The sequence below is a fragment of the Pseudomonas marincola genome, from assembly GCF_900682675.2.
Taxonomy (GTDB): Bacteria; Pseudomonadota; Gammaproteobacteria; order Pseudomonadales; family Pseudomonadaceae; genus Aquipseudomonas; species Aquipseudomonas marincola.
Genome location: NZ_LR215729.2, coordinates 1706502 through 1762775, shown reverse-complemented (window position 1 = coordinate 1762775; position 56274 = coordinate 1706502). Strand labels below are relative to the sequence as shown.

Annotated in this window: 57 protein-coding genes and 2 tRNA genes (2 of these 59 running past the window's edge); 11 read left to right on the top strand and 48 right to left on the bottom strand. The window is 57.3% G+C overall.

All coding sequences use genetic code 11. The annotated features are described in order from the left end of the window. The 23 genes from fliP to PMYSY11_RS08200 form a co-directional block, all read right to left on the bottom strand. A protein-coding gene (fliP, locus tag PMYSY11_RS08310) for a flagellar type III secretion system pore protein FliP (RefSeq protein WP_239655589.1) crosses the window boundary here: on the bottom strand, positions 1-204 show its 5' end (the start). 516 nt of this gene lie to the left of the window's left edge; only the first 204 of its 720 coding nucleotides appear in the window; the start codon lies at positions 202-204; its stop codon lies beyond the left edge, outside the window. 35 nt (positions 205-239) lie between these two features. After that, positions 240-692, bottom strand: a complete 453-nt coding sequence (gene fliO, locus PMYSY11_RS08305; RefSeq protein ID WP_150548874.1) for a flagellar biosynthetic protein FliO — start codon at positions 690-692, stop codon at positions 240-242. A gap of 1 nt (position 693) precedes the next feature. Further along, positions 694-1167: a flagellar motor switch protein FliN gene (gene fliN / locus PMYSY11_RS08300; protein WP_150548873.1), complete on the bottom strand. Its 474-nt coding sequence runs from the start codon at positions 1165-1167 to the stop codon at positions 694-696. A gap of 56 nt (positions 1168-1223) precedes the next feature. Then, positions 1224-2192, bottom strand: coding sequence for a flagellar motor switch protein FliM (gene fliM / locus PMYSY11_RS08295; RefSeq protein WP_069901760.1), 969 nt, complete (start codon positions 2190-2192; stop codon positions 1224-1226). A 12-nt stretch (positions 2193-2204) separates the two neighbouring features. Further along, complete coding sequence (gene fliL / locus PMYSY11_RS08290; protein WP_069901759.1) at positions 2205-2726, bottom strand: flagellar basal body-associated protein FliL; 522 nt, start codon at positions 2724-2726, stop codon at positions 2205-2207. A 218-nt stretch (positions 2727-2944) separates the two neighbouring features. Further along, complete coding sequence (locus PMYSY11_RS08285; RefSeq protein ID WP_150548872.1) at positions 2945-4270, bottom strand: flagellar hook-length control protein FliK; 1326 nt, start codon at positions 4268-4270, stop codon at positions 2945-2947. Positions 4271-4367: 97 nt separating this feature from the next. Beyond that, positions 4368-4721, bottom strand: coding sequence for an Hpt domain-containing protein (locus PMYSY11_RS08280; RefSeq protein ID WP_150548871.1), 354 nt, complete (start codon positions 4719-4721; stop codon positions 4368-4370). After that, entirely contained in the window at positions 4718-6445 is a 1728-nt protein-coding gene (locus PMYSY11_RS08275) for an ATP-binding SpoIIE family protein phosphatase (RefSeq protein WP_150548870.1), read from the bottom strand. Before PMYSY11_RS08275 ends, PMYSY11_RS08280 begins: the two co-directional genes overlap by 4 nt. Before the next feature lie 13 nt (positions 6446-6458). Beyond that, positions 6459-6764 carry an STAS domain-containing protein gene (locus PMYSY11_RS08270; protein WP_069901755.1) on the bottom strand — a complete coding sequence of 102 codons (306 nt, stop codon included), beginning with the start codon at positions 6762-6764 and terminating at the stop codon, positions 6459-6461. A 141-nt stretch (positions 6765-6905) separates the two neighbouring features. Beyond that, entirely contained in the window at positions 6906-7355 is a 450-nt protein-coding gene (fliJ, locus tag PMYSY11_RS08265; protein WP_150548869.1) for a flagellar export protein FliJ, read from the bottom strand. Between the two features lie 3 nt (positions 7356-7358). Continuing rightward, complete coding sequence (fliI, locus tag PMYSY11_RS08260; protein WP_069901753.1) at positions 7359-8723, bottom strand: flagellar protein export ATPase FliI; 1365 nt, start codon at positions 8721-8723, stop codon at positions 7359-7361. Beyond that, on the bottom strand, positions 8713-9495 hold the full coding sequence (gene fliH / locus PMYSY11_RS08255) for a flagellar assembly protein FliH (RefSeq protein ID WP_150548868.1): 783 nt from the start codon (positions 9493-9495) through the stop codon (positions 8713-8715). Before fliH ends, fliI begins: the two co-directional genes overlap by 11 nt. Positions 9496-9498: 3 nt before the next feature. Next, positions 9499-10515: a flagellar motor switch protein FliG gene (gene fliG, locus PMYSY11_RS08250; protein ID WP_069901751.1), complete on the bottom strand. Its 1017-nt coding sequence runs from the start codon at positions 10513-10515 to the stop codon at positions 9499-9501. After that, the gene (fliF, locus tag PMYSY11_RS08245) at positions 10508-12307 is read right to left on the bottom strand and encodes a flagellar basal-body MS-ring/collar protein FliF (protein WP_150548867.1); all 1800 of its coding nucleotides are present in this window, start codon (positions 12305-12307) and stop codon (positions 10508-10510) included. Before fliF ends, fliG begins: the two co-directional genes overlap by 8 nt. Positions 12308-12320: 13 nt before the next feature. Beyond that, positions 12321-12647 carry a flagellar hook-basal body complex protein FliE gene (gene fliE / locus PMYSY11_RS08240; RefSeq protein ID WP_069901749.1) on the bottom strand — a complete coding sequence of 109 codons (327 nt, stop codon included), beginning with the start codon at positions 12645-12647 and terminating at the stop codon, positions 12321-12323. Positions 12648-12735: 88 nt separating this feature from the next. Beyond that, positions 12736-14136, bottom strand: coding sequence for a sigma-54-dependent transcriptional regulator (locus PMYSY11_RS08235; protein WP_150548866.1), 1401 nt, complete (start codon positions 14134-14136; stop codon positions 12736-12738). Between the two features lie 4 nt (positions 14137-14140). Further along, positions 14141-15391, bottom strand: coding sequence for a sensor histidine kinase (locus PMYSY11_RS08230; RefSeq protein ID WP_150548865.1), 1251 nt, complete (start codon positions 15389-15391; stop codon positions 14141-14143). 183 nt (positions 15392-15574) lie between these two features. Further along, entirely contained in the window at positions 15575-17056 is a 1482-nt protein-coding gene (locus PMYSY11_RS08225) for a sigma-54 dependent transcriptional regulator (protein ID WP_150548864.1), read from the bottom strand. A gap of 221 nt (positions 17057-17277) precedes the next feature. Next, positions 17278-17574, bottom strand: coding sequence for a flagellar protein FliT (fliT, locus tag PMYSY11_RS08220; RefSeq protein WP_069901747.1), 297 nt, complete (start codon positions 17572-17574; stop codon positions 17278-17280). A gap of 31 nt (positions 17575-17605) precedes the next feature. After that, positions 17606-17983 (bottom strand): flagellar export chaperone FliS, encoded by a 378-nt coding sequence (gene fliS / locus PMYSY11_RS08215; protein WP_069901746.1) that lies wholly within the window; start codon positions 17981-17983, stop codon positions 17606-17608. Positions 17984-18133: 150 nt separating this feature from the next. After that, complete coding sequence (gene fliD, locus PMYSY11_RS08210; RefSeq protein ID WP_150548863.1) at positions 18134-19546, bottom strand: flagellar filament capping protein FliD; 1413 nt, start codon at positions 19544-19546, stop codon at positions 18134-18136. A 108-nt stretch (positions 19547-19654) separates the two neighbouring features. Continuing rightward, positions 19655-20026, bottom strand: a complete 372-nt coding sequence (locus tag PMYSY11_RS08205) for a flagellar protein FlaG (protein ID WP_090510684.1) — start codon at positions 20024-20026, stop codon at positions 19655-19657. Positions 20027-20105: 79 nt separating this feature from the next. Then, positions 20106-21590, bottom strand: coding sequence for a flagellin (locus PMYSY11_RS08200; RefSeq protein ID WP_150548862.1), 1485 nt, complete (start codon positions 21588-21590; stop codon positions 20106-20108). Between the two features lie 368 nt (positions 21591-21958). Between PMYSY11_RS08200 and zapE the strand changes: the two genes are divergently transcribed. Next, positions 21959-23146 (top strand): cell division protein ZapE, encoded by a 1188-nt coding sequence (gene zapE / locus PMYSY11_RS08195; RefSeq protein WP_150548861.1) that lies wholly within the window; start codon positions 21959-21961, stop codon positions 23144-23146. Positions 23147-23149: 3 nt separating this feature from the next. Here the strand turns inward: zapE and arsH are convergent, their stop codons facing one another. The 6 genes from arsH to hmpA all read right to left on the bottom strand — a co-directional run bounded on the left by arsH (position 23150) and on the right by hmpA (position 27434). Then, positions 23150-23896 carry an arsenical resistance protein ArsH gene (gene arsH, locus PMYSY11_RS08190; protein WP_150548860.1) on the bottom strand — a complete coding sequence of 249 codons (747 nt, stop codon included), beginning with the start codon at positions 23894-23896 and terminating at the stop codon, positions 23150-23152. 3 nt (positions 23897-23899) lie between these two features. Then, positions 23900-24961 (bottom strand): ACR3 family arsenite efflux transporter, encoded by a 1062-nt coding sequence (arsB, locus tag PMYSY11_RS08185; protein ID WP_150548859.1) that lies wholly within the window; start codon positions 24959-24961, stop codon positions 23900-23902. Positions 24962-24978: 17 nt separating this feature from the next. Further along, a complete protein-coding gene (locus tag PMYSY11_RS08180) occupies positions 24979-25449 on the bottom strand; it encodes an arsenate reductase ArsC (protein ID WP_150548858.1) in 471 nt (156 codons plus the stop codon). 9 nt (positions 25450-25458) lie between these two features. Then, positions 25459-25815: a metalloregulator ArsR/SmtB family transcription factor gene (locus tag PMYSY11_RS08175; RefSeq protein WP_069901739.1), complete on the bottom strand. Its 357-nt coding sequence runs from the start codon at positions 25813-25815 to the stop codon at positions 25459-25461. A 106-nt stretch (positions 25816-25921) separates the two neighbouring features. Further along, on the bottom strand, positions 25922-26164 hold the full coding sequence (locus PMYSY11_RS08170) for a hypothetical protein (protein WP_150548857.1): 243 nt from the start codon (positions 26162-26164) through the stop codon (positions 25922-25924). A gap of 88 nt (positions 26165-26252) precedes the next feature. Continuing rightward, positions 26253-27434, bottom strand: coding sequence for an NO-inducible flavohemoprotein (hmpA, locus tag PMYSY11_RS08165; RefSeq protein ID WP_150548856.1), 1182 nt, complete (start codon positions 27432-27434; stop codon positions 26253-26255). A gap of 196 nt (positions 27435-27630) precedes the next feature. Between hmpA and norR the strand changes: the two genes are divergently transcribed. Further along, positions 27631-29190: a nitric oxide reductase transcriptional regulator NorR gene (gene norR, locus PMYSY11_RS08160; protein WP_150549680.1), complete on the top strand. Its 1560-nt coding sequence runs from the start codon at positions 27631-27633 to the stop codon at positions 29188-29190. Between the two features lie 91 nt (positions 29191-29281). Here the strand turns inward: norR and PMYSY11_RS08155 are convergent, their stop codons facing one another. After that, positions 29282-29968, bottom strand: coding sequence for a phosphatase domain-containing protein (locus tag PMYSY11_RS08155; RefSeq protein WP_150548855.1), 687 nt, complete (start codon positions 29966-29968; stop codon positions 29282-29284). A 362-nt stretch (positions 29969-30330) separates the two neighbouring features. Here PMYSY11_RS08155 and PMYSY11_RS08150 point away from each other — a divergent pair, with 362 nt between their 5' ends. Continuing rightward, positions 30331-31764: a catalase gene (locus tag PMYSY11_RS08150; protein ID WP_150548854.1), complete on the top strand. Its 1434-nt coding sequence runs from the start codon at positions 30331-30333 to the stop codon at positions 31762-31764. Positions 31765-31807: 43 nt separating this feature from the next. Here PMYSY11_RS08150 and lpdA read toward each other — a convergent pair whose 3' ends face one another. Continuing rightward, positions 31808-33211 (bottom strand): dihydrolipoyl dehydrogenase, encoded by a 1404-nt coding sequence (gene lpdA / locus PMYSY11_RS08145; protein ID WP_069901917.1) that lies wholly within the window; start codon positions 33209-33211, stop codon positions 31808-31810. An 87-nt stretch (positions 33212-33298) separates the two neighbouring features. After that, entirely contained in the window at positions 33299-34507 is a 1209-nt protein-coding gene (locus PMYSY11_RS08140; protein WP_150548853.1) for an MFS transporter, read from the bottom strand. A 145-nt stretch (positions 34508-34652) separates the two neighbouring features. Between PMYSY11_RS08140 and PMYSY11_RS08135 the strand changes: the two genes are divergently transcribed. Both PMYSY11_RS08135 and PMYSY11_RS08130 read left to right on the top strand, forming a co-directional pair. Beyond that, positions 34653-35192: a PaaI family thioesterase gene (locus tag PMYSY11_RS08135; protein WP_069901733.1), complete on the top strand. Its 540-nt coding sequence runs from the start codon at positions 34653-34655 to the stop codon at positions 35190-35192. Between the two features lie 134 nt (positions 35193-35326). Then, the gene (locus PMYSY11_RS08130) at positions 35327-35893 is read left to right on the top strand and encodes a TetR/AcrR family transcriptional regulator (protein ID WP_150548852.1); all 567 of its coding nucleotides are present in this window, start codon (positions 35327-35329) and stop codon (positions 35891-35893) included. Positions 35894-35961: 68 nt separating this feature from the next. Here PMYSY11_RS08130 and PMYSY11_RS08125 read toward each other — a convergent pair whose 3' ends face one another. The 4 genes from PMYSY11_RS08125 to PMYSY11_RS08110 all read right to left on the bottom strand — a co-directional run bounded on the left by PMYSY11_RS08125 (position 35962) and on the right by PMYSY11_RS08110 (position 40547). Further along, positions 35962-36756, bottom strand: coding sequence for an SDR family NAD(P)-dependent oxidoreductase (locus tag PMYSY11_RS08125; RefSeq protein ID WP_069901731.1), 795 nt, complete (start codon positions 36754-36756; stop codon positions 35962-35964). 326 nt (positions 36757-37082) lie between these two features. Next, a complete protein-coding gene (gene ahpF / locus PMYSY11_RS08120; protein ID WP_150548851.1) occupies positions 37083-38639 on the bottom strand; it encodes an alkyl hydroperoxide reductase subunit F in 1557 nt (518 codons plus the stop codon). A 131-nt stretch (positions 38640-38770) separates the two neighbouring features. Beyond that, the gene (gene ahpC / locus PMYSY11_RS08115; RefSeq protein WP_069901729.1) at positions 38771-39334 is read right to left on the bottom strand and encodes an alkyl hydroperoxide reductase subunit C; all 564 of its coding nucleotides are present in this window, start codon (positions 39332-39334) and stop codon (positions 38771-38773) included. Positions 39335-39581: 247 nt separating this feature from the next. Further along, a complete protein-coding gene (locus PMYSY11_RS08110; protein WP_069901728.1) occupies positions 39582-40547 on the bottom strand; it encodes a zinc-binding dehydrogenase in 966 nt (321 codons plus the stop codon). Between the two features lie 128 nt (positions 40548-40675). Between PMYSY11_RS08110 and PMYSY11_RS08105 the strand changes: the two genes are divergently transcribed. Both PMYSY11_RS08105 and PMYSY11_RS08100 read left to right on the top strand, forming a co-directional pair. After that, positions 40676-42757 carry a carboxy terminal-processing peptidase gene (locus tag PMYSY11_RS08105; RefSeq protein WP_172970681.1) on the top strand — a complete coding sequence of 694 codons (2082 nt, stop codon included), beginning with the start codon at positions 40676-40678 and terminating at the stop codon, positions 42755-42757. A 152-nt stretch (positions 42758-42909) separates the two neighbouring features. Beyond that, positions 42910-44670, top strand: a complete 1761-nt coding sequence (locus PMYSY11_RS08100) for a bifunctional diguanylate cyclase/phosphodiesterase (RefSeq protein WP_150548849.1) — start codon at positions 42910-42912, stop codon at positions 44668-44670. 13 nt (positions 44671-44683) lie between these two features. On the opposite strand, the gene PMYSY11_RS08095 is transcribed toward PMYSY11_RS08100, so the two are convergent. The 7 genes from PMYSY11_RS08095 to PMYSY11_RS08065 form a co-directional block, all read right to left on the bottom strand. Further along, entirely contained in the window at positions 44684-45151 is a 468-nt protein-coding gene (locus PMYSY11_RS08095; protein ID WP_150548848.1) for an SEL1-like repeat protein, read from the bottom strand. Next, on the bottom strand, positions 45151-45516 hold the full coding sequence (locus tag PMYSY11_RS08090; RefSeq protein WP_069901724.1) for a hypothetical protein: 366 nt from the start codon (positions 45514-45516) through the stop codon (positions 45151-45153). The genes PMYSY11_RS08095 and PMYSY11_RS08090 overlap by 1 nt, the downstream gene beginning before the upstream one ends. Next, complete coding sequence (locus PMYSY11_RS08085) at positions 45513-45839, bottom strand: helix-turn-helix domain-containing protein (RefSeq protein ID WP_069901723.1); 327 nt, start codon at positions 45837-45839, stop codon at positions 45513-45515. Before PMYSY11_RS08085 ends, PMYSY11_RS08090 begins: the two co-directional genes overlap by 4 nt. 189 nt (positions 45840-46028) lie before the next feature. Then, complete coding sequence (locus tag PMYSY11_RS08080) at positions 46029-46475, bottom strand: YkvA family protein (RefSeq protein ID WP_090510726.1); 447 nt, start codon at positions 46473-46475, stop codon at positions 46029-46031. A 346-nt stretch (positions 46476-46821) separates the two neighbouring features. Further along, positions 46822-47577, bottom strand: coding sequence for a BamJ family beta-barrel-assembly machinery protein (locus PMYSY11_RS08075; RefSeq protein WP_150548847.1), 756 nt, complete (start codon positions 47575-47577; stop codon positions 46822-46824). A 222-nt stretch (positions 47578-47799) separates the two neighbouring features. Then, positions 47800-47876, bottom strand: a tRNA-Asp gene (locus tag PMYSY11_RS08070). Between the two features lie 21 nt (positions 47877-47897). Next, a tRNA-Val gene (locus PMYSY11_RS08065) sits at positions 47898-47973 on the bottom strand. 163 nt (positions 47974-48136) lie between these two features. On the opposite strand from PMYSY11_RS08065, the gene rdgC reads away from it, so the two are divergent. From rdgC to sugE, 3 genes are all read left to right on the top strand, one after another. Then, on the top strand, positions 48137-49057 hold the full coding sequence (rdgC, locus tag PMYSY11_RS08060; protein ID WP_150548846.1) for a recombination-associated protein RdgC: 921 nt from the start codon (positions 48137-48139) through the stop codon (positions 49055-49057). A gap of 138 nt (positions 49058-49195) precedes the next feature. Next, positions 49196-50143, top strand: a complete 948-nt coding sequence (locus PMYSY11_RS08055) for a bile acid:sodium symporter family protein (protein WP_150548845.1) — start codon at positions 49196-49198, stop codon at positions 50141-50143. Positions 50144-50289: 146 nt separating this feature from the next. Continuing rightward, a complete protein-coding gene (gene sugE / locus PMYSY11_RS08050; protein WP_069901718.1) occupies positions 50290-50604 on the top strand; it encodes a quaternary ammonium compound efflux SMR transporter SugE in 315 nt (104 codons plus the stop codon). Between the two features lie 483 nt (positions 50605-51087). On the opposite strand, the gene PMYSY11_RS08045 is transcribed toward sugE, so the two are convergent. The 5 genes from PMYSY11_RS08045 to PMYSY11_RS08025 form a co-directional block, all read right to left on the bottom strand. Beyond that, complete coding sequence (locus PMYSY11_RS08045; RefSeq protein ID WP_150548844.1) at positions 51088-52962, bottom strand: MFS transporter; 1875 nt, start codon at positions 52960-52962, stop codon at positions 51088-51090. A 149-nt stretch (positions 52963-53111) separates the two neighbouring features. Next, positions 53112-53441 carry an AzlD domain-containing protein gene (locus PMYSY11_RS08040; protein WP_150548843.1) on the bottom strand — a complete coding sequence of 110 codons (330 nt, stop codon included), beginning with the start codon at positions 53439-53441 and terminating at the stop codon, positions 53112-53114. Further along, on the bottom strand, positions 53441-54151 hold the full coding sequence (locus PMYSY11_RS08035; RefSeq protein ID WP_150548842.1) for an AzlC family ABC transporter permease: 711 nt from the start codon (positions 54149-54151) through the stop codon (positions 53441-53443). Before PMYSY11_RS08035 ends, PMYSY11_RS08040 begins: the two co-directional genes overlap by 1 nt. 87 nt (positions 54152-54238) lie before the next feature. Continuing rightward, positions 54239-55078, bottom strand: coding sequence for a helix-turn-helix transcriptional regulator (locus tag PMYSY11_RS08030; RefSeq protein WP_150548841.1), 840 nt, complete (start codon positions 55076-55078; stop codon positions 54239-54241). A gap of 7 nt (positions 55079-55085) precedes the next feature. Further along, entirely contained in the window at positions 55086-55655 is a 570-nt protein-coding gene (locus tag PMYSY11_RS08025; RefSeq protein WP_069901713.1) for a GNAT family N-acetyltransferase, read from the bottom strand. Positions 55656-55919: 264 nt separating this feature from the next. Here PMYSY11_RS08025 and PMYSY11_RS08020 point away from each other — a divergent pair, with 264 nt between their 5' ends. Next, a protein-coding gene (locus PMYSY11_RS08020) for a hybrid sensor histidine kinase/response regulator (protein ID WP_150548840.1) crosses the window boundary here: on the top strand, positions 55920-56274 show its 5' portion. The gene runs 3128 nt beyond the window's last position; the window shows 355 of its 3483 coding nt (coding positions 1-355); the start codon lies at positions 55920-55922; its stop codon lies off the right edge, out of view.

The window sequence follows — 56274 nt, the reverse complement described above, 5'->3', positions numbered from 1 at the left end:
ACGCAGAATCGAGAAGACGATAATGATCCGGGTGAAGCTGGTCATCAACATCAGGACCGCAGGAATAAAGCTCAGCGCGGTCATGATCAGCAGAATCTGCAGGCTGACCGAATATTCCTGCTGGCCCTGTGCATCGGTGCTCAGGGTAATGGCCGAGATCGACAACGGGTCTTCGGCGGCAAACACATGCGGCGCGGCCAGCATCAACAACGGCAACAGCAGTAACGCGAGAACACGCATCAATCAACATCCTTATTGGCGTTACCCGACTGTTTGCCCAATGCCTGCATCAGACGCTGGGCAAAATCGCCCGAAGCCTGAGTACTGCTCGCAGCAGAAACCGGCTCGGCCATCACATGCAGCGGCGCAATACGCCCCGGCGTGAGCCCGATCAGAACCTGCTCGCCTCCCACCTGCACCAGCACCAGACGGTCACGCGGGCCCAGCGTCTGGGTGGCGACGATCTGGATAACCTGCCCGCCACGCGGGGTAATCTGCTGCACCCGACGCACCAGCCAGGCCAGCAAAAAAATCAGCCCGATCACCAGCAGCAAGCCCAGAACCAGCTGCGCCAGCTGGCCGCTGACATTACTGGTTGCGAGGCTTTTTGCCGGTTCGGTTACAGCTTTAACTGCCGCCTCTTCGGCGAACGCCGGCACGGGCAGCAACAACAGCAGCGGCAGTATTTTCATCTCAACGGAGCTTCTTGATGCGTTCGCTTGGGCTGATCACGTCGGTCAGGCGGATACCGAACTTCTCGTTGACCACGACCACTTCGCCATGGGCGATCAGGGTGCCGTTAACCAACACATCCAGCGGCTCGCCGGCCAGTCGGTCGAGTTCGATAACCGAACCCTGATTGAGCTGCAGCAGGTTGCGGATGGTGATGTCGGTGTTGCCCACTTCCATCGAGATCGACACGGGAATGTCGAGAATCACATCCAGATTCGGCCCTTCGAGATTGGTCAGCGTGCTGTTGCTTGGCGCAGCGCCACCGGCAAATTCTTCCATTGGCGCACGCGGCGCTGCAGGCTTGGCGGTATCGGCCAGCATGGCGTCGATGTCGGCCTGATTGGCATCATCGTCGCCCGACTCGGCCAGTGCCGCAGCCCATTCATCAGCCAGCGCTTGCTCCTCGGCTGAGGTTGTTTGATTTTCGTCTGCCATGGTCTTTCCTCGGCTGGCGGATAACAGTTAGGCGTCTGCCAGGGGCGAAATGCCCCTTAGCGACGTTCGATAGGATCAAGCACCTGCAAGGCCAGATTGCCTTTGTTGGCACCCAGCTTGACCTTGAAGGCCGGCACGCCATTGGCGCGCATAACCATGTGTTCCGGCAGCTCGACGGGAATTACATCGCCGGGCTGCATGTGCAAAATGTCGCGAACCTTGAGCTGACGCCGCGCAACGGTGGCGGTCAGCGGCACGCTGACGTCGAGAATGTCTTCACGCAGCGCCTTGACCCAGCGTTCATCCTGATCATCAACATCCGATTGAAAACCGGCGTCGAGCATTTCCCGGATCGGCTCGATCATCGAATACGGGATGGTGATGTGCAGGTCTCCGCCACCGCCGTCCAGTTCGATATGGAAGGTCGAGACGACAATCACTTCGCTCGGGCTGACAATATTCGCCATGGCCGGATTAACTTCCGAGTTGACGTACTCGAAGTTGATATCCATCACCGCGTGCCACGCTTCCTTGAGGTCGATAAAGGCCTGATCCAGCACCATGCGCACGACGCGTAATTCGGTCGGGGTGAATTCACGGCCTTCGATCTTGGCGTGCCGGCCATCGCCACCAAAGAAATTGTCCACCAGCTTGAACACCAGCTTGGCGTCAAGAATGAACAAGCCTGTGCCGCGCAGCGGTTTCATCTTCACCAGATTGAGGCTGGTTGGCACATACAGCGAATGTACGTATTCACCAAACTTCATCACCTGCACGCCACCCACGGCCACGTCGGCACTGCGCCGCAGCAGGTTGAACATGCTGATGCGGGTATAGCGGGCAAAGCGCTCGTTGATCATTTCCAGCGTCGGCATGCGCCCACGCACGATACGGTCCTGAGTGGTCAGGTCATATTGTTTGATGCTGCCCGGTTCTACTGCATCTTCGGGCTCGAGCAGGCCATCATCAACACCATGCAACAAGGCATCGATTTCATCCTGTGAAAGCAGATCTTGCACAGACATCTGAGCTCCTGACTACTGCACTACGATATTGGTGAACAGCACTTGCTCTACAGCCAGTTTGCCGATCTCTTTTTGCGCCAGTTCCTGCACGCTGGCAGTCGCTTGCTGACGCAGCATTTCCTTGCCGACCGGCGTTGCCACCGAAGCAAATTGCTGGCTGGAGAACAGCATCACCAGCTTGTTGCGCAGCACCGGCATGTGCACCTTGAGCGCATCCAGAGCCGCCTGATCACGCGACATCAAGGCAACGCTGACCTGCATGTAGCGGGCGCGGCCGTTGTCCGAAAAATTCACCACAAAGGCCGGCGTCAATTCTTCATAAATAGCCGGTTTACGCACGGGCTCAGCGGCTGCCGCTTCTTCGGCGGCGGGCGCTGGGGCGTCGCTGTTCTTGCCCAGAAAAAACCAGGTAGCGGCCACGGTTGCACCGACGATCACAAGCAAGGCGACCAACCCGAGGACAATGATTTTCAATTTGCCCGAAGGCTTTTTGTCTGCTGCCGGAGCGTCCTGCGCTGCCTGTTTCTTAGCCATGCCAATAATCCGTCGCTTCGCTGCGCGAAATACGCTTTAAGGGGTTTGGAGCAAGTGTTATGCCAGCTTGCGGGTAGAGCGGGCGCTACTTTATAGCAACGCAGCCATTGAAGCGTATATCGGCGTAGCATTTACTGACTTGAGCGCACGTTAAACACGACAACGCCCGGCATGCATAAGCAAGCCGGGCGCCGGATTTATCTGCCGCAGGCTATGGATCAGGCGTAGTAATCGACCATGCTGCGCAGGCTCGCGCCGGTCATCTGGCGCGACTCGACCGCCACGCTCAGCGGCTCCAACTCATCGCTCCCCGCCAGAGAACCCCGATTTGAACCAGTGCCGGCGCCATCATCCGAGCCCTGCCCTTGCCAGCCGCGCCCCGATGACTGATCAGATACGCTGGCATCCATCAGCCCCATTCCTTGCTGGTTGAACATCTCGCGCAAGCGGTGCATCTGCCCTTCTAGCGCGTCACGCACGACCGGGTTGGCGCTGGCGAAGCTGACTTGGGTCTGATCGGCGCTCATGTGAATGCGCACATCGAGGCGGCCCAGTTCAGCGGGGTCCAGCTGAATTTCAGCAGACTTCAGATTCTGGCTGGAAAGCCACATGACGCGATCCACCACCGCCTCACTCCAGCCGCCCTGCTGCATGGCAATCGGCTGGCCCGGAACCAGAACCGGCTTGGCCACACCTTGCTGCTGATTCATCGCCTGCGTCAGTGCATTGAGTTTGCTGACAAAGTTTTCGGGACGGCTATCTGTTGCGCCCTGCTCCAGACTCTTGAGCTGATCGACCGACAAATCGCCCAGCTTGATATCGCCCAGCTCACCACCTTCTTCAACGCCAGCGTTGAGGTCCTGGCTCATCGCGGCCATGGCACTGGCAAACCCACCATCGGGGCTGACCATCTTGCCACTTGCATCAGCGCCGCCTGTTGCAGTCGCCGCCGCAGCGGCGGCCTTGGCTTTGGCGCCGAGTTCCAGCGCCATCTTCACCGCGGGTAGTTGATTAAGGGCATCAAGCTCAGGATCGAAGCTTGCGGCTGTCATGCTCGCAGGCCCCGAGCTTTTGAAACTGCTACTGCCAAGCTGCGCCTGCGCCGCCAGATTCTCCGGGGTTGCCAGCAACCCGGCATTCTCGGTCAACAAGGTGGCGTCCGCCGTTGCATCGTCTGTGCCGGCGTCTTCGCCTGCCGATGCATCGGTGGCCGTGACGGTTTCGTCGTCAGTGGCCGCGACCGTGTCATCACCCGGCAAGGCATTGCCGCTGTCGGCAACCGCTGGCGACTGGCTGCCAGATGCAGCCGCATCATCCGTCGTCGCGGACTTCTTTTGCGCTTGATTTTTTTCCTGCTGGGCCGCCTTGCTGGCGTTTTCCTGAGCGATTCTGCTCTGGTCCTGACGCTCCTGCGCATACACATCAGCGAAGCTGGAGCCCTTACTGGCTGGGGCTTCTGCGGCGCGACTCGAGGCCCTGGCCGAGTCTACCCGGCTGTTGTTGACTGGAGCCGACTTCAATAGCAAATCGGGGGCGGCGGACATAAGCACTCTCCGTGCGAAATGGATCTTGCACAGGAGATAGCAAACGCTGGGCCAACTTTAAGTTGGCGGCACAGATACCAGGTGCATGAGCGCCTGCTCAGGCATTCAAGCGCTGAAGTTCGACCGCAAGCGCACGATCCAGCCGCGCGCATTGCACTTGCAACTGGGCAACCAACGCCTCCAGCACCGCAAGCGGTTGGTTGTCGGCTGCCAGCTCCAGCTCGCGGCAAAGCTCGGTCAACTCGGTTGCGCCCATATTGCTCGAACTGCCTTTGAGGCTGTGCGCGGTGAGGTGCAATTGCGCCCGGTCCGCCTGCGCACAGGCACGCTGCAGCTTGGCCAGGCGCTCGGCGGTATCGATCTGGAAGGTTTTCAGCAGCAAGGGAAAATCAGCGCCCATCAAATCTTCAAGTGCCAGCAGAATATCCATGTCTATGGGTGAACTGTTCATCCGTTAATACTCGAAGATGATGTTTCTATGGGTTGGCCCGACCATTTGAATTCGACCTGAATGCCATTTTCGGCATCGCTCCAGTCGCAAGCATCGCTTAGCTGCTTGATCAACGTCAGCCCGCGCCCGCGCAAGCTGTTGCTGGATATCCTTTGCCGGGCGACTGACTGGGCATTGAAGCCTGCCCCGCTGTCTTCAACCCGTATGATCAGCGAACCGCCCGAACCTTGCGGGCGCAGTTGCACATCAAAGCGCACGTAGCCCGACTCCAGCGTCGCCAGCCGCTCGCCACGCTGACGGTAATATTCGCTGAATCCCTGCGCATCGACTTTAAGGCTCGAGTCGAGCGCCAGCACACCGTGTTCAAGCGCATTGGAATACAACTCGACCAGCACGCTGTAAATGTCGCCCATGCGCTCTTGCAGGCCGCGCGTGCGCAGAAGCATTTCCAACAACATGGGCAGAGGATTGAAACTGCGCAGCGTCCCGCCACGAAACTCAAAACGCGTGCCCCAATCAACCGGCCCTTCGTGGCTGTCGTGAGCAAACGCGGCGCTGGCTCGACCGTGAGCGGGCGTGTCGATCATGCTCACTTCAATAAAGCTGACGTCGTCTTTGGCCTCGCCACGAAAATCGCCCAGGGCCTGCTGGATCGCAGTAAATATATTGCGCCGGCCTTCTTCACAACCCAGTACTTCAAGCAGGCGGGCCTCGCCGAACAACTCGCCCTGAGCGTTTGCCGCTTCAAGCACGCCATCGGTAAGCAGGAAAACCCGATCGCCATCCGCCAGCGGGTACACCTCAAAATCGGCCCTGAAAGCTTTCGGGTCGAGCACCCCAAGCGGCAAGTGCTTCGAAACCAATGGCACCGGCTCACCACCATCATCTGGCAACAGATAGCCCTGAGGCAGCCCGCCATTCCAGACCTTAACGATTTTCTGCTGGAAACCGACATGCAGCACGGTCGCGCAGCAGAATACATCCACCGGTAATATCTGTTTCAGCTTGCCGTTTATCTCCCGCAGGATGTCCTCAAGCGCATGCCCTTTGGCGGTCATCCCGTAGAAAATCTGCGCCAAGGGCATGGCCCCGACAGCGGCCCTGAGGCCATGGCCGGTGAAGTCACCGAGCAAAATATGCATGTCGCCCGAAGGCTGATAAGCCGCCAGCAGCAAGTCGCCGCTGAACACGGCGTAGGGCGATTGCAGGTAGCGGATATTGGCCGCATTCAGGCAACCCGAGTGGGCAACTTTGTCGAATACCGCCTTGGCCACATGCTGCTCATTCAGCAGATAATCATTATGTGCAGAAATCAGATTACGCTGCTGCAACACGGTGGCGTGCAGGCTGCGCAGCCGGTCCATCGCCAGCAATTTGGCCTCGATGATCACGCGGTTGTAAGGCTTGGCCAGAAAATCATCACCGCCGGCCTCAAGGCAACGCACCAGCGCCTCGCCCTCACTCAGGGAGGTGAGAAAAATCAGCGGCACCAGTTCTTCGCCCGAAGCCTGCTTGATCAGGCGCGCGGCTTCGAAGCCGTCCATGACCGGCATCAGAGCATCCATTAAAACCAGTTGCGGGCGCTCGCTGTGAAACAGGCTCACGGCCTCAAGGCCATTGGCGGCCGTGATCACGCGATGCCCCTGACGACTGACAATGGTCGACAAGAGCATACGGTCAGCAGCGTTGTCCTCGGCAATCAGAATGGTCAAGCGCTCAGCCATGCGTGGCGCTCACTCAACGAACGTCGAATAACTGTTCGAAATTGGAAATTGAGAGGATCTTGCGCACATCAGCGTTGCTATTGATCACACTGATTTTCGCGGTTTCGCCACCGGCATAGTCGCGCAGCAGCAACAACATGCCCAACGCTGAACTGTCGAGATAGGTCGTTTCCGCGAGGTCAACGACATAGCGCGAAGGCGAGATAGAGGCTTTTTCATAGGCGTCGCGAAAATGCTGATGGGCGGCAAAATCGAACCGTCCCTGCACCTGAATAGTCAGCACTTTTCCATCAGTCGAGGGCTGCGAAGTGATAACCATGTGAACTCCTTTTGCTAAACGGCCTTGATGAATCAATCATCACAGGGTTTACGGCTTTCGCCTAGCTCTGCTGAATAAAATTGCCGCAAGACGCACGCACAAATCAGCCAGCCGGGCCGAACCGCTGTGGATGATAGACGCTTAATCGTGACGGTGCGCCGACAGGCGCTGGGAAAGCTCATCGAGCAATTTCTGCTCGCGCTTGTCATCGGCGCGCTGGGCTTCGTCCTGATAACGCTGCACCAGTTTGCGCAGCCCTTCGAGCCGGGCATGGCGCTGCTGCCAGATTTCCCGGGCTTTGCCGAGGTTGTTGCGGTGCCAGTCGAGGCTGGTTTGCTGCTGATTGATCGCGGTGTCGAGTTGGCCGAGAAAGCGCTGATAGTTGATCAGCCACTGGCCGGAAACACCGCGCTGCCCTTCGGTGATCCATTGCTGCTGGTAATCGGCGCGGTAGCTTTCGAGGGTGCCGAGTTGCACTTCGCCCTGCGCGACCAGGCCATTGCAATGGCCCACCTGCAAGGCGGCTTCACGCTCAGCTTTTTCCGCCATGCTGATAACCGGTAACAGACGCTTGGCGCGACTCAGCGACATCTATCAGCCTGCCGGTTTGTTGGGTGGATTGAGAGTGGCCGACAGCTGGGCGCAACTGCGCAGAATATTTTCACTCTCGCCCAGGCCCTGACGCAGATAACTGACCATCAGCGGCATTTTGGCGATGGCCAGATCGGTGTCCGCATCACCGCCCGCCACATAAGCGCCGACACTGATCAGATCGCGGCTCTGCTGATACCGCGCCCACAATTGTTTGAAGCGTTGCGAGTCACGCAAATGCTCGGCAGACACCACTTGCGGCATCACCCGGCTGATTGACGCCTCGATGTCGATTGCCGGGTAATGACCTTCTTCGGCCAAACGCCGCGACAACACAAAGTGGCCGTCGAGCACACCCCGCGCCGCATCGGCGATTGGGTCCTGCTGGTCATCGCCCTCGGACAACACCGTGTAGAACGCGGTAATCGAGCCACCGCCCTGCTCGGCATTACCGGCGCGCTCCACCAGCTTGGGCAACTTGGCGAATACCGAAGGCGGATAACCTTTGGTCGCGGGCGGCTCACCAATGGCCAGAGCAATTTCACGCTGGGCCTGAGCAAAGCGCGTCAGCGAGTCCATCAGCAACAGAACATTCTTGCCCTTGTCGCGAAAATACTCGGCAATACGCGTGCAATACATCGCCGCACGAAGGCGCAACAGCGGCGCGTCATCGGCTGGTGAGGCCACCACAACCGAACGCTTGATGCCTTCGGTGCCGAGGATTTCGTCGATAAATTCTTTAACTTCGCGGCCACGTTCACCAATCAGCCCGACCACGATAATGTCGGCCTCGGTAAAGCGCGTCATCATACCGAGCAGCACACTCTTACCCACACCCGTACCGGCAAACAGACCCAAGCGCTGGCCACGGCCCACCGTGAGCAAGCCGTTTATGCTGCGAATACCAACATCCAGCGGTTCGCTGATCGGATGGCGCTTGAGTGGATTAATGGTCGGGCCATCAATCGGCACCCAGTCTTCGGCCTTCATCCGGCCCTTGCCATCCAGCGCCGCGCCGGTGCCATCCAGCACCCGACCCAGCATGGACATACCCATCGGTAAGCGACCGGTATCAGCCAGCGGCACCACGCGAGCGCCTGGCGCTATGCCGGCGAGGCTGCCGACCGGCATGAGGAATATCTTGCCGTTGGAAAACCCCATGACCTCAGCCTCGACTTGCATCGGGTTGTAGCTGTCATCATTGATTACCAAACAACGGCTGCCCAGTGAGGCACGCAGCCCCTCTGCTTCGAGCGTGAGGCCGACCATGCGCAGCAAGCGGCCTTCGACAACCGGAACCGGCGGCAATTTGACGGCGTCGGCGTAGCCGCTCATGCGCTTGCTCAGGCTTATTCGTTCAAGGCGCATCCGGGTTATCCAGATCGACATTGAGATCCGGCGTCAGCGGGTGCACGGACTGTTCGCGCTGCTGATCAAAGAGCTGCTTGAGCGCCTGGCTCAGGCGTGTCTCGATGCTTGCATCAACACGGCTGTGATTCGACTCAACCCGGCAACCGCCTGGCAACAGGGCATCGTCCTCGATGATCCGCCAATCTTCTTCGTGACGGTCGCGCAGCGCCTTGATCTGGTCGTAGTCTTGCGGATTGAGATGAATGCTGATGTTCTCTGCACCACTCGGCAGCAGCTTGAGCGCCGCGCGCAACACCTGACGCAGATTGCTGGAGTCGGTCGTCAATTCGCGCTGCACCACCTCGCGGGCGATATGACTGACCAGCTTCACCAAGGTCATCTCAAGGGCGTGGTCTTGCTCGTTGATCGGCTCGAACAGCTGATTCATGACCTGTTCAAGCGCCGCCAGCTTGGGTTCCAAAGCGGCCTGAGCCTCTTGCCGGGCCTTGAGCTGGCCGGCATGAAAACCGTCTTTCTCGCCGGTGCTGAAACCTTCGTTATAGGCTTCCTGGCGAATGGCCTCGAGTTGTTCGAGAGTCATCGGCTGAACCGACTCGGGCTCAACATCCTCGATTTCGTGGGTAGCAGGCGGCTCGGCCTCGACTACTTCGTCGGCAACCTCAGGCTCTGCCTGCGGGTCATGCGAATCAAAACTTGGCAGCGCCCAGCGGTCAAATACGTTGACGTCCTGCGCGCGAATAACCTCGCTAACGGGTTCCTTGGTGGCCATGGCTTAGAGCATCTCCTCGCCACCTTTGCCGCCCAGAACAATCTCACCAGCGTCGGCCATGCGCCGGGCGATAGTCAGAATTTCTTTTTGTGCCGCCTCGACGTCGCTGACGCGCACCGGGCCTTTGGCTTCAAGATCATCACGCAACAGCTCGGCCGCACGCTTGGACATGTTCTTGAACACCTTGTCCTTGATCGCATCATCCGCACCCTTGAGTGCCAGCACCAGCACGTCCGAGGAAACCTCGCGCATCAATGCCTGAATGCCACGGTCATCCACATCGGCCAGGTTATCGAAGACAAACATGAGGTCTTCGATTTTGCTCGACAGGTCTTCGTCCATGTCGCGGATCGAATCCATCAACTGGCTTTCCACCGAGCTGTCGAGGAAGTTCATGATGTCGGCCGCACGCTTGATCCCGCCAAGGCTGGCGCGTGTGGTGTTGGAGTTGCCGGAGAACTGTTTTTCGAGAATCAGATTGAGTTCTTTCAGCGCCGCCGGCTGCACTGTGTTCAGCGAAGACACACGCATGACAATATCCAGACGCACCTTGTGATCGAAATGACCGAGCACCTCGCCGGCCTGATCGGGGTCGAGATAAGCCACCACGATCGCCTGAATCTGCGGGTGTTCGTAACGGATCACATCGGCAACCGCGCGCGGCTCCATCCACTTCAGGCTGTCGAGACCACTGGTGTTGCCGCCCAGCAAAATCCGGTCGATCAGATTGCCGGCTTTGTCTTCGCCGAGCGCCTGAGTGAGCATTTTACGGATGTAGCCATCCGCGCCCACGCCGAGGCCGGTTTGGTCGCCGACAATTTCGACGAACTCGCCCATCACCTGCTCGACTTGTTCGCGGTGAATGTTGCGCATGTTGGCCATGGCCACGCCAACCTTCTGCACCTCTTTGGGCCCGAGATGGCGCAGCACTTGCGCGGCATCGGTCTCGCCCAGAGACAGCAGCAGGATTGCAGCCTTGTCGACCTTGTTCAGCTTAACTGCAGCGCGGTTCTCAGTCATCGTCGTTGATCCAGTCTTTAACTACGAGCGCCACTCGGCCCGGGTCTTCCGCGACCAGCCCCTTGATCGCATTCAGCTGCGCATCATACCCGTCTGAAGGGCTTGGCAAGAGCAGATTTTGTGTACCGCCAAGGCTTACCCTGTCGGCAGACAGTTCACTGTTGAGCCCGCCCATTTCGCCCAGCTCGATATCACCGTCACGGCCACCTTCGGCAAGTTCGCGGCTCTTGCTGGCACCGGTGAGGTTATTCAGCACCGGACGTAGAACGCCAAACACCAGCACCAGAATGAACAGCACGCCGAGCACCTGCTTGACCACATCCCAGAACCACGGCTGGGTGTAGAACGGAATATCGGCAATTTCTTCCGGCGCTGCAGTGCTGAACGGCGTATTAACCACGCTCACGCTATCGCCACGGCTGGCATCGAAGCCGACCGAGTCCTGCACCAGGCGGGTGAATCTGGCGATTTCATCGGCAGTCCACGGTGTACGCGTGGTCTCGCCGGTGGCCGGATCAACCTTCAGCTGATCGTCAACCACCACCGCCACAGACAACCGGCGCAAACGGCCTTGCTGCTGCTTGGTGTGACTGATCGAGCGGTCCAGCTCATAGTTACGGGTTGCCTGCTCACGCTTGTCCGCCGGGAACGGCGCCAGCATCGGCTGGCCTGTCGCCGGGTCCATGACCTGCTGGCCATTGGCATCGAGTAACGGCTGACCCGCTGCAACCGGCCCCGCTGCGCCGGGAGCGGCGGCTGCGTTGGCTTGCGCCGGTGCAGCTGCAGGGCCAGGCGGCTGATTGCTCAACGCACCAGGAACCCCTTGCGGCGGCAAACTGCTGCTGCGCTGCTCGTCAACTTTTTGCTCGCTGCGCAGTGCCGGCTGATCCGGATTGAACATCTCGGAAGTCGACTCAACTGCACTGAAATCAACATCGGCCGAAACTTCAGCCTTGTAACGGCCGCTGCCCAACACCGGCTGCAAAATATTGTGCACGCGCTGGGTGAAGAGGCTTTCGAGGCGGCGCGAGTAATCGAACTGTTTGCCGGCCATGGTCATGGCCGAGTTTTCCTGCTGATCCGACAGCAAGTTGCCCTTCTGATCGACCACAGTGACTTGCGACTTATCCAGCTCCGGCACGCTGGTCGCGACCAGATTGATAATCGCCATGACCTGGCTGGGTTCCAGCGCGCGACCGGAATACAGCTCGACCAACACCGAGGCACTTGGCCGGCGCTCATCACGCACGAACACCGAGCTCTTGGGAATGGCCAGGTGCACACGCGCAGACTTAACGTTGTTCAGGCTCGAGACGGTACGCGCCAACTCACCTTCCAGACCGCGACGATAGCGGGTGGTTTCCATGAACTGGCTCGTGCCCAGGCCTTGTTCCTGATCGAGAATTTCATAGCCCAGGCTTTTATCGACCGGCGCCACACCGGCAGCGGCCAGACGCATGCGCGCACGCGCCACATCACTGGCTTGTACCAACAACGCACCGGAGCTTGGCTCTACGGTGTAGTCGATATCGGCGGCGGCCAGAGTCTGCATAACCTGCGAGGAGTCCATGCCTTCAAGGCTGCCATACAGCGGACGGTAATCAGGTTGCTGCGACCACAACACCACGGCAAAACCGATCGCCACGCTGGCAGCCAGACCGACCATGAGGCCAACCTGACGGAGCATGCTCATGTCCGACAGGTTTTCCAGAACGGTAAGTCCGAATAACGGTTTTTTGGCGTCGCTGGCGGCGGTAGTCGCCGGGACGTTTGCTGCTAATGCTTCAGCCATGATTCAACCCGCCTTAAACCGGCATCTGCATGATGTCTTGATACGCCTGAACCAGCTTGTTGCGCACCTGCGTCATGGCCTGAAACGAGACGCTGGCCTTCTGCGAGGCGATCATCACGTCGGTCAGATCAATGCCGCTCTGGCCCATCTCGAACGCGGTGGCCAGTTGATTGGACGCTTGCTGGGTTTCGTTAACCTTATTCACCGCGCTGCCGAGCATCTCGGAAAAGCTCGGTGCGCCCGGCTCTGGCGTGCTGGCAACGGGTTTGCGCGCCATAGCCTCGGCTTGCATGGAACGCATTTCCAGCATCAAGCGATTGAATTCGACACCCTGACTCATCACATTCCTCCGTTGGCCGCGCTTTTTTGACACTTGGCGGCGCTATAACAAGGTGATTGCAACAAGGGTGCCAGTTACGCCCTAACGCTTAACTGGCGAACAAATAAGCCTCGACATCCAGACCCGCGTCACGCATTTGGGCCAATTTGTAGCGCAGGGTTCGCGGGCTGATGCCGAGGCGATCGGCCGCCTCTTTGCGCCGGCCACGCTCGGCCCGCAAGGTGTCAATAATCACCTGAAACTCACGCTGACGCAGGTCGTCGCCCAACACTCCTGCGCCCGTGACGGGCGGTTCGACTGGCGCGCTACGCACTAGTGCCACGGCAGGCGCGGCGGCTGGCGCAAGGTTAGGCATACCCGCCGGGCCCGGCAGACAGAGATCCTGCGGCTGAATCAAACCACCCTGCTGCAAGATCAGCGCGCGCTGAATGGCGTTATCCAGTTCGCGCACATTGCCCGGCCAGGCATGCGCCTGCAGGCTGAACTGCGCGGCCTCGGAGAATCGAATGGGCGCGTGGTTCATTTTTTTGACGTGATTGGCCAGCATTCTTTCAGCCAGCGGCACGATGTCGGCCGGGCGTTCACGCAATGGCAACCAGGCCAGCGGAAACACCGACAAACGATAGAACAAGTCTTCGCGGAAACGCCCCGCAGCCACTTCTGTTGCCAGATCGCGGTTACTGGTCGCCAGCACCCGAATGTCCAGCTCAATCGGTTTGCGCCCGCCGACTCGCTCAACTTCACGCTCCTGCAACACGCGGAGCATCTTGGCTTGCAGCGCCAGCGGCATTTCAGAAATCTCGTCGAGCAAGATAGTGCCGCCATTGGCCATTTCAAACTTGCCTGGCGCACTGGCAACAGCGCCGGTAAAGGCACCTTTTTCATGGCCGAACAAAGTGGCTTCCAGCATGTTGTCGGGAATCGCAGCGCAGTTGATGGCAATAAACGGCTTTTGCGCACGCGGCGACTGCTGGTGAATAAATTGCGCCAGCACTTCTTTACCAGTCCCCGACTCACCCGTAATCAGCACGGTAGAATCGCTCTGCGCCACCCGCGTTGCCAACGCCAGCAATTGCTGACTGGCCGGTTCGACAGCCACCGGACCTTGCTTGTCGCTGCTCGCCCACTGGCCTTTGGCATGTCGCGCAACCAGTTCCAGCAGCGCTTTAGGTTCAAACGGTTTAACCAGATAATCGGCAGCGCCACAGCGCATGGCATCCACCGCACGCTCGACAGCGCCATGCGCAGTCATCAGCAGCACCGGTAATTGCGGATAGCGCTCACGAATCACCGCCAACAATTGATGGCCGTCCATGCCTGGCATGTTGACGTCGCTGACGACCAGCGCAAACGGCTCCTGCGCCAGCGCAACCAGTGCAGCCTCGGCGCTGTCAGCCTCACGAAACGTGTAACCACCCAACTCGAGGGTGTCGGCCAGCGCTTCGCGCAACGGGCGATCGTCTTCGACCAGCAAAACTTTCGCAGACATGGGCTTACTCCTGAGTAACCGGTTGCGCCACTGGAATCAGCGGCAGTATCAATAGTGCAGAGGTGCCGCGGCCCAGCCGCGAGTGCATGCGCAACTCGCCCTGATGTGCACGCGCAACCGCCTTGACCACGGCAAGGCCAAGCCCGGTGCCTGTGGTTTTAGTGGTGAAGAACGGCTCGCCGAGACGCGTCAATACAGCGGGATCAATGCCGGGGCCGTTATCGGTAATTGCCAGTCGCAGGGTATTGCCGCGCTGGTACAGATGGATCTTCAGGCGCGCATCACGTCCGGCCGCCTGAATGGCGTTTTCGACCAGATTGAGCACCGTGCCGATCAGCGTGTCGCGATTGCACAGCAACTCGCCCGCCACCGCATCACACTGCCAGCGCACCTGCATGCCCTGAACATGCGACTCGCCAGCGGCACGCAATGCGCCGAACAAAGCCTGCGGTGTCAGGCGGTCCGGCAGCGGTAAATCGCCACGGGCAAAAATCAGCATGTCGCGCACCTGATGTTCAAGTTCATGCAGGCGGTCTTTCAGGCGTCCGGCAAAACGTTGCTGGGTTTCAGCCGGCAGCACCTGTTCAGTCAGATGGCTGGCATACAGCAACGCGGCGCTAAGCGGTGTGCGAATTTGGTGGGCCAGCGAGGCGACCATGCGCCCCAGCGCCGATAGCCGCTCGTGACGCGAGAGCTGATCCTGCAAACGACGGGTTTCGGTGAGGTCGGTAAGCAATACCAATTGGCCCGGCTCGCCGCGCAGTGAACGGGTGGCAATCGACAAGCGCCGACCGTCCTTGAGCGAAACCTCATGGCCATCGTCGTCACGCGGGGCAAAACTGCGGGCAATCACTTCGCGCCAGAGCATCCCGACCAGGGGCTGACCGAGCAGGTTACGCGCCACCGGATTGGCTTCGCGCACCACGCCCTGACCATCAATAACCGTTACCCCGCCCGGCAACAGATCAAGCAGGCTTTGCAGACGATGCGCCAGACGTTCTTTTTCGGCCAGCTCCTGCATGCGCTGAGCGCTGACAAACGCCAGTTCGCCCTTGAGTTCAGTGACCCGCGCCTCGAGCATGCTGTAAGACTCGGAGAGCTGCGACGACATCTGATTAAACAGATTAAAGGCATGCTCCAGGCTTTCGCGGCTGGCTTGCTCCAACGGCTCGGCAGTTGAGGACACAGCAACACGTGGCGCTTCAAGGCGACCAGCGGACTCGATGGATTGAACAGGTAAGGCACTCGGTTTCATGCTTTTCTCTCGCGCGGCGAGCCGTCATAAGACAGTCAGTTAGCAGAGAGTTAGCAATACCCGTGCCTAAAAAAATATCGTTATAAATCAACTACATAAAAATAAAGCCGAAGATTCTGTCAAACCTTCGGCTTTATTTGCGGGGGTCGCGCCAATCGCCTGACTCGACCGGTGGTTCAGCGCTTAGCTGGCGCTGTCGTCCATGCCGTCTTCGTCGCGACGATTCATGTTGTATTTACGCATCTTCTCCACCAGGGTCGTGCGGCGAATGCGCAACCGCTCAGCCGCACGCGCCACCACGCCATTGGCATCATCCAGCGCCTGCTGGATCAGGCCTTGCTCAAGATTACCGAGATAGTCTTTCAGGTCGAGCCCTTCTGCTGGCAGCATCGCCGGCATGTCCATGCCCGGCAAGCCGGCGACGATTGCTGAACGCTCGTCCATCTCGTCGAAGAAAGTCTGGCTCGCCTGCTCGTCTTCATCATCCACATGGCGGAACTTCTTCGGCAGCTCGCTCACCCCGATCACGCCGTAGGGATGCATGATCGCCATGCGCTCAACCAGATTGGCCAACTCACGAACGTTGCCCGGCCAGTCGTGACGGCAGAGCGACATGATGGCGGCTGAATTGAAACGGATCGAACCGCGCTTCTCGTGCTCCATGCGCGAGATCAGCTCGTTCATCAACAGCGGAATATCTTCGATGCGCTCGCGCAGCGGCGCCATCTCGATCGGGAACACATTCAGCCGGTAGAACAAATCTTCGCGGAAGCTTCCGCTCTCGATCATGTCCTCCAGATTTTTGTGAGTCGCCGCGATAATGCGCACATCAGCGGTTTGCGTTTTGTTGCTGCCCACGCGCTCAAACGTACGTTCCTGCAGCACCCGCAGCAGCTTGACCTGCATCGGCAACGGCATGTCGCCGATCTCATCAAGGAACAAAGTGCCGCCGCTCGCCAACTCGAAACGCCCGGCGCGCGAGGTAATTGCACCGGTAAAGGCGCCCTTCTCGTGCCCGAACAATTCGCTCTCCAGCAACTCGGCCGGAATCGCGCCGCAGTTAACCGGTACAAACGGGCCTTCACGGCGCTTGGAGTGATAATGCAGATTGCGCGCAACCACCTCTTTGCCGGTGCCCGACTCGCCCAGAATCAGCACGCTGGCTTCAGTGTCGGCCACTTGCTGCATCATCTGTCGTACATGCTGGATGGCGCGACTGGTGCCAACCAAGCTGCGAAACAGATTGGTTTCACGCTGACGGCCACGATCACGCGCCTGGTCGTGCATTTCGCGGTAGACCTGAGCGCGATGCAGCGTATCCAGGAGCTTGTTGTAGCTTGGCGGCATTTCGAGGGTGGCCAGAACCCGGCGGCGAATGTCTTCCGGCCACTCAGGCGCAACCGCCTCCTCCACCAGCAATACGGGCAGACAGGCGTCGTATTCGAATATGTGTTTGAGCAAGCCTATCAGTGGCTGTGAGGCTTCAACTTCACCGACCCAGGCACACAAAACATCGCGGCTTGACTCAAGCTTGGTAACGGCCTCTTGCCAGTCCTGACTGCCGCAGGCAACAAAGCTTTCACCCAGAAAACCAAGAATGACCGCCAGATCCCTTCGGCGCTCGATGTTGTCATCAATCAACAGAATTTTGGTATCACGCCACATAGTTTTTTTGGACTTCCCCGGGGTATTCGAGGCGCCCTCAAGAAAATGGGCCGCCAGCATGTTGCCAGTAGTTAAATCAATTTACCCCTGGCATGTCAATTTAATGGCGTGTTTTATTTGCAGAGTGATACGTGGAGCCGTTTTCTCAAGAACAACGGTAAACCAGCATGCAGGACTCTAGCGCGGGGATATGCGCGGAACATGCTGCTATAAAGCGGCTGTCAGCCAAACATCTGATAAACCTTGGCACCTTGATGCGACTGATTGAGCTGACGCAGCTCAGCCGCAATACGCTTTTGCTCGGCCTGGCAAACAGCGACCAACTCACGATACAGGTCGAGCATCTCTTGCATGCGCAGGCGCAGCGACTCTTCGTCTTGCACGGTTTCGAGCATGGCATCATCCACCACCTGACGGCAGCGCAAGTCCAGCTCGCTGATCGCGCTCCAGTCGTGTGTCGCCAAAGCGCTGCGCAGTGCAGTACCGGTTTCCTCGAGGCGCTGGACAGATGAGCTCATATCGACTTCCTTACGTACAAATCAGGGTTGATCAGCCGATTGCATCCCAACCGGATTTAACTTCGCGTAGCAGTGCGGATACTTCATCCAGCGGCGCCAGCTCATTTTTGGAGTTGGCGTGCATCAGGCGAGTTTCCATGTAGGTGTACAGGTTGTCCAGATTAGTGGCCAACTCACCACCCTTCTCGAAATCCAGCCCCTGACGCAGACCGCCAACAATAGCGATGGCCTTGCCAATCATTTCACCTTTGAGTGCCAGCTGCTGACGCTCCATGGCGCCGCGCGCTTGAGCGATGCGAGTCAAGCCACCTTCCATGAGCATCTGGATCAAACGGTGTGGGCTTGCGTCCACGGCACGCGCGTGCGTGTTGACTGTTTGATATTGCTTAAGGGCTGCCATCGCGTTCATTGTCGCTCTCGCTGTGTTGATTGCTGATACTTAGGGTATCGGCAAGGAGGCGAGATGCTTTAACGGAAATTTGCCAAAATTCGAGACGGAAAGGCTCAAGAACAACCATTTTGTCCCGGCCTGATTAGCCGAGACAGCCCTTCCCTACTATCAGTTATCTTTCTTGACGATGCCAGGCAGCGCCTCAAGCGATTGCGTCAAGCGGTCGCTGGTCTGCGACAACTGGCTTACCAGAGCATCCATTGCGTTGAACTGCTTATAGAGTCGTTCCTGAAGTGACTCAATGCGACGATTGAGGTCTTCTTTTTGCTTATCGATATTGGTCAGCGTCGATTGCAAGCCATCCATACGCTGCTCAAGCACACCGCCGCCTTTGATGAAGCCATCAATTTTACTGTCGAGCCGACTGGTTAAACCCGTATCACCGGTGAAGAACGTGCCAATTGAATCGAAATTATCAGTGATCGCGGTTTGCAGCTTGGTATCGTCAATGGCCAGTGTGCCATCTTTTTGGGTGGTGATGCCCATATCCGCAAGCGCATTTATTCCCGCTTGGTTTGCCGGATTAACCAACTCTTTGCGCACAGCACTGAGCAGGTTACGCACTGTCGCATCGCCCACCAAACCACCGGTAACAGGCTCTTTACCCTCGCCGACGCTAACGACTCGGGTCAACTCGTTACTGGTAGTGATGAGCGTGTTATAGGCGTCGACAAATTTCTTGATGTTGGCGGTGACGCCTGATGTGTCCTGCCCGACCTTGACGGTCGCATTCTTGCCCGACTCAGTCACAGCAACCAGAGACAAAGTAACGTCAGGAATCGCATCAGTCACAGTGTTGGTTTTGCTGTTCAGAACCAAGCCATCAACGCTGAACTCAGCGTCAGCAGATTGGGTAATGTAGCCCGCGCTGGCCGGATCCGCGCTATTCATGGCTTGGCTGCCGTCGGCACTCAGCGCAGATAGATTGCCAGTACCACTGACGATAATATCGTTGCCAGCGCCGGTGGTGGTCGAACTAAAGACCAAACGCGCTTCGCCCGTGCTTGGGTTATTGACGATGTTAGCGCTGATACCCTGGTCTTTGAGCGCTGTGTTTAACTGGTCACGCGTACTGGCAAGATCGGAGCCTGCAGCAATTTTGACTTCAGTCACTGCGCCTGAAGCGCCCAATTGCACAGAGAAGGTCTCTTCAGTTGCACCGCTTTCAAAGGTACTGGCTACAGCAGCCGTGGCAACTTTACTCGAAGTCGCCAAGCTGTTTACCACCACCGAGTAGGTACCCGGCAAGGCATTCTTTGACGCTGATGCAGTCAGCGAGCTGGTATTAGAGGAACTGGCGGTGCGGTTCTCAAACAACGTGATATCGTTCAGCCCCGCCAACGCAGTCTGGAACTCACTCAAGGCACCCTTAAGTGTTCCCAACGCAGAAAACTTGGAAGTTGTGGCAGTTTCAAGGCGCGACAGTTGCGCTGTCTTCGGGGCTGAGTCAGCATTCACCAAAGCACTGACAATGCTGTCTATGTCCAGACCGGAACCACCAAGACCTGTTATTCCTACCATGTTCTCCACCTCGTCATGGGTTTGACGCTAAATCGTCTAGAGCCAATCTCCATCAAAAATCATGCCGCCTATCCAACATCTGCGATAACTGGATAGTAATACGGCTTTTTATGCTTCAGCTCTAAACAACAAGCTGCGGACGGCATCAAGGTTTTCAGCTAACTTGAGCGCATCCTCAGACGGAATCTGCCTGATTACATCACCCGAAGTTGAATCCGTTACCTTGACCACTACACGGCCGGAAGAGTCATCCACCGCAAAGTTCAAGTCTCGGCGAATTGACTGCACATAACTCTGAATCGATGAAGCTGCCTGCTCAACTGTTTGAGCTGAGGCATCAGCCTCGATTCCAGTTTGGGCTTGTTCACTGGCCGTGATCAGATCAGTTTGAGCAGTTACCTGGTGACTACCAGTAGCTGCTAGCAGAGTTTTAGTTCCGCTGTTAACCAACGACAACGTATTCGTGGTTGCTACGTCCATCGTTAAATCCTCTGAATGGCAAGACGGGGAGAAGCGCTAAGCACTTCCCCCCGCGGTGTTTGCCTGACTAACCGGCGTGTTACTGCAGGAGGCTGAGAACGGCCTGTGGCAGCTGATTGGCCTGAGCCAAGATCGCAGTACCAGCCTGCTGCAGAACCTGGTTCTTGCTCAGGTTGGCAGTTTCAGCAGCGAAGTCAGTGTCCTGAATACGGCCTTTTGCAGCCGATACGTTCTCCGAAATGCTCTGCAGGTTGCTGATGGTGTTGTCGAAACGGTTCTGCACCGCACCGAGATCCGAACGCTGGGAGTCGATAGAGGCAATCGCCGCGTCGATGACATCGATAGCGTTCTGAGCACCGTAAGCTGTGCTTACGTCAACGTCACTAACGGTAGCCAGGATACCGGCTGGCTCGCCAGTCACTTTGGCAGCACCCGTACCAGACAGTGAGAACGCTGAAGATGAGCTCAGTTTCAGCGCACCGTTGGCAACAGCAGTACCTGCACCAATGTCAGAGGCGGTTGAGAGATCACCCGCGTTATCGCCATCCGAGTCTTCCGAAGAGCGAGCCTGAACGGTGATGTCTGCTGCGGCTGATGCAGTACTGCCGTCTGCCTGGAGACCAGAGGCGGTAAACTTGATGGCAGCGCCACTGTCCGAGCTGATCTCAAGCGTTCCATCACCATTAACTTTAGCCTGCAGACCCGAACCACTTGAGTTCACTGCGCTTACGACTTGGTCGAAGCTGGTCAGACCTGCCAAATCAATGGTCGAATCTACTTTTGAGGTATCGGTGCCAGAAACTTCAATTTTCAGATTAAAAGTTGCAACTGTAGAGGCTTTGGTAAGCACTGCATCGGTACGAGCAGACGCTTTAACCGGGGTACCAGCGCTGTTAATTTTGCTTGCAACCGAGGCTGCTGTATCAGTTGCAGCGAAAGCTTGAACGTCGGTTTGCTTACCGTTTGCCGAGATTTTCAGTGTGCCGCTTGCGTCAGCGGCACTAGTAGCAGTTGTGATTCCCAGTGCTGTACCGGCTTTATCCGAGGTGTAAGCACCGATTTTGTTGGAGCTGGCGTTGCCGATCGAAACGTTGATGGTTTCGTTAGCATTGGCGCCTACCTGGAAAGCAGTGGAGCCGAACGAGCCGTCGAGCAATTTACGACCACCGAAAGTGGTGGTTTCAGCAATACGGTTCAATTCGTTTTGCAGAGCGCCCACTTCTTTCTGCAGAGCAGAACGGTCGGTGGAGTCGTTGCTGCCGTTAGCGGCTTGCAGAGACAGGTCACGCATACGCTGCAGGATGTTGGTCGACTGCTGCAGTGCGCCTTCAGCGGTTTGCGCCAAAGAGATGCCGTCGTTGGCGTTACGAACAGCAACGCCCAGACCGCTGATCTGGCTGCCCAGACGGTTGGAGATCTGCAGACCAGCTGCGTCGTCCTTGGCGGAGTTAATGCGCGAACCGGTAGACAGACGCTGCAAAGAGGTGCTCAGCGCATTGGAAGACGAGTTCAGGTTGCGCTGAGTGTTCAGAGAAGCAACGTTAGTATTGACTGTAAGGGCCATGATTCATGCCTCCAATGGGCTAGTACTTTAGGTAACCGGGTGGTGCGAGCGTTTGGGTTGCTGTGTTGCGCTATCACCCAGTTACTTCGCATTCAAGAGTTGTATCGGCGCTACCTGCAATTGCTTTAGAAATTTTTTTGCAACTGCTTTCGGGCAAGACGTTTTAGCTTTGCCGTCAATGTGTTATCGACACAATCGAAGCCAACATGAGGGGTAATTTGCCAACGCGCATGCTCAGCCCGGTGAATATTTTCCGCGGCTAAGGCCCCTCCCCTTGCGACTCAGCGCGCGGCAATCAGTCGCTCCGCGCCCTGCAACCTGCACGCAGGCATTACAATGCCCTCGCCGTTTCAAACCAGAGAGTCTTCATGCCCGCCGCCTCCCCGCTCGCTGCCTATTTGCATGCCGTTGCCACTCAGGGCTTCCACGAAGACCCCGCGCAGCGCCAGGCTGCTGAAGCGCTGGAGGCATGCTTCAGCGCACTCAATGGCCAGGCGACTGCAATAAACGGCGTGTATTTGTGGGGCCCGGTCGGGCGCGGCAAGACCTGGCTAATGGATGCGTTCTATCAAAGCCTGCAAGCAAGCGCGCAGCCGATACCGGCGCGGCGCCAACATTTTCATCACTTCATGAGCTGGGTACACCAGCGTCTGTTTCAACTCACCGGCACTGCGGACCCGCTAAAAGCATTGGCGCGCGAGCTCAGCACTGAGGTGCGGGTGCTGTGCTTTGATGAATTGTTTGTGGGAGATATTGGCGATGCGATCATCCTCGGCAACCTGTTCCGGGTGATGTTCGACTGCGGCGTGGTCGTGGTTGCGACCTCCAACCAGCCGCCCGAAGACCTCTATGCCGATGGTTTCAACCGCGAACGTTTCTTGCCCGCTATCGCGGCCATCGAGCAACACATGCAGGTAGTCAATGTCGATGGCGGGCAGGATCACCGCCAGCATCCGGGCAAGCGCCGGCAACGCTACTGGCTAAAGGAGTCAGGCGCGCCGAGCGCCATGCCCGGGTTGTTTGCCAAGCTAAGCGGCGGGCAAACCGGCAGCGCAGAGCCACTGACAATCGGCAACCGCACACTCTCATTGGTGCAACGCTGCGAGTCGGTGCTCTGGTGTCGTTTCAGCGATCTGTGCATGCAGCCATTGGCCGCGCCGGACTTTATCGCGCTGTGCGATCAGTTCAGCGCCATCATACTCAGTGAAGTGCCCAACCTGAGCGCCAGCCAACGCAAGGCCAAGATAGCCCGTGGCACTGAAGATGCGCCGGTAAAGGTGGATGCGGGGGACCGGCAATTACCGGCATTGTCGGTACACGATGACAGCGTGCGGCGTTTTATTGCGCTGGTCGATGAATGCTACGACCGTAAAGTGCCGCTTTATATAGAAGCCGCAGTGGCGTTGACCGAGTTGTATACCGAGGGGTATCTGGCGTTCGCGTTTCGCCGCACGCTGAGTCGCTTGCAAGAGATGCAGTTACAGCGTTTCGGCCAGGTGGGTGAGGCGCAGGAGAGTATTGAGGCACCTGCACCCACCGCCGAGGCAGTCGAGTAAGCGCTAAATGGCGCGCTGATTGACCCGCGCCGACAGCACCTCGGCAGACTCCTTGCGCTCCGAGTAACGGTCGACCAGATACTCGGACTGCCCACGCAACAGCAGCGTGAACTTGACCAGCTCTTCCATCACATCGACCACGCGGTCGTAGAACGCCGAAGGTTTCATCCGCCCCGCCTCATCAAACTCCAGAAACGCCTTGGGCACCGATGATTGATTGGGAATAGTGAACATGCGCATCCAGCGGCCGAGCACGCGCAACTGGTTGACCACGTTGAACGACTGCGAGCCACCACACACCTGCATCACGGCCAACGTCTTGCCTTGCGTGGGTCGTACCGCGCCCATAGCCAACGGCACCCAGTCGATCTGAGTCTTGAACACGCCACTCATGGCGCCGTGGCGCTCGGGCGAGCACCACACTTGCCCTTCACTCCAGACCATCAATTCGCGCAGCTCAGCCACCTTTGGGTGGTCGTCCGGCACATCGTCGGCCAATGGCAAACCGGACGGATTGAATATGCGCGTCTCAGCACCGAAATGCTCAAGCAGGCGCGCGGCCTCTTCGGTCAGCAAGCGGCTGAATGAGCGCTCCCGGTTGGAGCCGTAAAGCAGCAGAATGCGCGGCTTGTGGGTAAGTTGAGCAGCAGCCTTGAGCTTGTCGATATTCGGAATATCCAACAATTGCTCATCGGCATTGGGCAGATCCGTGGCAGACAACTGCTCGGTGTGTTGGGTTATATCGGTCATCAATCAGTCCTTTGTTTGAAGTTGAGTCTCAGGGTCGAACCAGCGGCGCTTGAGCCAGAACGACACACTGACCAGCGAGATCAATACGGGCACCTCAACCAGCGGCCCGATCACCGTGGCAAACGCCACCGGAGAAGCCAGCCCGAAGGTTGCAATCGCCACCGCAATGGCCAGCTCGAAGTTGTTGCTCGCCGCGGTAAAGGCCAGCGCGGTGGTGCGCGGGTAATCGGCGCCGAGCCATTTACCCATGATAAAGCTGATGAAAAACATCACCAGAAAGTAGATCGCCAACGGGATGGCAATGCGCAAAACATCCAGCGGCAGTTCCAGCACCATGTCGCCTTTAAGGCTGAACATGGCAACGATGGTCAGCAGCAACGCCACCAGTGTCAGCGGGCTGATGCGTGGCATGAAACTGTTCTCAAACCATTCCTGCCCCTTGCGTGCGATAAGCACTTTACGGGTGATGAAGCCGGCGAAGAATGGGATACCGAGGTAGATCAACACCGACTGGGCGATGTCGATAAAACTGACCTCGACCACGCTGCCTTCCAGGCCAAACAAGGGCGGCAGAACGCCCAGAAAAAACCACGCATAGACGCTGAAAAACAGGATCTGAAAAATGCTGTTAAATGCCACCAACCCGGCGACATATTGATTGTTGCCCCCGGCGAGTTGATTCCAGACCAAGACCATGGCAATGCAACGCGCCAGACCAATCAGAATCAGGCCGGTCATGTATTCCGGCTTGTCGGAGAGAAATACCACGGCCAGCACGAACATCAGCACCGGGCCAATCACCCAGTTCTGCACCAGCGACAGCAACAGAATCCGCTTGTCCTTGAACACCTCGGGCAACTGCTCGTACTTCACCCGCGCCAATGGCGGGTACATCATTACGATCAAGCCCAGTGCAATCGGGATATTGGTGCTGCCGACCGACAAACTGTCGAGCCACACCGGGAAACCCTCAAACACACTGCCAAGGGTGATGCCCAACGCCATCGCCAGGAAAATCCATAGCGTCAGGTTGCGATCAAGAAAGGACAAACGGCTGTTACTCATTGCGCTATCTCCTTTGCCTAGAGCTGGCCAATTCGGGCCATCTGTGCATTGAGTTGCTCGCGATCCAGCTCTGCAAATGGCAACGCCATGAAAGCCTCCAGGCGACGACGAATCTGTACCAGAGTTGCATCAAACGCAGCGACCATTTGAGCCTCTGACTCATCACAGTCAGAGGGGTCTGCCAAACCCCAATGCGCTTTGTGCGCAGAACCGAAGTAGATCGGGCAAGCCTCACCCGCGGCGTTGTCACACACGGTGATGACAAAATCAGGCTGCAAATCTGCCAATGCTTCATTGCCTTTGCTGTACAGGCCTTGTGTGCTGATGCCGGCTTTCTCCAGAGTTTTAAGGCTCATCGGGTGAATCTGCCCCTTGGGCTGACTGCCCGTGCTGAATGCCTGCATGCCGGCCGGGGCGATATGGTTGAACATCGCTTCGCACAGCACGCTGCGACAGCTATTGGCAGTACACATAAAGATGACTTTCATGGTTATTTCCTAGCAGCAAGACGTGAGACGTTGAGGGCGGTCGCCCATGTGATCAAGGCGCTGCGCATCGGGCGCGAGCCAGTGCGCATTGGCCTCCAGAGTGATAGCGATGACGTGTTCGATCCAGGCTGGCAGCTCTGGGGTCAGGCGGTAATACACCCACTGCCCCTGTCGCCGGTCGGTGAGCAGGCCGCAGTTGCGCAGCTGGGCTAAATGGCGGGAAATTTTCGGCTGACTCTGCTCCAGCGCGCACATCAGCTCGCACACGCACAACTCTTGCTCACGGGCGATGAGCAACATCAAACGCACGCGAGTATCGTCAGCAAGGCACTTAAAAACAGCGGTGGGGGTTAAGTCAGCAGACATAAAAAAACCCGCTCAGGGACAATATATGGAAAATCGAATATACGAAAAAACATATATTATGTCCAGCGGGTTTTACGATTCTGCAAAAATCAGGCGCCGATTGGCATCAGGCCAACTGATACACCGCTTTTGCCTGATTGGCAGCCAACAAGCGCATGACATAGCCGATTTTGAGTAATGCAGGCCCCAGAATAGTCATTGCGTGCGCTGCGATGAGCGGCCCTATTGCGAGTAAATGATCAAACCGGTATGCAGCTACCACACCGATCACCAGCATCAGCACGCCCAAACCGAGCAGTATCGAGCTCAGCTTATGCAGTGACCATGACGCAGCCGATAGAATGAACATGTTTAACCTCACTTAACCCAGTAATCACTCATACAGGAAAAGCTGTAGCCTCAACCAAGGGCGGAGATAAGCCGCCCTTGGTTGGCTTTTACGCGTCGAGCGCGCTGGCAGGCCCGAAGAACTCGTAGTGGCACTGCCCGCTGGGCACGCCCAGCTCATTCAGATGGCGCTTAACCATTGCCATAAAAGGCTTGGGGCCGAGGAAATAGGCATCAATGTTGCGATCTTGCGGTAACCAATTACCCAGGCATTCACGTGTCAGAAAGCCGCTGGCGTCGCATTCATCGGCCGCTTGCGGCTCGCTGTAGCTCACGTAATAACGGACCTGTGGGTGAGCGGCTGTCACCGACTCAATCCAGTTCTTGAACGCATGCACACTGCCATTACGCGCGCAGTGAATGAAGTGAATGGGCCGACCGCTGTTTTTCGCCGCCTCAACCATGGCCACTGCAGGCGTAATCCCCACACCGGCTGTAATCAGGGCAATTGGCCGTGAAGACGGTTGCAAGACAAAATCACCGGCTGGCGCAAACAACTCGATGCTGTCACCCACCTGCAAGGTGTCATGCAGGTAGTTAGAAACACGCCCCTGCGCCTCACGCTTAACACTGATGCGGTACTGCTTGCCGTCACTCAGGGCAGATAGCGAGTAGTTGCGGCGCACTTCCTCACCGTCGATTTCAAGCTTCATGCCGATGTACTGGCCCGGCTGATAAGCAACGACGGCACCGCCGTCAGCTGGCACAAAGTACAGCGAGACGATCTCTTCGCATTCAGCAACCTTGCGCGCCAGGGTGAAGGTGCGAGCGCCGCGCCAGCCGCCTTCAGCTTGTTCGTTGGCTTGATACGCGCTTTCTTCAGCACCGATCAGGATGTCGGCAAGCATGCCGTAAGCCAATCCCCACGCCTCGATGACCTCATCCGTGGCGATCTCTTCGCCGAGCACTTCGCGAATGGCGCGCAACAGGCAGGTGCCAACAATCGGGTAATGCTCAGGCAGAATCTGCAACGCCACGTGCTTGTTAACGATTTGGTTGACCAACGGACCGAGCGCCTCAAGGTGATCGAGGTGCTTGGCATACATCAAGACCGCGTTGGCCAAAGCACGCTGCTGATCACCACTGGCCTGATGCGCCTGATTGAACAGCACACGCACTTGCGGGTATTCACTGAACATCAATTGATAGAAATGCCGGGTGAGTGCCTCGCCACCGGTTTCGAGCAATGGCACAGTGGATTTGATAATCGCGCGCTGCTGTGGAGTCATCATCAGTGTTCTCGCAAGTCAGAAATATCAGGGGTACGATGAGCAACGCTTCTACAGTCGAAATTGCGTGATAGCGTGCTCCCACGTATTAACAGTCAATCTTCGTGCCAGTTTATAAATCAAATAAATTCAATGACTTAGAAAAATAGTGAGTCATTATAACAATTAACATTTGCAGTCTTTTAGACTCACAAGAGTCATTATGACCAATCCACTTTTACACGCTCTCGTTCCCTTGGTCGCCGACCTTTCGCGTGATTTAAGCGACGAGGAACGCTATCGCCGGCTGCTGCATGCCTTGCGCGAGGTGCTGCCATGCGACGCCGTTGCACTGCTCAAACTCGAAGGCGAAACACTGATCCCGCTCGCCGTTGAAGGCTTGAGCACCGATACCCTCGGACGCCGCTTCAAAGTCGACGAACACCCGCGCCTGCACGCGTTATTGGAGAATCCGGGCCCTACCCGTTTTGCCTCGGACTGCGACCTGCCAGACCCTTATGACGGCTTGGTTGACGGGCATCGTGGCCATTTACAGGTTCACGATTGTCTCGGCTGCCCATTACAAGTAAGCGGCGAGACGTGGGGGCTGCTGACCCTCGACTCGCTGGACCCGACACGCTTTGGCAGCGTCGATCTCGACAGCCTGCAAGCCTTTGCCAGTCTAGCCGCCGCCAGCGTCATGGCCAGCGAACGCATCAAGCAACTGGCACGCAGTGTTGAAGACCAGCGCCATCTGGCCGAGAGCTATAAACAGGCGGCTGGCCAACATCAGCCACTAGAGTTGATCGGCCAAAGCGCGGCGCACAAACAACTGCTGCACGAGATTCAACTGATCGCCAACAGCCCGCTCACCGTGCTGATCACCGGCGAAACCGGGGTCGGTAAGGAACTGGTCGCCGAAGCCATTCATGCGCAATCCGCGCGCCTGCGCAAACCGCTGATACGGATCAACTGCGCCGCCCTGCCCGACCTGCTGGTTGAGAGCGAGTTGTTTGGTCACGTGAAAGGCTCATTCACCGGCGCCATGAGCGAGCGCCAGGGCAAGTTTGAACTGGCCGATGGCGGCAGCCTGTTTCTCGATGAAGTCGGCGAACTGCCACTGGCAACGCAAGCCAAGTTGCTGCGGGTGCTGCAAAGCGGGCAGTTGCAACGCGTCGGCTCTGACCGTGAGCTGCATGTTGATGTGCGAATTATTGCGGCGACCAACCGCGACCTCGCCGGCGAGGTGCGCGCCGGACGCTTCCGCGCCGACCTCTATCACCGCCTCAGCGTGTATCCGCTGCCAGTCCCGGCGTTGCGCGATCGCGGCCGGGATATTTTGATGCTGGCAGGTTATTTCCTGGAACAGAACCGTGCGCGTCTGGGCTTGCGCAGTTTGCGCCTGAGCAGTGATGCCCAACGCGCGCTGCTGGGTTACGACTGGCCTGGCAATGTGCGTGAACTGGAACATCTGATCGGCCGCGCCGCGCATAAAGCGTTGGCCAATAATGCCCCGCGTGCGCGCATGGTCAGCATTGAGGAAGACCAGCTTGGCCTGAGCCAGTCTTCGGCAGCAATTGAATCACCTGCCGCACTGGCGCCGGTTGTCTCGAGCCCGCCGGGCAAGGATCTGAAAACCTCGCTGGACAACTATCAGCGCACGCTGATCATCGAGGCGTTGAGCCGCCACAATCATAAATGGGCCGACGCCGCACGCGAACTGGGCGTGGATCGCGCCAACCTGAACCGGCTGGCCAAGCGACTGGGCATTCGCCAATAAACGCTGCGTACAAAAAACGGCCTTTGCGCAGGTCAAAGGCCGTTTACGGGTTGGCACTTGAGCAAGTTTTAAGCGGGGCCCAGCCGACGAATCAATCGTCAACCTTGGCCAAAGAAAATACGCTGGTCAGCCAGTTCTTGGCGTAGCAAGTCGACAGTGGCGAGGTGCTGCATTTGCCAGAGTTGTAGGCCTGCTTGATCGCCTCGACATCGGCGTTCTGCACATAAGCCAGTGCATCAGCCATTCGCTCAGGATCACCAAAGCCGCCGGTGCGCATCTCACTGATGGCCTCGGTCTTGCTCCAGCCCTGAATAACCATGCGGTACATGGCCGCCATTAAACCGGTGCGATCACGACCGTGTTTGCAATGCATCAACACCGGCCCTTTCTCACCGGCATCCTGCAGCACATGCAGCACGCGTATTACGTCGGCATCGGTGACCCGATCCGCATGCAGCGGGATGCTCACGCGGCTCATCTGCGCGTTGCCCATCCACGTTTTGTCATCATCTTTGATGAAGGTAACAACAGTGCCAACATTCAATGCCTGGAGCATGGGCACGTTGTCGGCAGTCGGCAATGCGCTGCGGTACAGGTTGGGCGTCATCTGATAAAGATTAAAACCCTTATCGACCGGCGTGGCCCAGATTTGCTGATGCTCGGTCACGGTGACCGGCTCAAGCGGCTTATAGCGCTGCAGGCCGACAGTGGTTAAGGCGGCGACAGCGATCACGGCGACACTGACAGAGAGAATCACCTTGCGTGAGAGAAACGGCATGTGTGGCTCCTGTTTTAGAGCCAGAACGATAGAACTGTAAACGTGAAAAACTCATGAAATTACCGTCAAGAAAGCCTGCCGAAGCACCAAGATGTGAATCCATTGGCTAAATTCGCGCCTCTGTTGCGGCGTCGCTGCCTGATAACAGAATGCATCCAAACTATGAGTCTCAATTAATTTCACAACCCTTGAGGCACCCGAGTTGCCGGCCTTAAGCGTCATTGCAGGCTTCGCCGCAAGTGGCATGGTTGCGCGCCCGTCTGAACCTTCGAAGATGCACTACGCTCTATTGTTGATGCATGAATTCAATACACCGTTGAGTGGACTCGGCGGTGAATGTGCAACGTCCATGGAGATTCCTGATGAGCAAGAAGAACCTGACCCACGCAACTGGGGCACCGGTCGTCGACAACCTGAATATTCAGACCGCTGGCCCGCGTGGCCCGGCATTGCTGCAAGACATATGGTTGATCGAGAAACTGGCGCATTTCGACCGCGAAGTGATTCCCGAGCGCCGCATGCACGCCAAAGGCTCTGGCGCTTACGGCACATTCACTGTTACCCATGACATCAGCCAGTATTGCCGGGCCAAGCTGTTCAACCAGATCGGCAAGCAAACTCCACTATTTCTGCGTTTCTCAACCGTAGCCGGTGAGCGTGGCGCGGCCGATGCCGAGCGCGATATTCGCGGTTTCGCGGTGAAGTTCTACACAGAGGAAGGCAACTGGGACATGGTCGGCAACAACACCCCGGTGTTTTTCTTCCGCGACCCAATGCGCTTCTCCGACCTCAATCACGTGGTCAAGCGCGACCCGCGCACCGGTATGCGCAATGCCACCAGCAACTGGGACTTCTGGACCCTGTTACCGGAAGCATTGCATCAAGTGACGATTGTCATGAGTGATCGCGGCATTCCCAAAACCTTTCGGCATATGCACGGCTTCGGCAGCCACACATTCAGCATGCTTAACGCTGCCAACGAGCGGGTGTGGGTCAAGTTCCATTTCGAGTGCCAGCAAGGCATTGAAAACCTCACTGACGCCGAAGCTGAAATGGTCGTCGGCAAGGATCGGGAAAGCAGCATGCGCGATCTCTACGAGAGCATCGAAGCCGGCAACTTCCCCAAGTGGAAGATGAGCATTCAGGTCATGACCGAAGAGCAAGGCCGACACCACAAACACAACCCATTCGATCTGACCAAGGTCTGGCCGCATGCAGACTATCCGCTGATTGAAGTGGGCATGCTGGAACTCAACAAAAACGCCGAAAACCATTTCGCCGAGGTTGAGCAAGCCGCCTTCTCGCCCGCCAATATTGTGCCGGGCATTGGTTTCTCGCCGGACAAAATGCTGCAGGCGCGCCTGTTTTCATACGGCGATGCACAGCGCTACCGGCTGGGCGTCAACTTCAACCACATTCCGGTGAATGCGCCTCGCTGCCCGCACAACAGCTATCACCGCGATGGCGCCATGCGCACGGATGGCAACCAAGGCTCAACCATCGCCTATTACCCCAACAGCATGGGCGAATGGGAAGACCAGCGCGACATTGCCGAGCCACCATTGGCCCTTGAAGGCGACGCCGCCAACTGGGATCACCGCGTGGATGTCGACCACTTTGAGCAGCCCGGTGCGCTGTTCCGCCTGATGAGCCCTGAGCGCCAGCAAGCGCTGTTTGATAACACCGCTCGCGCCATGGACGGCGTGCCCGCGGCGATCAAGCAACGTCATATCGACAACTGCAGCAAGGCCGATCCGGCCTACGGCGCCGGTGTCGCCAAGGCAATGGGCATGTAAATGCACCTGTGGCCGCCAGACCATTCTGGCGGCCACGCAATCCTCAGCCCTGCATCGCCCAGCCATGGACACTCATGGCTGCCTGGCGAAGCGCTTCGGAACGGGTTGGATGCGGATGGCAAATCAGCGCAATGTCTTCCGCGCTGGCGGCAAACTCCATGGCTACGCAGTACTCACCAATCAACTCGCCCGCACTGGGCCCAATGATGTGCACGCCAAGAATCTGATCGGTTTTCTCATCCGCCAACACCTTCACAAAACCTTCGGCCTCATGATTGATCTTGGCCCGGCTGTTAGCGGTAAACGGGAACTTGCCGACCTTGTACGCACGCCCCTGCTCCTTCAACGCCTGCTCGCTGCTGCCCACGCTGGCGACCTCGGGCTTGGTGTAAATCACGCTCGGTATCACCGCGTAATTCACCTCGGCAGCGTGCCCGGCAATCCGCTCGATACAGGCGATCGCCTCATCTTCAGCCTTGTGCGCAAGCATCGGCCCGGAGGTAACATCACCAATCACCCAAATACCGGGTACTTCGCTGCGATGCTGCTGGTTGCCAAGCATGCCGCGCTTATCGGTTGTAATCCCCACCGTTTCCAGGCCCAGCCCCTCGGTGTAAGGACGCCGGCCAATGGCGACCAGCACGTAATCGGCCGCAAGGGTTTCTGTCGCCCCACCCGCTGCTGGTTCAAGCGCTAACTCAACTCCCGCGCTCGACGCCTGCGCGCTGACGACTTTACTGCCGAGCTTGAAGTTGATGCCTTGCTTGCCCAGCGTGCGTTTCAGCGCACCAGCTGTCTCATCATCGAGTCCCGGACAGATACGGTCGAGGTACTCGACCACCGTGACCTCACTCCCCAGCCGCCGCCAAACCGAGCCCAACTCCAAGCCAATCACCCCGGCGCCAATCACCACCAGATGCTTGGGTACTTCGGCCAAGGCCAGAGCGCCGGTGGAGTCGAGGATGCGCTTATTATCAATCGTCACGCCCGGCAACGGCATCGGCTCGGAGCCACTGGCCAAAACAATATCGCGTGCTTGCAACGTGGTTTCAGTGCCATCGGCATGGGTCACCAATACCTTGCCCGGGCCGTCAAGACGGCCCCAACCCTTGATCCACTGCGCCTTGTTTTTGCGAAACAGAAACTCGATGCCCTTGGTCAACGCGCTGACGCTGGCATCCTTTTGCTTCATCATTTGCTCAAGATTCAACTTCGGCTGCACCTCAACGCCCAGGCTATTGAGTTCGCCGCTGGCAGCGGCCTCATACAACTCGGATGCGTGCAACAAAGCCTTCGATGGCATGCAGCCGACATTCAGGCAGGTGCCGCCCAGGGTTTCACGGCCTTCGACACAGGCAACTTTAAGCCCCAACTGACCGGCACGAATGGCGGCGTTATAACCGCCAGGCCCGCCTCCGATTATCACCACGTCAAATGATTCACTCATGTCTCGTTCCTCTGCAAAGTGGCGGATGCGCAGGGCCTGGCCGCGAAAACAGCCGCGCCCGACTGCGCGTAAACTCATTCACCCAACTCAGGGCAACGCCGCCCCGACGGCCAGCTGTCGACGATTCAGGCCTTGAAAAATGACCCAAGCAATAAACGCAAAACTGCCATTGAGAAAAACCATAGGCCAGGCGCTGCCATCTTGCAGGACGCTGAGCAAGATCCCGCTCAACGTCGCTCCGGCCATTTGCGCGAACCCCATAAAACCCGCTGCCAGCCCCGCTCGATGGGCATTGGGAATCACAGCGCCGGCCACCGAGGCTGGCAATACCATGCCACCGCCCAGCGTCACCAGAACCTGCGGAATCGACAAACCGAGTACAGATAATCCGAACAAATGATACGTAGCCAGTGTCGCCAGCCCGCCGACGGCAACCAAGGTCACGCCAATACTGACCACCTTGTTTGGCCCCAGACGGGTGATGTAACTGCGGGTAAACAGCGCACCCGCAATCAGCGCCAGCACAATGGCGCTGAGCGTCATGCCGTATTGGCTCGGGCTCAGATGCAGCAGGCCGATATACACAGCCGATGAGCCGGCGATAACCGCGAACATAGCGCCATAGGTGAAAGCCAAGGTCAGGGCCAGCGCGCGAAATGACGGAGCCTTGAGCAAGTCGAAATAGTCGGCAGCCAGTGAACGCATACGGCCGGCTTGCGGATTCAGATGAGGATTGCTTTCGCGATAACGGCCAACCACGACCAGCAAGGTCAGCGTGGCAAATCCGAACGCCAACAGGATCGGCGCATGCCAGCCGCCAAGCCTGTACAACAAGCCGCCCAATGCAGGTGAAATGACAATCGCGCAGAGCATGCCGATCACCGTTGCAGCCAGCGCCGGCCCGGCTTTTTCTTGCCACACATCGCGCACAATGGCCCGCGCCATGACCAGCGCCGAGCAGGCGCCCAGACCTTGCAGGACCCGTGCTCCAACAAACTCAGGCATGCTCGAGGCCAGCAGCATCCAGCCAGTCGCAAGCAAGTAGACCAGAAGCCCAGCGAGCAAGATTGGCCGCCTGCCCAAACGGTCCGACAACGGCCCGAGCACCAACTGGCCGGCACCGAAGGCTGCAACAAACACCGACAGTGCCAGCAAGCTGCTGCCGGGCTTGGCGGCGAGAACCCACTCGATGGCAGAAAGACTTGGGATGATTAGCTGAGTCGAGACTTCCCCCAGCGCGGTGAGCGCCATCAATAACACGAGAAGCTGACGCGAAGGCTGAACGGCATTCGGCATGGCGTTGTTCCTACAGAGAAGGAGCTGACTTCAAACCGGCAATCGACTTGCACGATTTATATGATGGGTATAATTTACATCTTTAGATTACACCTGTAATTTAATAATTCAATCCACTTGATCGAATCCCACCGAGGTCCGCGTCATGTCCACTGAAACCCGTGATGAAAAACTCGCCAACTGGCTGTTGGCCGAACAAACTGCCCGCAACAAGTTGGCAGCGCCCGGCAGCATGACGCTTGCCCAGGTCTGCGAACTGTCGCCTCAGGAGTTCTTTGATGGGATTGGCGAGGGCCAACTGCCCTGCCCGCCGTTCGGCCACTTGCTTGACTACGTACCCATTGAGTGGTCGGCCGGGCTGTTTGTATTCCAGGGCTCGCCCGGCGCTCAGCACTACAACCCGCTCGGCATTGTGCATGGCGGTTATGCCGCAACACTGCTCGACTCGTGCATGGGTTGCGCCATTCATACGCGCCTGCAACGCGGCCAGGGCTATACCACCACAGACCTGCGGATCAGCTATATCCGTGCATTGACCGACAAGGTCGGGCCAATCCGTGCCGAAGGCCGAATCGTTCACGTCGGTCGCTCCACGGCAATCGCCGAAGGCCGCATTTATGACGTCGATGACCGCCTTTACGCAGTGGGCTCAACCACCTGCATGATTCTGGGAAGCCCCAGCTAACGCAATTAAACCACCTTGCTCAGGAGCTTCAGCCCGCGATCAATGCCTGCCTGGGTGTAGCGGAAAGGCTATATAAGCGCACGCCGATAGCCTAAGATGTCAATCAGCATACAAAGCGCCAAATGAGGTAACCCATGCGTTATTCAGAAGACCACAAAGCCAAAACCCACCAACGCATCATCGATGAGGCCGCGCGCCTGTTTCGTCGGGATGGTATTGGTGCGACCGGCTTGCAGCCGCTGATGAAGACGCTTGGGTTGACTCATGGCGGGTTCTACGCGCACTTCAAATCCAAGGATCAACTGGTCGAAACGGCCTTGGCGCACACAGCCGAACAGCTCAAGGCCAGTACCGACGAGATTTTTGCCAATGACGCGCCTCTGCCGACGTTTATTCGCCGTTACTTGTCGAGCGCACATTGTGCCAATCCGGGCGATGGCTGCCCGCTGCCCACCATGTCTTCTGAATTGGGCCTGCGCGGTCAGGCCAGCGAAATTACTGATCAGGTGGTACGTGATCGCCTGCAAGCAATCGAAGAAAGTCTGGATTCCGAAGAGGCTGAGGCGCAGAGCATCATGATGATCTCGGCCATGGTCGGCGCTCTGGTGTTGGCGCGCAGCGTCAGTGATCCGCAATTATCCCAGCACCTGCTGAAAACTGTTCGCCAGCAACTGCTCGAGCAGGTTGAATCCGCCAGCTGACGTTGACCAAACTACACCCGCAAAAAAGCCCCGGACTTCGCAGACCGGGGCTTTTTTGCAGGTGCGGATTATTTGTATCGCGCCGCCGCCTGATTGCGCGACAGGTTCGGCCCGAGCTTGGTGCGCGCTGCCACAAGAGCCTGCCAGTCGGCTGAATCAGGCAGCGAAGGAATGGTCACCAGTTCAGCCTGATCAAAGCCTGCCAACGCAGCATCGACCATCTCACCGACTTCCATGATCATCTCGGGAGGCAAGGCTGATGCATCCATGCCCGAACGCTCCCAGATTTCGGTTCGGGTCACGCCCGGCAATACTGCCTGAACCTGCACCCCATGCTTGCCAACTTCGCCGTGCAACGTTTGCGTCAGGCTTAGCACATAGGCTTTGCTGGCGCTGTAGACCGCATTGAACATCTCGGGCAGCAATGCCACAACCGAGGCGATGTTGATGATCGCGCCACGACCGGCAGCGCTAAAAGCATAAGCTGCGGCCGCCGAGAGTTGGGTCAGGGCCACGATGTTCAGCTGAATCAGGGCATTAGTTTTTTCCGTCGAGCTCTCGGCCAAGGTGCCATTGACCGCCACGCCAGCATTGTTGACCAGCAGGCTAATGGCGCTATCGCTGCGCAAGCGCTGCTCGACAATCTGCAAGTCTGCACTGTTGGTCAGATCAGCCTTGAGCGTCTCGACCCGAACACCGCTCTCCTCACTCAGTTTGGATGCCAGTGCTTGCAGGCGCTCAAGATCGCGGGCGACCAGCAACAGGTCGTAACCGCGCTTGGCGAGGCGCTGCGCGTAAGTGGCGCCGATACCCGACGATGCCCCAGTAATCAATGCCGTGCCTTTTGCAGATGGTTGATTCATTGCCTTGCCCTCAGATGGAGATGGCTACGTTTGAGCCGGTGGAATCACTATCCACTCATTTAGATTACAAGCATAATATGATTTTTATATTATGACCATAATCTTAACTAGACCCAAAGCCTGACCCTGACTTTTAAGGCCAGCAGCGCCGGGTCGAGAGATCAGAATAGCTGAGCGCAGCGGGTTCAAATGCTGCGGATGAAACACCCGCGGGTTGGACTGCCAGCCAACAGCAAGGCTGAGCAGGTCAGTTGCAAAACAAGCAGGCAAAAAAAAGCGGATAACCCGTTGAGGTTATCCGCTTTGGCTCACACAACGTCGTCGAATCAGACGCTGCGAATCAGGTGATCGAAGGCACTCAATGAAGCCTTGGCGCCCTCGCCTACGGCGATCACGATTTGCTTGTACGGCACAGTCGTCACATCGCCTGCGGCAAATACCCCGGCAACGTTGGTCTGGCCTTTGGCATCGACAATGATCTCGCCACGCGGGGACAACTCGATTGCGCCCTTGAGCCAATCACTGTTGGGCAGCAAGCCGATCTGCACGAAGATGCCTTCCAACTCAACCGTGTGCAACTCGTCAGTATTGCGGTCACGGTAGACCAGCGCATTGACCTTCTGGCCGTCGCCCAATACCTCGGTGGTCAGGGCACTCTTGATCACCGTAACGTTGCCAAGCGTTGCGAGCTTCTTCTGCAGTACAGCATCGGCGCGCAGTTGGCTGTCGAACTCAATCAGGGTCACGTGGGCAACGATACCGGCCAAGTCAATCGCCGCCTCAACGCCGGAGTTACCGCCGCCGATGACCGCCACACGCTTGCCCTTGAACAACGGGCCATCGCAATGCGGGCAATACGCCACACCCTTGCCCCGGTACTCTTGCTCGCCCGGCACATTCATTTCGCGCCAGCGCGCACCTGTCGCCAGAATCACGGTTTTGGCTTTGAGCGATGCACCACTGTCAAAACGCACTTCGTGGAAACCGCCGGCGCTGGCGGCTGGAATCAGGGCACTGGCACGCTGCAGGTTCATGATATCGACTTCGTATTGGCGCACATGCTCTTCAAGCTGACGCGCCAATTTTGGCCCTTCGGTTTCCTGCACGGAAATAAAGTTCTCGATGGCCATGGTATCGAGTACCTGACCGCCAAAACGCTCGGCGGCAACGCCGGTGCGAATGCCTTTGCGCGCTGCATAAATAGCGGCTGCTGCACCAGCCGGGCCACCGCCCACTACCAGCACATCGAATGCGTCTTTGGCATTGAGTTTTTCGGCATCACGCGCGGCGGCGCCGGTGTCGATCTTGGCCAGAATCTGCTCGACATCCATACGGCCCTGACCGAACAGTTCGCCGTTAAGATAGATGCTCGGCACCGACATGATCTGCCGCGCTTCAACTTCGTTCTGGAACAACGCGCCATCAATCGCAACGTGGCGGATATTCGGGTTCAGCACTGCCATCAGGTTAAGCGCCTGAACCACATCCGGGCAGTTTTGGCACGAGAGCGAGAAATAAGTCTCGAAGGTGAATTCGCCTTCGATGCCCTTGATCTGCTCAATCACATCCGCTGCAAGCTTGGAAGGATGCCCGCCGACTTGCAGGAGTGCCAACACCAGTGAGGTGAATTCGTGGCCCATCGGGATACCGGCAAAGCGCAAGCTTATATCTGCGCCGGGACGGTTTAATGCAAACGATGGCGTGCGTGCATCAGTGCCATCGGTCTTCAAAGTAATCTTGTCGCTCAGGCTGCGAATGTCTTCGAGCAAGCCGTGCAACTCACGAGATTTGTCGCTGTCATCGAGGGACGCGACGATCTCGAACGGCTGGGTGACCTTTTCCAGGTAGGCCTTCAACTGATTTTTCAGATTGGCGTCCAACATGATTTGACTTCCCTCTTTACGAATTTCAGAGACAAAAACGCCCGGACGGATTGCGCCCAGGCGCTTGGGGCACCGTCGCGGTGTGGCGACGGTGCGAACTACCTGCCGTTAGCGGGCAGCGGTGCAGCGATTTAGATCTTGCCGACCAGGTCGAGCGAAGGAGCCAGAGTGGCTTCGCCTTCTTTCCACTTGGCTGGGCAAACTTCGCCCGGGTGCGCTGCTACGTACTGAGCTGCTTTAACCTTGCGCAGCAGTTCCTGTGCGTCACGACCGATGCCGCCAGCGTTGATTTCTACGATCTGGATCTTGCCTTCCGGATCGATCACGAACGTGCCACGGTCAGCCAGGCCAGCTTCTTCGATCATCACACCGAAGTTGCGGGTAATGGTGCCAGTCGGATCACCGATCAGTGGGTACTGGATCTTGTTGATGGTGTCGGACGTGTCGTGCCAGGCTTTGTGGGTGAAGTGGGTGTCAGTCGACACGCCATAGATTTCAACGCCAAGCTTTTCGAATTCGGCGTAGTTGTCCGCCAGATCGCCCAATTCGGTCGGGCAAACAAAGGTGAAGTCAGCAGGGTAGAAGAACACGACAGACCACTTGCCCTTGAGGCTGGCTTCGCTAACTTCGACGAACTTGCCCTGATGGTAAGCAGTTGCGTTGAATGGCTTAACTTCGCTGTTGATATATGACATCGATGAACTCCTTGGGTGAGTTGAAAACTTACACAACAAGAATATTCGCCAACGCCGCAAACAGCACATTGATTGAACGCATGGCCTCGATTGAGTGAGCTAATCGAAGACCTATAATGACTGCAGGAAAATCTATCAGCACGCAGTAAGCCCGCACGCAGAGTATTTGCGCGCACCTTGCAAAGATTAAAGGGCCGCCACGCGCCGTTAGATAGCAGCGCAGCGGCCCTATTGCCGGCTTATTGGCTCAGCTGAGGCTTTCGTCCACCACCAGCACAACCTTGCCGTTAACCTTGTTCGAGGCCAGTTCAGCAAAGGCCAACTCGGCATCCTTGGCGGCAAAGGTGCGCTCAAGTTGCGGCTTCAAACGGCCCTCGGCAAACAGCGGCCAAACTTGCGCATGCAGGTCGCGCAGCAGATCCGCCTTGAACTGATCATCACGACTGCGCAAGGTCGAACCAATCAGTTGAACCCGCTTGCCGAGTACCTTGGCTAGATCGACTTCGGCCTTGCGCCCGCCCATCAAACCGATGTTCACCCAGCGGCCATCCAATGCAATGACATCCAGGTTCAGCCCGACATAGTTGCCGCCGACCGGATCAAGAATCACATCAAACGGGGCAAAGTCGCGCAGCGCATTCGGCCCGTCTTCACCACGCAGCACACCGCCTTGTGCACCCAAAGATTCGCAATAGGCCAGACGGTCGGCCGAGCCAACACTCACCCAGCACGGATTACCAAACGCCTTGCACAGCTGAATGCCGGCCGAGCCAACACCGCTGGCACCCGCATGCAACAGCACCTTCTCGCCCGGCTTAAGCGCGGCCAGCTGAAATAAATTCAGCCATGCCGTTGCATAAACCTCGGGAATAGCCGCCGCTTCATGTAACGACAGTCCATCAGGCACCGGCAATGCATGTTGCGCATTGACCACAACCTCTTGCGCCATGCCGCCGCCGGCAAGCAACGCGCAAACCCGGTCGCCAACTTGCCAATCGCAGCCGGGGCCAACTTCGCTGACGATCCCGGAACACTCAAGGCCCAGCGTCTCGCTGGCGCCTGGCGGTGGCGGATAAAGCCCGGCACGTTGCAACAGATCAGCCCGGTTGAGCCCAGCTGCCGCCACTTTGATACGAATTTCACCTACATCGCAGGTTGGGATTTCTTGCTCAACCCACTCTGCCCGTCCTTCAACGCCTTGCAATGCTTTCACAGTGCCTCCATAGTGCATTTATACCGAGCCCGGCGCTGACGTCCGGGCTTTTGCATTGCGCCGATGGAACCTGGCGCCCTTACAGATGGCCTAATATGCGTTATCAATTGTCACTAAGTCGAATCTGCATGAAGCGTTCACTGTTAAGCGCCACCCTGGCACTCACTATAGGACTGGGATCTCTACCGTTATCTGCAAAGACTAACGATGTCGATCACTGGAACTATTTGCAGCCAGATCGAGAGCAAGTCATTGCCAGTTTGAATGTGGTGGAGTTGCTCAAACGCCATCACTACAACAAACCGCCGCTCAACGATGAGCGCTCGGAAATCATCTACAACAGCTACCTGAAGATGCTCGACCCGGCACGCAGTTATTTCACTGCGGGCGACATTGCCGAGTTCGACAAGTGGCAGGATCAGTTCGACGATTTTCTCAAAAGCGGCAACCTTGAGCCTGGCTTTGTCATGTACAAGCGCCAACTTCAGCGTTTGCAGGGGCGCCTTGAATTTGCCCTGGCGATGCTTGAAAAAGGTGTCGATAAAATCGACTTCACGGTTGATGAAGATCTGCTGATCGACCGCGAAAACGCACCGTGGGCGAAAAATACAGCCGAGCTCGACGATCTGTGGCGCAAGCGCGTTAAAGACGAAGTGCTGCGCCAGAAAATCGCCGGCAAAGACCTTAAGGATATTCAGGAACAACTGATCAAGCGCTACAAGCGCCAGTTGACCCGCCTGGATCAAACCCGCGGGGAAGACATTTTCCAGGCGTACATCAACGCCTTTGCCATGTCTTATGATCCGCACACCTCTTATCTGTCGCCAGATAACGCGGAAAACTTCGACATCAACATGAGCCTGTCTCTGGAAGGCATCGGCGCGGTCCTGCAAAGCGACAACGACAACGTCAAAGTCGTGCGTCTGGTTCCGGCTGGCCCTGCTGAGAAGAGCAAGCAAATCTCCCCGGCCGACAAGATCATCGGCGTCGCCCAGGGCGATGACGAAATGGTTGATGTGATTGGCTGGCGCCTCGATGAAGTGGTCAAACTGATTCGCGGCCCTAAAGGCTCGAAAGTTCGCCTGGAAGTCATTCCGGCAACCAACGCGCCCAACGACCAGACCAGCAAGACGGTGAGCATTACCCGTGAAGCGGTAAAACTTGAAGAGCAAGCGGCGAAGAAGTCGATTCTGCACCTCAAGCACGACGGTCGCGATTACAAGCTCGGGGTGATCGACATTCCAGCGTTCTATCTCGACTTCAAGGCCTACCGCGCCGGTGATCCGAACTACAAGAGCACCACGCGTGACGTTAAGCGCCTGCTGACTGAACTGCAGAAAGAAAAAGTGGATGGTGTGGTCATTGATCTGCGCAACAACGGCGGCGGCTCCTTGCAGGAAGCCACCGAACTGACCGGTCTGTTCATTGATCAAGGCCCGACAGTTCTGGTGCGCAACAGCGACGGCCAGGTTGATGTGCTGGCCGATGAAGAGCCCGGCATTTTCTACAAAGGCCCGATGGCGCTGTTGGTTAACCGCTTGTCAGCCTCGGCTTCGGAAATTTTTGCCGGCGCCATGCAGGACTATCACCGCGCAATCATCATCGGCGGCCAGACCTTCGGCAAAGGCACTGTGCAAACCATCCAGCCGCTTAATCATGGCGAACTGAAACTGACACTGGCCAAGTTCTACCGGGTATCCGGTCAGAGCACCCAGCATCAGGGTGTACTGCCGGACATTAAATACCCGGACATCATGGACACCAAGGAAATCGGTGAGAGCGCACTGCCCGAGGCCATGCCGTGGGACACCATCAGCCCGGCGATCAGGCCTGAGCGTGATCCAATCAAGCCTTACTTGAGCGAACTGCAGCACCGCTACGAGAAGCGCACCGCGAACAATGCAGACTTCACGTTTGCCCGTGAGCGCCTGTCGCTGACCCAGAAGCTGATGAAAGATAAAACCGTCAGCCTCAACGAAGCCAAGCGTCGCGCCGAGCATGACGATATCGAAGCCCAGCAATTGAGCATCGAGAACAGTCGTCGCAAGGCCAAAGGCGAAACCCTGCTGACCAAACTGAAGGTAGAAGACGAAGACGAACTGCCGGAAGATGACAGCAAGAAAAAGCCGGAAGACGATGCCTTCCTCAGTGAAGCCGGGCAAATCCTGCTCGACTACACCGGCCTCTCAGCGAGCGTTGCCAAGAAGTAAACAGCAACATGGAGTTCGGCGATTCCCCGCCGGACTCCAGCTACTCCCGCCTCACGCTTTACCCCAAGTGTCATTAAACGGTCACCAATCTGTCGTCAAATACCTGAGCTGACATTCTCGTCAGCGCACACCTGACGATATCGAGACCCTACATGACTGTCACCGAGCAGTTGAGCGCTTTGGATAACATCCTCGCTCACGGCGACCTGCATAGCGTTTTCCAACCTATCGTTTCACTTTCGCAGCGCAGTATTCTGGGCTACGAAGCGCTAACTCGTGGCCCCTCCAATAGCCCACTGCACTCGCCTATCAACTTGTTTGCCATCGCCCGCCTGGCCGGCCGTCTGAGTGAACTGGAACTGGCTTGCCGGAAGAGCGCCTGCAAACGCTTTAATCAGTTGGGGTTGAGCGGCAAGCTGTTTCTCAATATCTCACCCGACTCACTGATGGAGCCGGACCACAAACCGGGCTGCACCCTGAAAATGCTCCAGACTCACGGCATTGCGCCGAGCAATGTGGTGATCGAGCTGACCGAGCATTCGCCCACTCACGACTTCCAGCTGCTCGACACAGCCCTGCATCACTACCGCGCCATGGGCTTCAATATTGCGCTGGATGATTTGGGCGCGGGCTATTCAAGCCTGCGGCTCTGGTCGGAATTGCGCCCGGACTTCGTCAAGATCGACCGTCATTTCATCGACGGTATTCACCTCGATCCGGTCAAGCGCGAGTTTGTCGGCTCAATCCTGAAAATGGCCAGCGCCTCGCGTGCCGAAGTCATCGCCGAAGGCATTGAGCTGGGGGAAGAATTCGACGTATTGGCCAACATGGGCGTTGATCTGCTGCAGGGTTATTACATTTGCCGTCCGCAAGACCCGCCGCCGCGAGATGCCGGAACAATCCTGCCGCGAGAAGACAGCGCCGCCGACCACACAAGCGAAGCCTCTGGCGGCCTGCAGGAGCTGTTGCACCCGCAAAAAGCCATTCGTCAACACACCACGACGTGTCAGGTGCTTGATGCCTTTCGCGCGGACTCTACGCTCAACACACTGGCGGTTCTGGATGATCAGGATCAGCCAATAGGCATCGTCCACCGTCACTCGCTCTCTGAAGCGTTGTTAAAGCCGTTTGCAGCCGAAATTTTCACCCGCAAACCGATAAGCCGCCTGATGAGTGAAGATTACCTCAGAGTCGAAATGAGCCAATCGCTGCAGCAGGTCAGCCGCCTGCTTACCAGCCGCGCCCGGCAACGCATTGAGGAAGACTTCATCATCACCCAGAACGGCCGTTACGCAGGCCTTGGGCGCGCCATGGACTTACTCAAGCTGATTACCGATGAGAAAATCCAACAGGCGCGTTACGCCAACCCACTCACCCAGCTGCCAGGCAACGTGCCGATTCAAAAGCGCTTGAGCAAAGCGTTGTCTGAGCCACGCGAGGCGCTGATTTGCTACGTCGATATTGATCACTTCAAACCGTTCAACGATCACTTCGGCTACGCCAGAGGTGATGAGGTTCTGCTGTGTCTGGCCCGCTGTCTGAGCAGCTTTATCAATCACAGCGAAGAATTTATCGGCCACATTGGTGGTGACGACTTCATTCTGCTGCTCGATGCCAGCAACGGGCCGCACAAGCTTGAACAGATGCTCGAAGACTTCCGCGCAAAATGCCGAAGATTTTTCCGCGCAGAAGATTTGCAGGCAGGATTTTTTAGCGGAGAGGACCGTGAGGGTAAGCCGCAGCAGTTTCCGTTGCTGACGCTGTCGATCGGCGTGGTTCGCGTGCATGCCAATAACGGCTGCCGCCTCGACAGCGATGATCTGGCAAACCTGGCCTCGCAGGCAAAGCATCAAGCCAAGGCTGAGCCCGGCTACAGCCTGCATATAATCGACACACTGGCGTTGTCTGCCTAGCTCTACAGACGCGTTAAAGCCCCATCTGACGGGCCTTTTCAGCATACTGATCGGCCTGCGCTGCATCTGCTGGCAGGCCTTCAGCGCCTTCGCGGTAGAGATCCGCCACCCGCTTGGCTGCCAATGGATGGCCCGCAGCGGCTGCAATTTTCCAGTAGTGCACAGCCTGCACTGCATCGGGGGCCGTGCGCGTACTGCCGGCCAGACTCACGACGCCAACCTGATAAGCTGACTTGGCGTCACCGGCTTCCGCCGCCAGGCGCAGCAGACGGATGCCCTCTTCGCGCGCGCCAAGCCCCTGCCCACGAAAAAGCAGGATGTGGCCGTAAAAACTCTGCGCAGCCACATCGCCCAGTGCTGCCTTACGCGCAAACTGGCCTTCCATCCACTTCCACAGTTGCGGCTGCTTCACTGCCCAAGGCAGATGAAACAGTCGCCGGGAAACCCAGTAGCCCAACGCGGCGCGCCACTTCATCAACATTAAGCGGTGGCCTCATAATCAAACTCAAACACCCGCACCACTTCGGATGCATGCCAGGAAGCTGCCGCAACGCCATCCGGTGCGCCACTGAAACGCCCCAGACGGGTCACACAATCGAAGAAGCCGGTGCGCGGCAGTCGGCTGGCACTCTGGCTGATCACCAGTGCACTGCGCAGCGGACGTTCGGCCTGAGCATCAATCGCCGCCAGATGCTCAAGTGCTGCAGTGAGTGTTTGCATCGCCGGAACCGGCAGATCGAGGCGTTCGATCAGGGCACGATAAGTCAGCAGATGCCGTTGCCGCCGGGCGTCTTCGAGCGCCCCCAACAGCGCCTGCCAGTGCTGGCGACTAATGCTCACGCTCAAGAGTCTGACTCCGCGCGCTGAGCGCTCAGGTTCCACGCCAGCGCACGTTGAATCGCTGCATCCGGCTCGCGCTCGCCAGACTCAATCATGTTCATGTAGTGCGGGCTGACGCCAACGGCTCGCGCCAACTGCTCGATGCTTAACCCCTTGGCCTCACGCATGCGCTTGATATCGGCCAGCGCCGGCGTTGGCACCGCAACTTCGGCTTGGGGAGCAACAACCTGCTGCGAGCCTTGTGCGGCTTCGAGCAATTTCAGGTATTGCTCCCACGGCAGCACCGCGTACTCGGGCTGACCGTCACGACTGATAATTTGTGGTTTCATGCTTGGCACTCCATGGCAAACGAACGACAGCTTCATCACTGAGTCTATTTTTTTAATAGTAACAGCCCCACGCCAAAGCGGCGTATTTGCTCACTGATCTGACGTCAGATGAGCAAGGGAAGTGGCCGGTTAAATCACATTGCCGGTACTTTGAATACACGGCTACAGCCGCGCAGAGGCAGCGCCTGCTTATTCGACAGGCAGCGCAGGGCTCTCTTCCGGGTCGGGTATATGTTCGAGCAATAACTGTTGCTCGGGCGTTTGCTGCTCGCGCCAGAGGCGAAAAGCCTGCAACTCATCACTCCAGGTTCGCGCCACCCAAGCCAGCACGGCGAGGTCGTCAATGTAACCAAAACCGAGTATCCAGTCGGGTAACCCATCGAGTGGTGTAACGAAATACAACAACGCCCCGACAGCCGCCAGTAACGCCTGGGTACTTATTGCCCGATAGTCACCCCTGAACCAGGCAACACATAGCGCCTGAAACAGTTTTAAATCGTCTTTGAGGCCAGATAGACGCATCGCTTGCCGATCACTCTTTCGTGCAACCGATGCGAGTAAAGAAGGCAACCTGCCACGACGGATGAATCCCTTGGCCAGTGCCAGATATCGACTGAAATTCCAAGGTGCTTTCATGCTGACTCCTCGACAACCCGCGTATTTGCAGGCCCGCTAGCGGTTATCCACCGAAGCTGTGGATAACCTTGTTAACAAATTCTTAATGAGCTTAGCAAACGCCCACCCCATGCGGGCTGGCGTCAGATCGGCGATTTTTTGGACAGCTTAAAAAAGTCAATAAAATCAACAAGTTAAAAATAACAAAGGTTTTTTAACCGATCATTGCAAATGCCTGATCAATGGTGTTCCCACAATGTGCATAACCGTAACACCTGTACACCAGAATGCCTCCAGAAGGTGCATTTTCGCCGCCAAAAACAACAACGCCCCGTATAAACGGGGCGCTGTTTAGTCACCGGCTGCTTTACTCGGCAGCAGGTTCTTCTTGCGGTGCTGCAGCAGGCTCTTCCTGCGGAGCAGCAGCGGCAGCCGGATCCTTGATGGCGATCAACTCAAGGTCGAAAACCAGAACCGAGTTGGCAGGAATTGCCGGGCTCGGGCTCTGCTCGCCGTAGGCCAGCTCAGCCGGAATGTACAGCTTGGCCTTTTCGCCTACGTGCATCAATTGCAGGCCTTCAACCCAACCTGGAATCACGCCGCTCACGGGCAGATCAATCGGCGTACCACGCTCGATCGAGCTGTCGAATACAGTGCCGTCAGTCAGCTTGCCTTCATAGTGAACGGTTACTGTGTCGGTCGGCTTTGGCTGAGCGCCATCAGCTTCTTTGATCACTTCAATCTGCAGGCCGGAATCGGTGGTGGTAACGCCATCACGCTTGCCGTTGTCTGCGAGGAATTTCTTGCCAGCTTCAGCGGCTTCTTCACTCATCTTGGCCAGACGCTCTTCCGAGCGCTTCTGCAGGGCTGCAAAAGCTTCTACCAGCTCGTCGTCTTTCAGACGCTGTTCTTTCTTACCGACCGCATCTTCGATACCCAGTGCAACAGCCTTGGAGTCGAGGTCATCCATACCTTCGTGCGCGAGGCTCTTACCCATGTTCAGGCCGATCCCGTAAGACGCTTTCTGCGCCGGGGTTTTCAGCTCAACATTGGTCTGAGAATCACAACCAGCAAGCACCAGCCCTACCAGGGCTACCGCAGCTGCTAAACGATGCTGTTTCATGCTAATTCCTTGTTCGGTGCGCCCAATTTAGGCAATTGAGTGAAAGCGCGAGCTTATCAGGCCTACGGGATCACTGGCTACATCGATCAGAACAGGAAAATGCTAATAAGTTCAGCTATTTGCGGGGAAGTACAAGGAACAGCAGAGAATATCGACAAGTCGATGAGTATTGCAGGAAGAGGATTACAGGATATTAGGGGATGAAGCAGGAGGGGGAAAAAATGGCGCAGCGGACGGGACTCGAACCCGCGACCCCCGGCGTGACAGGCCGGTATTCTAACCAACTGAACTACCGCTGCGCGTAACTTCAAAAAGCGAGTTGGTGGGTGATGACGGGATCGAACCGCCGACCCTCTGCTTGTAAGGCAGATGCTCTCCCAGCTGAGCTAATCACCCTTCACTCTCGAAGTGGTGCGCATTCTAGATAGCATTTCGAACCTTGGCAACCCCCTTTGCAAAAAATAATTTATTGATACGCCAAAGACTTAGCTCAGGGTTGGCCTGAAGGCTTTAGGGGAGAATAATGCCCCCCTTTGTGTAAATGGAGAGTCACCCCGCCATGTGGTTTCGTAATCTGCTGGTTTATCGCCTCACCCAGAATGTTCCGTTTGATATCGAAGCACTGGAAACTGCCCTGGCAACCAAGGCTGCTCGCCCATGCGCAAGCCAGGAACTCGCCACTTATGGTTTTGTAGCCCCGTTTGGCAAAGGCCCCGACGCGCCTTTAGTACACAGCAGCCAAGGCTTCCTGCTGATTGCTGCCCGTAAAGAAGAACGCATTCTGCCGGGCAGCGTGGTCCGTGATGCGCTCAAGGAAAAGGTCGACGAGATCGAAGCCGAGCAAATGCGCAAGGTTTACAAGAAAGAGCGCGACCAGATCAAAGATGAAATCGTTCAGGCATTCCTGCCACGCGCTTTCATCCGCAAATCTGCGACCTTCGCGGCAATTGCTCCGGCGCAGGGCCTGATTCTGGTCGATGCCTCCAGCCCCAAGCGTGCGGAAGACCTGCTCTCGACGCTGCGTGAAGTCATGGGATCCTTGCCAGTACGTCCGCTCACCGTGAAGATCGCCCCGTCAGCCACCCTCACTGAATGGGTCAGCACCCAGAAGGCCGCCGCCGACTTTGTGATTGGCGATGAATGCGAACTGCGCGACACCCACGAAGATGGCGGGATCGTGCGCTGCAAGCGTCAGGACCTGGGCGGTGAAGAAATCCAGCTGCACATGAGCAGCGGCAAGCAAGTAACTCAACTGGCGCTGGCCTGGCAGGAAAAGCTGTCTTTTGTGCTGGACGACAAGCTGGTCATCAAGCGCCTGCGTTTTGACGACCTGCTGCAAGATCAGGCTGAACAGGATGGCGGCGACGACAATCTGGGCCAACTCGATGCCAGCTTCACGCTGATGATGATGACTCTGGTCGAATTTCTGCCGCCGCTGTTTGAAGCACTGGGCGGCGAAGACACGCCTCAGGGCATTTAAGCCAGCCACTCCCCTATCAATAAGAACGGCGCACCCGACTTCATAATGAAAGGCCTTTGCAAAAGGTAGCGAGCCAGTTACTCGCATACGTTCTGTGAGGTGCCACTTCGGGTCGCGCTGTCAAATTCGGAATGTCCTATGCGTGCACTCGCTGCTTTTAGCCGATTTGTAGCCAATACATTTGCTGTTTGGGTCTTGCTGTTCGCCGTGCTGGCGTTTCTGTTGCCAGCACACTTTCTGCCGCTCACCGCCTATATCGTGCCGTTGCTCGGACTGATCATGTTCGGCATGGGCCTGACCTTGAAGGTCGAGGACTTCAAAGAGGTCGCGCGCCATCCCGTGCGTGTGGCTGCCGGTGTGCTTGCGCAGTTCATCATCATGCCGCTGCTGGCATGGGTATTGTGCAAGGTCCTTAACCTGCCCGCCGAGATTGCCGTTGGGGTAATTCTGGTCGGCTGCTGCCCGGGCGGCACCGCATCGAACGTGATGACATGGTTTGCCCGCGGCGATGTCGCGCTGTCGGTATCGATCACCGCCGTGACCACCCTGCTCGCCCCATTGGTCACGCCCGCATTGATCTGGCTGCTGGCTTCCGAATGGCTGCCTGTGTCGTTCGCTGCAATGTTTATCTCGATCCTGAAAATGGTCTTGCTGCCGATCGTGCTGGGCATCGTGGCCCAGCGCCTGTTGGGCGAACGGGTAAAACTGGCGGTGGACGTTTTGCCGCTGGTCTCGGTGGTCAGCATTGTGCTGATTGTCGCCGCCGTTGTAGCGGCGAGTCAGGCGAAGATCGCCGAGTCGGGCCTGCTAATCATGGCGGTGGTGATTCTGCATAACGGCATTGGCCTGGGTCTGGGCTATTTTGCAGGTCGCCTGATGGGCATGCCGCTGGCGCAGCGCAAAACCCTGTCGATTGAAGTGGGCATGCAAAACTCAGGGCTGGGTGCAGCCCTTGCCAGCGCACACTTCTCGCCACTGGCGGCAGTACCGAGCGCGTTGTTCAGCGTTTGGCACAATTTGTCCGGACCGCTGCTGGCGAGCATCTACCGGCGCATGGGCGATGCTGATAAAGCACAGTCGCAATAAAACTGGATAAGCCAAGGCGCTGGCCTGCCGGCGCCTTGGCTTGCCTTTGGCCCCCCAGTGTGGAAAATAGCGGGCTGAGGACGACCTCACACGCATGACGTGATTCATCCGGGGACGGCCCCTTAACTGCCCAGTTGAGGTGTGCTATGTCTTGGATCATTCTTTTTTTCGCCGGCCTGTTCGAGGTTGGCTGGGCTGTCGGACTGAAATACACCGACGGTTTCACTCGCCCGCTTCCAACCGTTCTGACTGTTTCGGCCATGGTTATCAGCCTCGGCCTGCTTGGCCTTGCCATGAAACAACTGCCGCTGGGCACCGCGTATGCGATCTGGACGGGCGTTGGCGCTGTGGGCACCGTAATTGCCGGGATCATTCTGTTTGGCGAGTCGATGAGCGCGATGCGTTTGATTAGCGTCGGGTTGATTGTGTGTGGCTTGTTAGGTTTGAAGCTGAGCCATTGAGCCTGAGCGTCCGCTGTATTGGAGCGGAAGGTCGGGGGACTTGTTGATCTGCGGGGGTTATGACGGATTGCGGTGCTTCGCACGCTATCCATCCTCCGGGATTGGCGGACATGGCGGATATTTGGCTGGTGTGGGATTTATACCGGCGGGATAAGTGTTGGCTGGCGGACGTTTAATCCGAGGGATTTATTGGCCTTGCGAGGGTTATGACGGATTGCGGTGCGTTGCACGCTATCCATCCTCCGGGATTGGCCGACATGGCGGATATTTGGCTGGTGTGGGATTTATACCGGCGGGATAGGTGTTGGCTGGCGGACGTTTAATCCTAGGGATTTACTGGCCTTGCGAGGGTTATGACGGATGCGGTGCGTAGCACGCTATCCATCCTCCGATATTGGAATTACCGGGGATTAGGGTGTTGGCGGTGTTTGGGTGGACGCCGCCTTGTTGTCCGTTGCCCACCCTGTGCTTCTCCGCCGCTGGCTAGCGGGTTACGCCGCGCAGTTCGCTGACTTGCGTTTGCAAGTATTGTCGATTGGCGTGCTCTGGTTCGACAGGGTTGCCTGCAACCAAGGTGATCCGTGACCAAAGGCGCTTCAGCAAGCCCTTGTTCGGATCCCGGCTGAAGAAGCTGCCCCACAACCCTTGCAGCGCCATTGGGATGACCGGCACCGGGGTTTGCTCAAGTATCCGCTCGACGCCAGCCTTGAACTCATTGATCTCGCCATCGGCGGTCAATTTGCCCTCGGGAAAAATACACACCACTTCGCCATTGCGCAGGTATTCGGCAATTTTCTTGAACGCCGCGTCATACACCAGCAAGTCTTCGTTGCGGCCGGCAATCGGCACTGTGCCGGCGGTGCGGAAGATAAAGTTGAGCACCGGCAGGTTGTAGATTTTGTAGTACATGACAAACCGGACTGGCCGGCGAATCGCGCCCCCCACCAGCAGCGCGTCGACAAACGAGACGTGATTGCACACCAGCAGCGCAGCGCCTTCATCCGGAATCGATTGCAGGCCTTTGTGCTCAACCCGGTACATCGAGTGGCTGAGCAGCCAGATCATGAAGCGCATGGTGAATTCGGGCACGATCTTGAAGATGTAAGCATTGACCGCGATGTTCATCAGCGAGATGACCAGGAAAAGCTGCGGAATCGACAGTTCGGCCACGGTCAAGAACACAATCGAAACAATGGCCGAGACCACCATGAACAGCGCGTTGAGAATGTTGTTCGCCGCGATCACCCGCGCCCGCTCGCTCTCGACACTGCGTGACTGAATCAGCGCGTAAAGCGGCACGATGTAGAAACCACCAAACAGGCCAATGCCGAGAATCGAGCCGAGTATCGCCCACCCTTGCGCGTACCCAAGCACTGCCATCCAGTCGTGCGGTTGCGCCGCTTCGGGGAAGCCGCCCGAGGTCCACCACAGCAGCATGCCGAAAATAGTCAGGCCGATTGAGCCAAAGGGCACCAGGCCGATCTCGACTTTCTCGCCCGACATTTTCTCGCACAGCATCGAACCCAAGCCAATGCCCAGCGAAAACACGGTAAGAATCAGCGTTACAACGCTCTCATCGCCGTACAGCCATTCTTTTGAGTACGCCGGGATTTGCGTGAGATAAACCGCGCCAAGAAACCAAAACCACGAGTTGCCGACCAAAGAGCGGGAAACCGCAGGCGTTTGGCCCAAGCCTAATTTCATGGTGAGCCAGGATTGGCGGAAGATATTCCAGTCCAGCACCAGCCCGGGCAGCGCGGCCGGCCCGGCGGGAATTTTACAGCTGGCCAGATAGCCCAGTACCGCCACACAAACGACCGAGCCTGCAACGATGCTGGCATAGGCACTGCTTGCCATGATCACGCCGGCGCCGATGGTGCCCGCCAAGATCGCCAGAAATGTGCCCATCTCAACCAGTGCGTTACCGCCAATCAGCTCAGTCTCTTCAAGGTGCTGCGGCAGAATCGAATACTTGACCGGACCGAACAAGGCCGACTGAGTGCCCATGGCAAACAGCGTAACCAGCATCAGCGGCAAATTGCCGAGCAACACGCCGGCAGCCCCAATCAGCATGATGATGATCTCGGCAAATTTGATCTTGCGGATCAACCAGTCTTTATCAAATTTCTCGCCAAACTGGCCGCCCAGTGCGGAGAACAGAAAGAACGGCAGGATGAATAACAGCGCACACAGGTTGACCAGCAAATCGCGGTCGGCGCTGATGGTCAGCTTGAACAGGATGGCCAGAATCAGCGCCTGCTTATACACATTGTCGTTAAAGGCGCCGAGTAACTGGGTCAAAAAGAATGGCAAGAAGCGCCTTGTGCGAAGCAATGCGAACTGAGAGTGCTGGGTCATCTTCCGTGTACCTTGTGCGGGTTCGTTGAGCATTTGACTGTAACAGCCGCAAAGAAAGCCACACTCGTGTTGGATTATTTGCCAACAATTCTGCAAAAACGCACGACTAAAAGCCTACAGTTTCCTGCCAATACAGGGCCGGGCCATGCCTATATAGGTAATTGGCCCATGGCCCAGCGCAAGAGAAAGAACACCAGCAAACCGCCGCCAATTGTCGCCAGTAAGTGCCGGGTCAGCGCCGCGATGGCAATGGTGATGAGCCCGGCAATCAAATAGGCATTGTTCACCGAAAACTGCCAGTGCTGGCCATCCGGGATAAGCATTCCCGGCACTACAATCGCGGTCAGCACGGCCGTTGGCACATAGTGCAAACCCTGGCGCACCAGCGGCGGAAAACGTAAATCCGGGAATGCGAACAGGCTGTAGCGAATGCTGTAAGTGATGACCATCATGCCGAATATCAGTATCCAGTTTTCCATCAGGCCACCTCCCCTTCCACTGCAACTACGCGCCGTTCAAGGCACACGCCGACGATGATCCCGCTAAATGCTGCCGCCATCAGGCCCAGCTTGTAAGGCAATGCGTGACACACCAACGCGACGGCGGCGGCAACCAGTGCAGCGGCTATCTGCGGACGATTGCGCAACATAGGCACAACAATCCCGATAAAGGTCGCCAGCATGGCGAAGTCCAGGCCCCACTCGCCCAAGTTGGGCACCGACTGGCCGAACACCATGCCAATAATCGTGCACGCAATCCAATTGACGTACATGGCGAGCGAGGCGCCGAGAAAATACCAGTGCTTGTAGATGGATTCGTCGCGGAGCACATAGCGGTGCTGCACAACGGCAAACGCCTCATCGGTCAGCCAGAATGCCAGTGCCATGCGCCAGCGCGTTGGCAGGTGACGCACATACGGCTGCAAACTGGCGCTGTATAACGCGTGGCGAAGATTGACCACGAAGGTTGTAAGCAACAGGACCGTCAGGCCGACGCCGCCACTGAGCAGGCTGATGGCAATAAACTGGGCAGAGCCTGCAAATACAAACACCGACATCCCGAGGGTTTGCCAAGGCGTGAGGCCAGCCGCCCCCGCCAAACTGCCATAGATAATGCCGAACGGCAGCGCCCCTAACAGCATGGGCAACATGTCGCGGACACCTTGATTGAATTCCTGAAAACGGGTCATAGCTTTCTCCTTGACCCACAGCCTAGCGCAGCCGAATTGGTCGATCTTGAACGATATTGCTCACTTGCGCGTTTGTTGTGTGACCACTCAGAGCGAGGCTATTCCGGCGCTGGCATTGCGGTAAGCGCCCGGCCCCACGCCGTACACCTGCTTGAACTGACGACTCAGATGGCTCTGATCAGAGAAACCGAGCTGCATGGCCACCTGCGCCGGCATGCAACCTTGCTTGAGCAATGCCCGCGCCTGCGCCAATCGCCGCTGCTTGAGCCATGCATGAGGGGGCAAACCCGTTGCTCGGCGAAAGACCCGGGCAAAGTGAAACGGCGAGAGATTCACTGCAGTGGCCAGCTCTTCAAGCGACGGCGGCGCGGCTAACTGACTGTTAAGCAACTCCTTGGCCAGCTCGACCGCACGGGCTTCACGGCCGGGCGCAGCGGGTTCGGCGACCTTGGCGTAGCGTTGAAACAGCAACAAGATAGCCTCACGCCAGACAATCTGCTGCTGCAAGGCATCGGCACCGCCTTCAAGCAACTGATGCAAGCCGGTGAAAGCAGCATGCAGTTGCGGGTCGTGCAGCACGCTTAGCGCAAAGCCAGGCAGCCCTGATCCCGCCAGATCAAGCTCTTGCAGTACGCCCTGTACCTGGCGGTTGTCGGGATAAAAAGCGCGGTAGCGCCAGCCATCGTCATGCGCTTTGGAGCCGGTATGAACTTCGTCGGGATTGATCAGCACCATGCTGCCTTGCGGGGCCAGGTGATCACTGCCGCGATGACGGAAGCGCTGTGCGCCGTTCTGGATAACGGTAAACACAAAACCCTCATGAACATGCGGCGCAAACCGCTGCTGCACATACCGTGCGTGCAAAAGTTCAACATCAGCCAGGCCCTTGGCCTGCCAAAACCGGGTTTGCTCCAGCGCCTCGTTCATTTTTTGCTTAACCGCCGAATCCTGACTCGATCATTTTCTTCACCGCTGGCCACTCCTGATCAGTAATGCTGTACAGCACGCTGTCATCCAGCCGGCCTTCAGACAGTCGGCGATGATTACGCAAAATGCCTTCGCGCTGCGCACCGATTTTCTCGATGGCAGCTTGTGCGCGCAAATTACTGGCAGCGGTTTTCAACTGCACACGCACCATGCGCCAGCCCTCGAACGCGTGGCGCAGCATCAGGTATTTGATCATGCTGTTCAAGCCGGTGCCATGCTGGCCTTTATCCAGCCACGTCCAGCCGATCTCACACGCGGGCAGCGTCGGCATAAAGTCGGCGTAGCGCGTGGTGCCGACTATTTCAGTGCCCAGGCGAATGGTGAACGGCAGCGCGCGGCTGTTCTGCTGCTCGACGATGCCCTGCCGATACCAGTCCAGACGTTGTGCGCCGCCCATATAAATGAGTTCATTGCGGTTGGCTTCGGCGAGCGACACCAGCGCCGGAATGTCCGCGTCCATCATCGGCTCAATCCGCAATGCGCCGCGTTGCAGGGTAATCAACTGGGGTTTGAACATGCCGTCCCTCCTTTCACTCACGCAGACGGTGCCTGAATGCAAACCGGCAACGCTAACAGGCTGAGCGCTGGTTCACAAACCAAACAATCAGCGCACATATGAGTTTTAACTGTTTGCGACCTTAGTCGCGACTGACGAATGCAGCCTTTGCTGCGACACTATCCGCCACTGCCCGTTAAACCGTTGTCTGGTTGCCCAAAACATCACAACGCAGCGTATTAATTGACTGGGCAAGTCTTATTAAGTTTTGTGCTTGGAGTTTGCATGCCGTTGTCCAGCGGGCTGATTGCCGGAGTCGCCCTGATCTACATGGCGGTGCTTTTTAGTATTGCCTTTTACGGCGACCGTCGCCGCACCCCGCTAACGCCGAAAATTCGCGCCTGGGTTTATAGCCTGTCGCTGGCGGTGTACTGCACCAGCTGGACCTTTTTCGGTGCGGTGGGACAGGCCGGCGAGCAACTCTGGTCATTTTTGCCGATCTATCTGGGTCCGATCATTTTGATGCTGTTTGCGCCCTGGGTGCTGCAGAAGATGATCCTGATCAGCAAACAGGAAAACATCACCTCGATTGCCGACTTCATTGCCGCGCGCTACGGCAAATCACAGCCGCTGGCCGTGG

Excerpts from the sequence above, each read along its gene's own strand:
- fliO (WP_150548874.1), bottom strand. The coding sequence starts at position 692 with ATGAAAATACTGCCGCTGCTGTTGTTGCTGCCCGTGCCGGCGTTCGCC.
- fliN (WP_150548873.1), bottom strand. The coding sequence starts at position 1,167 with ATGGCAGACGAAAATCAAACAACCTCAGCCGAGGAGCAAGCGCTGGCT.
- fliM (WP_069901760.1), bottom strand. The coding sequence starts at position 2,192 with ATGTCTGTGCAAGATCTGCTTTCACAGGATGAAATCGATGCCTTGTTG.
- fliL (WP_069901759.1), bottom strand. The coding sequence starts at position 2,726 with ATGGCTAAGAAACAGGCAGCGCAGGACGCTCCGGCAGCAGACAAAAAG.
- PMYSY11_RS08285 (WP_150548872.1), bottom strand. The coding sequence starts at position 4,270 with ATGTCCGCCGCCCCCGATTTGCTATTGAAGTCGGCTCCAGTCAACAAC.
- PMYSY11_RS08280 (WP_150548871.1), bottom strand. The coding sequence starts at position 4,721 with ATGAACAGTTCACCCATAGACATGGATATTCTGCTGGCACTTGAAGAT.
- PMYSY11_RS08275 (WP_150548870.1), bottom strand. The coding sequence starts at position 6,445 with ATGGCTGAGCGCTTGACCATTCTGATTGCCGAGGACAACGCTGCTGAC.
- PMYSY11_RS08270 (WP_069901755.1), bottom strand. The coding sequence starts at position 6,764 with ATGGTTATCACTTCGCAGCCCTCGACTGATGGAAAAGTGCTGACTATT.
- fliJ (WP_150548869.1), bottom strand. The coding sequence starts at position 7,355 with ATGTCGCTGAGTCGCGCCAAGCGTCTGTTACCGGTTATCAGCATGGCG.
- fliI (WP_069901753.1), bottom strand. The coding sequence starts at position 8,723 with ATGCGCCTTGAACGAATAAGCCTGAGCAAGCGCATGAGCGGCTACGCC.
- fliH (WP_150548868.1), bottom strand. The coding sequence starts at position 9,495 with ATGGCCACCAAGGAACCCGTTAGCGAGGTTATTCGCGCGCAGGACGTC.
- fliG (WP_069901751.1), bottom strand. The coding sequence starts at position 10,515 with ATGACTGAGAACCGCGCTGCAGTTAAGCTGAACAAGGTCGACAAGGCT.
- fliF (WP_150548867.1), bottom strand. The coding sequence starts at position 12,307 with ATGGCTGAAGCATTAGCAGCAAACGTCCCGGCGACTACCGCCGCCAGC.
- fliE (WP_069901749.1), bottom strand. The coding sequence starts at position 12,647 with ATGAGTCAGGGTGTCGAATTCAATCGCTTGATGCTGGAAATGCGTTCC.
- PMYSY11_RS08235 (WP_150548866.1), bottom strand. The coding sequence starts at position 14,136 with ATGTCTGCGAAAGTTTTGCTGGTCGAAGACGATCGCCCGTTGCGCGAA.
- PMYSY11_RS08230 (WP_150548865.1), bottom strand. The coding sequence starts at position 15,391 with ATGAAACCGAGTGCCTTACCTGTTCAATCCATCGAGTCCGCTGGTCGC.
- PMYSY11_RS08225 (WP_150548864.1), bottom strand. The coding sequence starts at position 17,056 with ATGTGGCGTGATACCAAAATTCTGTTGATTGATGACAACATCGAGCGC.
- fliT (WP_069901747.1), bottom strand. The coding sequence starts at position 17,574 with ATGAGCTCATCTGTCCAGCGCCTCGAGGAAACCGGTACTGCACTGCGC.
- fliS (WP_069901746.1), bottom strand. The coding sequence starts at position 17,983 with ATGAACGCGATGGCAGCCCTTAAGCAATATCAAACAGTCAACACGCAC.
- fliD (WP_150548863.1), bottom strand. The coding sequence starts at position 19,546 with ATGGTAGGAATAACAGGTCTTGGTGGTTCCGGTCTGGACATAGACAGC.
- PMYSY11_RS08205 (WP_090510684.1), bottom strand. The coding sequence starts at position 20,026 with ATGGACGTAGCAACCACGAATACGTTGTCGTTGGTTAACAGCGGAACT.
- PMYSY11_RS08200 (WP_150548862.1), bottom strand. The coding sequence starts at position 21,590 with ATGGCCCTTACAGTCAATACTAACGTTGCTTCTCTGAACACTCAGCGC.
- zapE (WP_150548861.1), top strand. The coding sequence starts at position 21,959 with ATGCCCGCCGCCTCCCCGCTCGCTGCCTATTTGCATGCCGTTGCCACT.
- arsH (WP_150548860.1), bottom strand. The coding sequence starts at position 23,896 with ATGACCGATATAACCCAACACACCGAGCAGTTGTCTGCCACGGATCTG.
- arsB (WP_150548859.1), bottom strand. The coding sequence starts at position 24,961 with ATGAGTAACAGCCGTTTGTCCTTTCTTGATCGCAACCTGACGCTATGG.
- PMYSY11_RS08180 (WP_150548858.1), bottom strand. The coding sequence starts at position 25,449 with ATGAAAGTCATCTTTATGTGTACTGCCAATAGCTGTCGCAGCGTGCTG.
- PMYSY11_RS08175 (WP_069901739.1), bottom strand. The coding sequence starts at position 25,815 with ATGTCTGCTGACTTAACCCCCACCGCTGTTTTTAAGTGCCTTGCTGAC.
- PMYSY11_RS08170 (WP_150548857.1), bottom strand. The coding sequence starts at position 26,164 with ATGTTCATTCTATCGGCTGCGTCATGGTCACTGCATAAGCTGAGCTCG.
- hmpA (WP_150548856.1), bottom strand. The coding sequence starts at position 27,434 with ATGATGACTCCACAGCAGCGCGCGATTATCAAATCCACTGTGCCATTG.
- PMYSY11_RS08155 (WP_150548855.1), bottom strand. The coding sequence starts at position 29,968 with ATGCCGTTTCTCTCACGCAAGGTGATTCTCTCTGTCAGTGTCGCCGTG.
- PMYSY11_RS08150 (WP_150548854.1), top strand. The coding sequence starts at position 30,331 with ATGAGCAAGAAGAACCTGACCCACGCAACTGGGGCACCGGTCGTCGAC.
- lpdA (WP_069901917.1), bottom strand. The coding sequence starts at position 33,211 with ATGAGTGAATCATTTGACGTGGTGATAATCGGAGGCGGGCCTGGCGGT.
- PMYSY11_RS08140 (WP_150548853.1), bottom strand. The coding sequence starts at position 34,507 with ATGCCGAATGCCGTTCAGCCTTCGCGTCAGCTTCTCGTGTTATTGATG.
- PMYSY11_RS08135 (WP_069901733.1), top strand. The coding sequence starts at position 34,653 with ATGTCCACTGAAACCCGTGATGAAAAACTCGCCAACTGGCTGTTGGCC.
- PMYSY11_RS08130 (WP_150548852.1), top strand. The coding sequence starts at position 35,327 with ATGCGTTATTCAGAAGACCACAAAGCCAAAACCCACCAACGCATCATC.
- PMYSY11_RS08125 (WP_069901731.1), bottom strand. The coding sequence starts at position 36,756 with ATGAATCAACCATCTGCAAAAGGCACGGCATTGATTACTGGGGCATCG.
- ahpF (WP_150548851.1), bottom strand. The coding sequence starts at position 38,639 with ATGTTGGACGCCAATCTGAAAAATCAGTTGAAGGCCTACCTGGAAAAG.
- ahpC (WP_069901729.1), bottom strand. The coding sequence starts at position 39,334 with ATGTCATATATCAACAGCGAAGTTAAGCCATTCAACGCAACTGCTTAC.
- PMYSY11_RS08105 (WP_172970681.1), top strand. The coding sequence starts at position 40,676 with ATGAAGCGTTCACTGTTAAGCGCCACCCTGGCACTCACTATAGGACTG.
- PMYSY11_RS08100 (WP_150548849.1), top strand. The coding sequence starts at position 42,910 with ATGACTGTCACCGAGCAGTTGAGCGCTTTGGATAACATCCTCGCTCAC.
- PMYSY11_RS08095 (WP_150548848.1), bottom strand. The coding sequence starts at position 45,151 with ATGTTGATGAAGTGGCGCGCCGCGTTGGGCTACTGGGTTTCCCGGCGA.
- PMYSY11_RS08085 (WP_069901723.1), bottom strand. The coding sequence starts at position 45,839 with ATGAAACCACAAATTATCAGTCGTGACGGTCAGCCCGAGTACGCGGTG.
- PMYSY11_RS08080 (WP_090510726.1), bottom strand. The coding sequence starts at position 46,475 with ATGAAAGCACCTTGGAATTTCAGTCGATATCTGGCACTGGCCAAGGGA.
- PMYSY11_RS08075 (WP_150548847.1), bottom strand. The coding sequence starts at position 47,577 with ATGAAACAGCATCGTTTAGCAGCTGCGGTAGCCCTGGTAGGGCTGGTG.
- rdgC (WP_150548846.1), top strand. The coding sequence starts at position 48,137 with ATGTGGTTTCGTAATCTGCTGGTTTATCGCCTCACCCAGAATGTTCCG.
- PMYSY11_RS08055 (WP_150548845.1), top strand. The coding sequence starts at position 49,196 with ATGCGTGCACTCGCTGCTTTTAGCCGATTTGTAGCCAATACATTTGCT.
- sugE (WP_069901718.1), top strand. The coding sequence starts at position 50,290 with ATGTCTTGGATCATTCTTTTTTTCGCCGGCCTGTTCGAGGTTGGCTGG.
- PMYSY11_RS08045 (WP_150548844.1), bottom strand. The coding sequence starts at position 52,962 with ATGACCCAGCACTCTCAGTTCGCATTGCTTCGCACAAGGCGCTTCTTG.
- PMYSY11_RS08040 (WP_150548843.1), bottom strand. The coding sequence starts at position 53,441 with ATGGAAAACTGGATACTGATATTCGGCATGATGGTCATCACTTACAGC.
- PMYSY11_RS08035 (WP_150548842.1), bottom strand. The coding sequence starts at position 54,151 with ATGACCCGTTTTCAGGAATTCAATCAAGGTGTCCGCGACATGTTGCCC.
- PMYSY11_RS08030 (WP_150548841.1), bottom strand. The coding sequence starts at position 55,078 with ATGAACGAGGCGCTGGAGCAAACCCGGTTTTGGCAGGCCAAGGGCCTG.
- PMYSY11_RS08025 (WP_069901713.1), bottom strand. The coding sequence starts at position 55,655 with ATGTTCAAACCCCAGTTGATTACCCTGCAACGCGGCGCATTGCGGATT.